The sequence below is a fragment of the Luteibacter sp. UNCMF331Sha3.1 genome (assembly GCF_900109915.1).
Lineage (GTDB): Bacteria > Pseudomonadota > Gammaproteobacteria > Xanthomonadales > Rhodanobacteraceae > Luteibacter.
Window position 1 is genome coordinate 351,305 of record NZ_FOBU01000001.1, and the last position, 57,671, is coordinate 408,975.

At 66.2% G+C, this 57,671-nt stretch carries 41 protein-coding genes and 1 tRNA gene (2 of these 42 running past the window's edge); 22 read left to right on the forward strand and 20 right to left on the reverse strand.

The features are described from left to right. The 4 genes from BMX32_RS01490 to BMX32_RS01505 all read left to right on the forward strand — a co-directional run. Window positions 1-919, forward strand: the 3' end of a protein-coding gene (locus tag BMX32_RS01490; RefSeq protein ID WP_089974051.1) for an RHS repeat-associated core domain-containing protein. The gene continues 1,397 nt to the left of window position 1, outside the view; 919 of the gene's 2,316 nt are visible here — the last part of the coding sequence; its start codon lies off the left edge, out of view; it ends in the stop codon at window positions 917-919. A 38-nt stretch (window positions 920-957) separates the two neighbouring features. Further along, window positions 958-2,292, forward strand: a complete 1,335-nt coding sequence (locus tag BMX32_RS01495) for an aminotransferase class I/II-fold pyridoxal phosphate-dependent enzyme (RefSeq protein ID WP_089974052.1) — start codon at window positions 958-960, stop codon at window positions 2,290-2,292. Window positions 2,293-2,825: 533 nt separating this feature from the next. After that, window positions 2,826-4,613 carry an RHS repeat domain-containing protein gene (locus BMX32_RS01500; protein ID WP_244511365.1) on the forward strand — a complete coding sequence of 596 codons (1,788 nt, stop codon included), beginning with the start codon at window positions 2,826-2,828 and terminating at the stop codon, window positions 4,611-4,613. Window positions 4,614-5,068: 455 nt separating this feature from the next. Then, a complete protein-coding gene (locus BMX32_RS01505; RefSeq protein WP_170843535.1) occupies window positions 5,069-7,045 on the forward strand; it encodes an RHS repeat-associated core domain-containing protein in 1,977 nt (658 codons plus the stop codon). 55 nt (window positions 7,046-7,100) lie between these two features. Here the strand turns inward: BMX32_RS01505 and BMX32_RS01510 are convergent, their stop codons facing one another. Continuing rightward, window positions 7,101-7,361 carry a DUF2188 domain-containing protein gene (locus BMX32_RS01510; RefSeq protein WP_089974055.1) on the reverse strand — a complete coding sequence of 87 codons (261 nt, stop codon included), beginning with the start codon at window positions 7,359-7,361 and terminating at the stop codon, window positions 7,101-7,103. A 202-nt stretch (window positions 7,362-7,563) separates the two neighbouring features. Between BMX32_RS01510 and BMX32_RS01515 the strand changes: the two genes are divergently transcribed. The 7 genes from BMX32_RS01515 to BMX32_RS01545 all read left to right on the forward strand — a co-directional run bounded on the left by BMX32_RS01515 (window position 7,564) and on the right by BMX32_RS01545 (window position 18,631). Continuing rightward, complete coding sequence (locus tag BMX32_RS01515) at window positions 7,564-9,099, forward strand: L-piperidine-6-carboxylate dehydrogenase (RefSeq protein ID WP_089974056.1); 1,536 nt, start codon at window positions 7,564-7,566, stop codon at window positions 9,097-9,099. 15 nt (window positions 9,100-9,114) lie between these two features. Beyond that, a complete protein-coding gene (locus BMX32_RS01520) occupies window positions 9,115-9,882 on the forward strand; it encodes a class I SAM-dependent methyltransferase (RefSeq protein ID WP_089974057.1) in 768 nt (255 codons plus the stop codon). After that, on the forward strand, window positions 9,882-10,910 hold the full coding sequence (locus tag BMX32_RS01525) for a quinone-dependent dihydroorotate dehydrogenase (protein ID WP_089974058.1): 1,029 nt from the start codon (window positions 9,882-9,884) through the stop codon (window positions 10,908-10,910). Before BMX32_RS01520 ends, BMX32_RS01525 begins: the two co-directional genes overlap by 1 nt. Before the next feature lie 17 nt (window positions 10,911-10,927). Then, window positions 10,928-11,947 (forward strand): UDP-N-acetylmuramate dehydrogenase, encoded by a 1,020-nt coding sequence (gene murB, locus BMX32_RS01530; RefSeq protein WP_089976804.1) that lies wholly within the window; start codon window positions 10,928-10,930, stop codon window positions 11,945-11,947. 166 nt (window positions 11,948-12,113) lie between these two features. Then, on the forward strand, window positions 12,114-14,426 hold the full coding sequence (locus BMX32_RS01535) for an RHS repeat-associated core domain-containing protein (RefSeq protein ID WP_170843536.1): 2,313 nt from the start codon (window positions 12,114-12,116) through the stop codon (window positions 14,424-14,426). A 181-nt stretch (window positions 14,427-14,607) separates the two neighbouring features. After that, a complete protein-coding gene (gene ppk1 / locus BMX32_RS01540; protein WP_089974060.1) occupies window positions 14,608-16,761 on the forward strand; it encodes a polyphosphate kinase 1 in 2,154 nt (717 codons plus the stop codon). A 160-nt stretch (window positions 16,762-16,921) separates the two neighbouring features. Continuing rightward, complete coding sequence (locus BMX32_RS01545) at window positions 16,922-18,631, forward strand: sensor domain-containing diguanylate cyclase (protein ID WP_089974061.1); 1,710 nt, start codon at window positions 16,922-16,924, stop codon at window positions 18,629-18,631. Between the two features lie 31 nt (window positions 18,632-18,662). Here the strand turns inward: BMX32_RS01545 and BMX32_RS01550 are convergent, their stop codons facing one another. The 5 genes from BMX32_RS01550 to BMX32_RS01570 form a co-directional block, all read right to left on the reverse strand. After that, window positions 18,663-20,927, reverse strand: a complete 2,265-nt coding sequence (locus BMX32_RS01550; protein ID WP_089974062.1) for a thiamine pyrophosphate-dependent enzyme — start codon at window positions 20,925-20,927, stop codon at window positions 18,663-18,665. Between the two features lie 18 nt (window positions 20,928-20,945). Beyond that, window positions 20,946-21,548 (reverse strand): glutathione S-transferase family protein, encoded by a 603-nt coding sequence (locus BMX32_RS01555; protein ID WP_089974063.1) that lies wholly within the window; start codon window positions 21,546-21,548, stop codon window positions 20,946-20,948. Between the two features lie 12 nt (window positions 21,549-21,560). After that, window positions 21,561-22,730 carry an acyl-CoA dehydrogenase family protein gene (locus BMX32_RS01560; RefSeq protein ID WP_089974064.1) on the reverse strand — a complete coding sequence of 390 codons (1,170 nt, stop codon included), beginning with the start codon at window positions 22,728-22,730 and terminating at the stop codon, window positions 21,561-21,563. 81 nt (window positions 22,731-22,811) lie between these two features. Next, complete coding sequence (modA, locus tag BMX32_RS01565; RefSeq protein ID WP_089974065.1) at window positions 22,812-23,678, reverse strand: molybdate ABC transporter substrate-binding protein; 867 nt, start codon at window positions 23,676-23,678, stop codon at window positions 22,812-22,814. After that, a complete protein-coding gene (locus BMX32_RS01570) occupies window positions 23,675-25,783 on the reverse strand; it encodes a TonB-dependent receptor (protein WP_089974066.1) in 2,109 nt (702 codons plus the stop codon). Before BMX32_RS01570 ends, modA begins: the two co-directional genes overlap by 4 nt. A 232-nt stretch (window positions 25,784-26,015) precedes the next feature. Between BMX32_RS01570 and BMX32_RS01575 the strand changes: the two genes are divergently transcribed. Then, window positions 26,016-26,891, forward strand: a complete 876-nt coding sequence (locus tag BMX32_RS01575; protein WP_089974067.1) for a DMT family transporter — start codon at window positions 26,016-26,018, stop codon at window positions 26,889-26,891. Window positions 26,892-26,903: 12 nt separating this feature from the next. On the opposite strand, the gene BMX32_RS01580 is transcribed toward BMX32_RS01575, so the two are convergent. After that, the gene (locus BMX32_RS01580; protein WP_089974068.1) at window positions 26,904-28,121 is read right to left on the reverse strand and encodes an MFS transporter; all 1,218 of its coding nucleotides are present in this window, start codon (window positions 28,119-28,121) and stop codon (window positions 26,904-26,906) included. 107 nt (window positions 28,122-28,228) lie between these two features. Here BMX32_RS01580 and BMX32_RS01585 point away from each other — a divergent pair, with 107 nt between their 5' ends. Beyond that, window positions 28,229-29,122: a LysR family transcriptional regulator gene (locus BMX32_RS01585; protein WP_089974069.1), complete on the forward strand. Its 894-nt coding sequence runs from the start codon at window positions 28,229-28,231 to the stop codon at window positions 29,120-29,122. Here the strand turns inward: BMX32_RS01585 and BMX32_RS01590 are convergent. The 3 genes from BMX32_RS01590 to BMX32_RS01600 form a co-directional block, all read right to left on the reverse strand. Continuing rightward, complete coding sequence (locus BMX32_RS01590; protein ID WP_089974070.1) at window positions 29,119-30,054, reverse strand: 5'-nucleotidase; 936 nt, start codon at window positions 30,052-30,054, stop codon at window positions 29,119-29,121. The genes BMX32_RS01585 and BMX32_RS01590 overlap by 4 nt on opposite strands. A gap of 174 nt (window positions 30,055-30,228) precedes the next feature. Continuing rightward, on the reverse strand, window positions 30,229-30,987 hold the full coding sequence (locus tag BMX32_RS01595; RefSeq protein WP_089974071.1) for an NAD kinase: 759 nt from the start codon (window positions 30,985-30,987) through the stop codon (window positions 30,229-30,231). A gap of 117 nt (window positions 30,988-31,104) precedes the next feature. Next, complete coding sequence (locus BMX32_RS01600; RefSeq protein ID WP_089976807.1) at window positions 31,105-36,024, reverse strand: NAD-glutamate dehydrogenase; 4,920 nt, start codon at window positions 36,022-36,024, stop codon at window positions 31,105-31,107. A 272-nt stretch (window positions 36,025-36,296) separates the two neighbouring features. Between BMX32_RS01600 and BMX32_RS01605 the strand changes: the two genes are divergently transcribed. The 3 genes from BMX32_RS01605 to BMX32_RS01615 are packed head-to-tail and all read left to right on the forward strand — an operon-like array spanning window position 36,297 to window position 41,518. Beyond that, complete coding sequence (locus BMX32_RS01605) at window positions 36,297-36,953, forward strand: TetR/AcrR family transcriptional regulator (protein ID WP_089974072.1); 657 nt, start codon at window positions 36,297-36,299, stop codon at window positions 36,951-36,953. Then, window positions 36,950-38,176, forward strand: a complete 1,227-nt coding sequence (locus BMX32_RS01610; protein ID WP_089974073.1) for an efflux RND transporter periplasmic adaptor subunit — start codon at window positions 36,950-36,952, stop codon at window positions 38,174-38,176. Before BMX32_RS01605 ends, BMX32_RS01610 begins: the two co-directional genes overlap by 4 nt. Before the next feature lie 12 nt (window positions 38,177-38,188). Beyond that, entirely contained in the window at window positions 38,189-41,518 is a 3,330-nt protein-coding gene (locus tag BMX32_RS01615; protein WP_089974074.1) for an efflux RND transporter permease subunit, read from the forward strand. A 113-nt stretch (window positions 41,519-41,631) separates the two neighbouring features. Here BMX32_RS01615 and BMX32_RS01620 read toward each other — a convergent pair whose 3' ends face one another. Further along, entirely contained in the window at window positions 41,632-42,792 is a 1,161-nt protein-coding gene (locus BMX32_RS01620; RefSeq protein ID WP_089974075.1) for an acyl-CoA dehydrogenase family protein, read from the reverse strand. Window positions 42,793-42,959: 167 nt separating this feature from the next. On the opposite strand from BMX32_RS01620, the gene BMX32_RS01625 reads away from it, so the two are divergent. Genes BMX32_RS01625 through metH form a run of 3 tightly spaced genes read left to right on the forward strand, consistent with a single transcriptional unit; the run spans window position 42,960 to window position 47,676 of the window. Beyond that, on the forward strand, window positions 42,960-43,886 hold the full coding sequence (locus BMX32_RS01625) for an ArsR/SmtB family transcription factor (protein ID WP_089974076.1): 927 nt from the start codon (window positions 42,960-42,962) through the stop codon (window positions 43,884-43,886). Between the two features lie 11 nt (window positions 43,887-43,897). Then, window positions 43,898-44,980, forward strand: coding sequence for a homocysteine S-methyltransferase family protein (locus BMX32_RS01630; protein ID WP_089974077.1), 1,083 nt, complete (start codon window positions 43,898-43,900; stop codon window positions 44,978-44,980). Next, window positions 44,977-47,676: a methionine synthase gene (metH, locus tag BMX32_RS01635; RefSeq protein WP_089974078.1), complete on the forward strand. Its 2,700-nt coding sequence runs from the start codon at window positions 44,977-44,979 to the stop codon at window positions 47,674-47,676. Before BMX32_RS01630 ends, metH begins: the two co-directional genes overlap by 4 nt. 131 nt (window positions 47,677-47,807) lie before the next feature. Here metH and BMX32_RS01640 read toward each other — a convergent pair whose 3' ends face one another. From BMX32_RS01640 to BMX32_RS01675, 8 genes are all read right to left on the reverse strand, one after another. After that, complete coding sequence (locus tag BMX32_RS01640; protein WP_089974079.1) at window positions 47,808-48,137, reverse strand: lipid-A-disaccharide synthase N-terminal domain-containing protein; 330 nt, start codon at window positions 48,135-48,137, stop codon at window positions 47,808-47,810. 520 nt (window positions 48,138-48,657) lie between these two features. Then, a tRNA-Val gene (locus tag BMX32_RS01645) sits at window positions 48,658-48,732 on the reverse strand. 53 nt (window positions 48,733-48,785) lie between these two features. Then, the gene (locus BMX32_RS01650) at window positions 48,786-52,781 is read right to left on the reverse strand and encodes a pilus assembly protein (protein WP_089974080.1); all 3,996 of its coding nucleotides are present in this window, start codon (window positions 52,779-52,781) and stop codon (window positions 48,786-48,788) included. A gap of 23 nt (window positions 52,782-52,804) precedes the next feature. Continuing rightward, window positions 52,805-53,365: a pilus assembly PilX family protein gene (locus tag BMX32_RS01655; protein WP_139206651.1), complete on the reverse strand. Its 561-nt coding sequence runs from the start codon at window positions 53,363-53,365 to the stop codon at window positions 52,805-52,807. Between the two features lie 67 nt (window positions 53,366-53,432). After that, window positions 53,433-54,608, reverse strand: coding sequence for a PilW family protein (locus BMX32_RS01660; protein WP_089974082.1), 1,176 nt, complete (start codon window positions 54,606-54,608; stop codon window positions 53,433-53,435). A gap of 11 nt (window positions 54,609-54,619) precedes the next feature. After that, a complete protein-coding gene (locus tag BMX32_RS01665; RefSeq protein ID WP_089974083.1) occupies window positions 54,620-55,054 on the reverse strand; it encodes a PilV family protein in 435 nt (144 codons plus the stop codon). An 8-nt stretch (window positions 55,055-55,062) separates the two neighbouring features. Further along, window positions 55,063-55,659 (reverse strand): GspH/FimT family pseudopilin, encoded by a 597-nt coding sequence (locus tag BMX32_RS01670; protein ID WP_089974084.1) that lies wholly within the window; start codon window positions 55,657-55,659, stop codon window positions 55,063-55,065. Next, window positions 55,659-56,108, reverse strand: a complete 450-nt coding sequence (locus tag BMX32_RS01675; RefSeq protein WP_089976810.1) for a type IV pilin protein — start codon at window positions 56,106-56,108, stop codon at window positions 55,659-55,661. Before BMX32_RS01675 ends, BMX32_RS01670 begins: the two co-directional genes overlap by 1 nt. A gap of 210 nt (window positions 56,109-56,318) precedes the next feature. Here BMX32_RS01675 and BMX32_RS01680 point away from each other — a divergent pair, with 210 nt between their 5' ends. Together BMX32_RS01680 and BMX32_RS01685 are read left to right on the forward strand one after the other, a co-directional pair. Then, entirely contained in the window at window positions 56,319-56,501 is a 183-nt protein-coding gene (locus tag BMX32_RS01680; RefSeq protein WP_089974085.1) for a hypothetical protein, read from the forward strand. A 119-nt stretch (window positions 56,502-56,620) separates the two neighbouring features. Then, window positions 56,621-56,881, forward strand: a complete 261-nt coding sequence (locus tag BMX32_RS01685; RefSeq protein WP_089974086.1) for a hypothetical protein — start codon at window positions 56,621-56,623, stop codon at window positions 56,879-56,881. A gap of 6 nt (window positions 56,882-56,887) precedes the next feature. Here the strand turns inward: BMX32_RS01685 and BMX32_RS01690 are convergent, their stop codons facing one another. Then, on the reverse strand, window positions 56,888-57,448 hold the full coding sequence (locus BMX32_RS01690) for a GNAT family N-acetyltransferase (protein ID WP_244511367.1): 561 nt from the start codon (window positions 57,446-57,448) through the stop codon (window positions 56,888-56,890). Window positions 57,449-57,600: 152 nt separating this feature from the next. On the opposite strand from BMX32_RS01690, the gene BMX32_RS01695 reads away from it, so the two are divergent. Continuing rightward, a protein-coding gene (locus BMX32_RS01695; RefSeq protein ID WP_089974088.1) for a hypothetical protein crosses the window boundary here: on the forward strand, window positions 57,601-57,671 show its 5' end (the start). The gene runs 370 nt beyond the window's last position; 71 of the gene's 441 nt are visible here — the first part of the coding sequence; its start codon is at window positions 57,601-57,603; its stop codon lies beyond the right edge, outside the window.

Genomic DNA, 57,671 nt, shown 5'->3' on the forward strand with positions numbered 1-57,671 from the left:
CGCCTGGTGGGAGATTGGCCTCGCCGTGGCGGGACTCGTCGCATCCGTCGCCGCCGTCGTCGTTTCGGGCGGCGCCGCGCTGGGCGCCGCCGGCGCTGCTGGCGGTGGACTGCTGTCCTTGCTGACCACACCGTCCGTCGTGGCGGCGACCGCCGTCGCCGCGATCGACGTCGTGTCGCTGGCCGCGGAGGCCGGCGCCGGCATCGCGCAGGTCACCGGCGACAAACGGCTCGAGTCGATCTTCGGCGCCATCGGGACGGCCACGGCCGTGGCAGGCGCCGCCGCGGGTCTTGCGCAGCTCGGGAAGGCCGTAGCCCGGCGCGTAACCCGATTCGTCGGGTCGGCCGGGCGCTCGGCGACCGTGGCGGACGATGCCAGGCGCCCCCTGTCGGGCGTGCTTCCGCTGATGGTCTATGGGCCGGATGCGGCGCCGGCCCATAAGCTCCGCGGCTTGCCAGGAGCGCGTTACGTCAAGCCAAAGTGGTACTCCAGTACCCGGAACGGGGCCACGCACTGGGCGGCGAACGCGGAGGTGACCCATGAAGACGTAATGCGACGCCTGAGCAAGATCGCCGAGCAGCTGCCATGGGGAGGATCGGGCGACCTCTACGTCTACGGCGGCGTGCATGGATTCCCGAAGGAAACCGGCTGGTGGCGTGCCGACGGCACCCGCCTGGGCGGTGAGCCCTGGATTGGGCAGCGGTATATCAAGGAGCTCCCGGGCAATGGCGGCATGTTGGGATTCAAGGGCTACCGTCTCACTTACGTAGAGATGAGCAACATCGACGTCAACACCTATGAGACGCAGCTCAGGAAGCCGGGGATCCACTTACACGGCTTCTGCTATGGCGTCGCGGAGCCGAAGATCCTCGTCGCCTCCGACATGTGGCCCTGGCCAGTCTATCTGAACGATCCGTAAGGTCCACGAGACGAAGTCCGTTCAAGGAGGAATGCATCATGGACGATCCGGAAGATCGCGCAGATGCGCACCGCATCCTCATCGGCAGCACGAAGGAGTTCGCGCACCTCCCGGGTAGCGATCTGCTCGCGCGCGTCGATCCGTTCTACGCCTGGCAGCAGTCGCGGCGTGAAATGTCGCTGTGGAGTTACGGGAAGGTGTCGTACAGCGCTCCCCGGGCCGAATGCAGCGTGCGGTACGACGACGGCACCGCGTTCGCGGGCGTCAATCTCGCGACACAGGACTATCTCGGGCTGTCCTCGCATCCGGCGATCCTCGACGCGGCGAGACGTGCGATGTATGCGCATGGCGTCCACAGCGGTGGCTCGGGTGTCCTGCTCGGCCGGACGCGTTTCGGCACCGATCTCGAGGCGGCGCTCTGCGATTACCTGCACATGGAACACGCGGTGCTTTTCCCGACGGGATGGGGCGCAGGTTTCGGTGCGATACAGGGACTCGTTCGCGAGGACGATCACATCGTCATCGACGAGCGCGCCCACGCGTGCCTGCAGCAAGGCGCCCACGCCGCGACCCGCCGTGTTCACCGTGTACGACATCTCGACACGGCGGCGTTCGAACGGACGCTTACCGCGATCCGCGCAGGCGACACGCGCAACGCGATCCTCGTCGTGACCGAGTCGCTTTTCTCGATGGACTCCGACACGCCGGACATCGCGGCGCTGCAGGCCCTGTGCGACGACTACAAGGCGACGCTTCTCGTCGACGTCGCCCACGACATCGGGGCTGTGGGCGTCGACGGTCGCGGGTTCGTCGGCAAACAGGGCATGCTCGGTCGCGTCGACCTGCTGATAGGGAGCTTCTCGAAGACGTTCGCGTCCAACGGCGGCTTCGTCCTGACGCACTCGCGAGCGGTGAAGGAATACCTGATGGTGTTCGCGAGCACGCACATCTTTTCGAACGCCCTCTCTCCCGTGCAAGCGGCTGTCGTCGGTGCGGCGCTCGACATCGTGCGGTCTCCGGCCGGCGCGGCGATGCGGCACGCGCTTGCCGCGCGCGCGACGCAACTTCGCGCGGCGCTCTCGGCCGCCGGACTGACCTGCCTGGGCGACCGATCGCCGATCGTTCCTGTCGCCTTCGCCGACGAAGCCCTCGCCCGGCTAACGACACGCGCACTTCCGGCGAGAGGCGTAGTGGCCAACCTCGTCGAATACCCGGGCGTGCCACGGGGCACGGCACGGCTCCGGCTGCAGCTGATGGCCGCGCATTCGCCGCGACAGATCCGCCAGGCCGCCGAGGGCATCGGCGCCGCGTATCGCGGCGCCATCGTGGAACGCGTCGCGTATCCATCCATCGGGGGAGACACCTCATGCTGATCCGTCGCGTGGAGTACGACCGCCGCTCCAGTCTGCCGCGCGCGATCGAGACGATGGCAGGCCGCATGGACACCGATGCGGACTATCTGAGCCGGCTGATCGGGCAAAGCGTGCACCTCGAGGGCGACGTGCCTCGTGCGGCGGCATCCGTCGTCTCGCCCGGCGGACGCGTCACCGGGGCGACGCATGTCGACGGCAGTCAGCGATCGATCGACCGCGACAACCTGGGCCGTCCCGTATCGGTACGTGACGGCGACGTGCTGATCGCTTTCGACTACGACGCGCTGTCCAGGCTGGTATGTCGCGTGACCCGGGTCGACGACAGACGGCTGACCGAAGCCTTCACGTATGACGCACTCGGACGACCGCAAGATCTGTCGATCACCGCGGATGGCGCCGCGTCCTTCCGGCGTCGCCTCGCGTTCACCTGGCGTGCCGATGGGAAGATGAACACGCGAATCTGGCACGACGACGCTCGGGTGCTTCGCGCCGAGCGCATGGCGTACGATGCCCGAGGCCGTCTCGTCGCCCACGTGATCACCGAGGCCGACGAGGACGAGCTCCCGCGCGACGAGGCGGGCAATGCGTATGTCGCGCAGTCGTTCACTTACGATGCCGTCGACAACCTCGTGGCGGTACGCACCGAACTGCATGGCGGTGAGGTCGACGTCGCCACCTATGAATACGATGACACGGAGCGCGATCGGCTGCTGGGCATCGTCCATGCGCGACCGGAATATGGACCGCCCGTGCGTCTCGCCTATGACGACGACGGCAACATCGCCGACGATGGCCGCGGCCGCGCCTATCGCTGGGACGGCGCCGGCCGGCTGGAGTCCGTCACGCGCGCGAACGGTACCTGGCAGTACCGCCATGGTCCGGGCGGGCGTATCTGCGCGATCGTGCATGACGGGCACATCCTGTTCCGCTATCACGAAGACGGCGGATTGGTGGCCGAACTGAGTTCGACCGAGGAGCGGCGCTACATCCGCTGCGGGGCCAACGTGGTCGCCGAAACACGCCTCGCCGCCGCGATCCGTCAGACATGGCTCCTTGTTGGCGACGCCCAGGGCACGGTGCTGGTCGAAGCCGGCGATGGTGCCCCACGGACGAGAACCTACGACGCCTTCGGCGCCCGGGACACATCCACCGACGCCGCGCAGAGCGGATTCACAGGCGAGAGCCTCGAGCGGGCCAGTCACTGCCACCTGCTCGGCAACCGACTTTACAGCCCGGTATTACGCCGGTTTCTGAACCCTGATCCGCTCAGCCCGCTCGGTCCCGCAGGCTTCAATCGCTATGCCTATTGCGGCGGCGATCCGGTCAACCGGGTCGATCCCAGTGGCAACAGCTGGTTGCCGATTTTCTTCTCCGCGCTCGGACTGGCCGCAGCCGTCATTGGCGCCGTCGTCTCGGTCGGCGCACTTTCCGGCGCGGTCGCTGCCGCCGGAGGCGGCCTCACGATGTTGCTGTCGACACCGTCCATGGTGGCGGCGACCGCCGCGGCAACCCTGGACGCCGTGTCGGTCATCGCCGAAGCTGCGTCGCTCACCGCGCTCGCGACGGGCGAAGACGGCCTCGCGACGATGTTCGGCGCGCTGGCCTTCGGCTCGGGGATCGCGTCCGCCGGATTGAGCGTGCTGACGCATGCGGTGTCGCGAAGCGCACGATTCGTCGGCTTCGCCGGCACGTCGCGCGGCAGCGGAAGGCCGGGCATATCGATGCACCCCATGGGCGGCGCGTCATCGTCGATGAGGCATGCCGAATCGCCGCGCGAGTTTACCTTCATGCAGGAGCATGAGATCGCCAGAGAACGGTTGAGTATCCACCCCTCGAAACCCGAGTGGGTCGTCGAGCCGATCTTCCACACGTTCCGCCACCCTGCCAACCGACTATCGATGCATCACTTCGTCGACTCGGTGGTCTACAACGACATGATCTCGCGCGCGGCCGAGCTGATTCGTGGCAATCCGCTGCGCAGGAAGAAGACGGCGGTCTACGTGTATGCGGGTGTGCACGGCGAATACAAGAAACCGAACTTCGGCCCGCAGATGCGTAATTCCAGCCCGGTTGACGACGAACTGCTGGACGAACAGCGGTACTGGTTCAGAGAGCTCCAGAACATGCTCGGCGAGAACTACGAGGTCTTCCCGGAGAACGTGGGCAAGATGAGCCGTGACGCCTATCGCAACGCCATGGAAAGGACGGGCCACCATCTTCACTGGTTCTGCTACAGCCTCGCCGACAACGTCGCCATCGCTGAGATCGGCATCCCCGCGAACATACCGCTTACCGTCTACCCCGTACCAACGGGACCGTGATGCGTGCCTATGGCGATGCCGCCGTGCCCCACTGGCGACGAAGCGGTCGCCGACGCGTGGATGCCATCCCCCGAATGCCCTGGGGCCCCATGAAGGCCAGCAAGGACACACCGATGCCAACGCCACTCACCACACTCGCGTACGACGGCCTCACCGGGCTCATGCGCTCGCTGACGGCCGGTTTCGACGCCATCGACTTCGCACCGGACTATCTCGGTCGCCAGACCGAACAGATACTGCGCATGTCGGGCATCACCGAACGATCCGTCCACACGACCGTGTCTCCGGCGGGCAGGCACCTTGCACAACGCGGGGCCGACGGTACAGCGCGTATCTTTTCCTACGACGGCCGGGGCCGTTGCGAGCGCATCGACGACGAGCACGCGACCGTGGTCTTCGAATACGACGCGCTTTCCCGCCTGTCGTCGCGAACCGTGACGACGCCGGACGGGAACATGATCGCGAGCTTCACGTACGACGCGCTGGGACAGCTGGCGAACCAGGACTGGGAATTCGCCTCGGCGACCGTCACGAATCGTCGGGGCCTGGCGCTCCGCTGGCGCGCGGACGGAAAACTCGACGGACGTGTCTGCACCGACGCCGACGGGTCATGCATTCGTAGCGAAACGTTCGGCTACGATGCACGCGGTCGCCTCGTCGCCCATGACATCGTGCAGGCACGGGACGACGCGTACCCATCAGACGAGATGGGTCGCCGCTATCGGTGCCAGAGCTTCGATTTCGACGCGATCGATAACCTGACGCGTGTGGCGACGACGTTTCTCGACGGCACGATCAACGAGGCGACGTACCGTTACGCCGATGACGAGGCCGATCGGCTGACGTCGATCGCGGAGACGGCGGGCCCGGGGACGGTCCTTTCGTACGCGGTGGATGGCGGCGTCGCGGAGCTGACGGACGCGCGCGGCACCCAACGGTTCACCTACGATGGCGCGGGCCGCCTGGCGACCATGACGGACGCGAACGGATCGACGTCCGAATACCGATACGGCCCTGCCCACCGCGTGACCGGCGTGCTCAGGGACGGCACGCTGACCCACCGGATATTCGAGGAAGGTCGGCTCGGCTGCACCATATCGACGGCGGCCGGAACGCGTCGGTACGTCCGAGCACAAGGTGCGCTCGTCGCGGAAGCCGTGTTGTCGGATCCCGTCGTCATGACACTCGTCGGGTCCGACCCGCAAGGCTCCGTACTCATCGAGGATGACGAGCCTCCGCGCGGCTACGGGGCGTACGGCATGCGTGCGCCGAACGGCCAGAAGGCGACGACGGCTTTCGCCGGAGAGGTGCCTGACGACGGCAGCCAGGGCTACCTCCTTGGCCATCGGCTCTACCTGCCGGCGCTTCGCCGATTCGCCAGCCCCGACCTTTTCAGCCCGTTCGACGACGGTGGCCTCAATCGCTATGCCTATTGTGCAGGCGATCCGGTCGGACGGATCGATCCGTCCGGCCAAAGCTGGCTGAACATCGGCCTGGCCATTTTCGGTATCGCCACGGCGGCGCTCGCCACGATCGTATCCGCTGGCGCGGCATTGCCCGCAGTGATGGCCGCCGGCAGCGTGTGGGCTGCCGTATCGACGCCCTCGGTAGTCGCGCTCGTGTCCGTCGCCGCGATCGACGTCGTCTCGCTCGCCGCGGAGGCCGGCAGCGCTATCGCCACCGTCGAGGGAAACGACTCGCTGATATCGGTATTCGGCACGATCGCTACGGTGACGGGCGCGTTGGGAGCGGCGACAGGACTGGCGTCGCTGGGCAAATCCATCGCACGCGCCGCCACGCGTTCCCGGCCGTCCGTACGCTTCGTCGGATCGACGCTCACGCGAGGAGGCAAGCCGGCGGCTGGTGCTTCGATAGCCGACGTCGCACTGGGAGGTCGCGGCGCCGGGTCCCGAGGCGCCAACCCCATTCGTACGCTTGCCGAGCTGCCGTCATCGCGCTCGACGCACACCAGGGGCGGGGCCATTCGGCCGGATCCCGGCTGGCATGCCCAAACGAAGGGACCGGCAACCTACTGGGCGGCGGACACGGAACTCACCGTGAATCTGACGATGAGGCGCCTGCGCTCGATCGCCGCCGACCTGCCGGAGGGGTCGGGAACGATCTATGTTTACGGGGGCGCCCATGGCTGGCCGACCCAGGAACCTCGCTGGGACTCGTACGGCCTGCGAAAGAGCCCGGATGACGAAGTCGACGGCGCGTACCGCGAACGACTTCCCGCTGTCATGCGGCTCTTCCAGGCAAAGGGGTACGACCTGCGCTATGTGCCGCTAAGTAAGATAAACGCCGAGATGTACGACGGTATGACCGCCCTGCCAGGGGTACATGTGGACGGAACCTGTTTCGGTGTGGCGGATCCGCGCTTCAGGCTTGTGTCCGGTATGGCTCCCCACCCTGTCTACCTGTCCCGCTAAGCACACCTCGTCGTGCAACGGTCTTCCGGATGAGCGAGCGGACTGCCCTGCGCGGTCAGGATCGGTGAACCAACCGCACCGGTGGCATGGGAGGCAGATGCGAGGGTCGCTTCACATCGCTGCCGAACGGTCGCCACATCCCGTCGGCGCCTTCGACGCCGATACTGGTATCCCCCCCTTCGGCGGAGGCGAAATTGACGGCCGCCCGCAGGGCCTCGAAGCGCGACGCGAATGTTCCGACCGGCCTGCCAGCCAGGCGGAGTGTCCAGCGCGAGCCTTCATCGGGGAGGTAAGGCACCTCGTAGACACGTGTCATGACGGCTCCAGAGCTGAATAAGTCCAGTGCCAGCCTGCACTTGCGCCCGTCTTTGCAAGGTCGTCGCAACATCCCCCGGTGCTGACATCCCGGACACATCCGTTCCGCGCCGCACAACGGGACGTGAAGGAGGTGTTTGCTAGAATCGCGGTTTTACCGTGCGTGCCTGCATTCCGCCGGGGCGCCGTCAAAGGGAAGCATCATGTCAGCCAAGATTCTCGAAGCGCTCGGTCTCAACGGCACCGAGTCGGGCACCTACCTCGGCCGCGGCTCCTGGGCCGACACGATGGACGCCGGCACGCTGAGCCCCACCAATCCGGCCACCGGCGAGGTCATCGCCACCGTGCAGGCGTCGAGCGCGGCCGATTACGAAACCATCGTGCAACGCGCGCAGGAAGCCTTCGCCGTCTGGCGCACCACGCCCGCCCCGCGCCGTGGCGAAGCCGTCCGCCTGTGCGGCGAAGCCCTGCGCAGGCACAAGGACGCCCTGGGCTCGCTGGTCGCGCTCGAGATGGGCAAGATCAAGCCGGAAGGCGACGGCGAAGTGCAGGAGATGATCGACATCGCCGATTTCGCCGTGGGCCAGAGCCGCATGCTCTACGGCAACACCATGCATTCCGAGCGCCCCGGCCACCGCATGTACGAACAGTGGCACCCGATCGGTATCGTCGGCATCGTCAGCGCCTTCAATTTCCCGGTCGCCGTCTGGGCCTGGAACGCGTTTCTCGCGGCGGTCTGCGGCGACATCTGCATCTGGAAGCCGTCGCCCAAGACGCCCCTCTCCGCCATCGCCACGATGAAGATCTGCAACGAGGCCCTGAAGGACGCCGGCTTCCCGGATATCTTCTTCCTGTTCAACGACGCGGGCACTGAGCTGGCCGAGCGCTTCGTCGACGACAAGCGCATCCCGCTGATCAGCTTCACCGGCTCGACGAAGGTCGGCCGCATGGTCGGCGAGCGCGTGGCGAAGCGCATGGGCCGCAGCCTGCTGGAACTCGGCGGCAACAACGCGATCATCCTCGACAGGTCGGCCGACCTGAAGCTCGCGATTCCCGCGATCGTCTTCGGTGCCGTCGGCACGGCGGGCCAGCGCTGCACGAGCACGCGCCGCGTGCTCGTGCACTCGTCGATCCACGATGCCGTCGTCGATACACTGGTCAAGGCCTACGGCCAGGTCGAGCAGAAGATCGGCGACCCCACGCTGGCCACCACGCTGATGGGCCCGCTCAACAGTCCGGAAGCCGTGCAGGGTTACCTCGCCGCGATCGAGCAGGCGAAGGCCGCCGGCGGCACCGTGCGTACGGGCGGCAAGGCACTCACCGATCGCAAGGGCAACTTCGTGCTGCCGACCATCGTCACGGGCCTTAAGAACTCCGATACGGTCGTGCAGACGGAAACATTCGCCCCGATCCTCTACGTGATGCCGTTCGACTCGCTCGACGAGGCCATCGCGGAGCAGAACGCCGTGCCGCAGGGTCTGTCGTCGGCCATCTTCACGCAGGATCTGAAGAGCGCGGAACAGTATCTCTCCGCGGCCGGCTCGGATTGCGGCATCGCGAACGTCAACATCGGCACGTCGGGTGCCGAGATCGGCGGCGCGTTCGGTGGCGAGAAGGAAACCGGTGGCGGTCGCGAGTCGGGTTCCGACGCGTGGAAGGTCTACATGCGCCGCCAGACGAACACCATCAACTACTCCGACGCGCTGCCGCTGGCCCAGGGCATCAAGTTCGAGTTCTGACCATCCGGTGACGACATGACCGACCTGCGCTCCACGGAACGTTTCTCCGATCGCGTCGAGGACTATGTCCGCTATCGCCCGGATTACCCCGTGGCGCTGGTCGGTTGGTTGCACGGCCTCGGCGTGAGGCCGGACTGGACCGTCGCCGACATCGGCGCCGGGACGGGCATTTCGAGCAAGCTGTTTCTCGACGCCGGGCATCGCGTCACCGCGGTCGAACCCAACGCGGCGATGCGTGACGCATCGCAGCGCTGGCTGGCCAGCGAGTCGCGGTTCGCGGCGACCGATGGCTCCGCCGAAGCGACCGGCCTCGCCGACGCGTCGACGGACCTGGTGATCGCCGCGCAGGCGTTTCACTGGTTCGACACGGAAAAGGTGCGCGCCGAGTTTCGTCGTGTTCTGACGACGCGTGGGCTCGTCGCGGTGTTCTGGAACTCGCGCCGGCTGACGGGCACGCCGTTTCTCGAAGGCTACGAGCGTCTGCTGCACGAGTACGGCGTGGATTATGTGAGCGTCGCGGAGCGCTATGCCGACGACGAGGGGATGGCGCGCTGGTTCGGGCACGGCTACCGCGGCATGGCGTCGTTCCCGCACGCGCAGAAGCTCGATCACGATGGCCTGCTCGGTCGGCTGATGTCGTCGTCCTATGCGCCGAAGCCGGGCCACACCAATCACGAGCCGATGCTCGCCGCGCTGCGTTCGCTGTTCGACGCGACGCAGGATGGCGGGACGGTCGATTTCGAATACGACACTCGCATCTTCGCGGGTCATCCGGGTAACTGATGTACGACCTGATCCGTCCCCTGCTCTTCATGCTCGACGCCGAAACCGCACACGGCCTCACGCTCTACGCCGCCGATGTCGCGCAGCGGAGCCGGCTCTCGGGGCTCGTCGCGACGCCGCCGGCGGATCTGCCGGTGCGCGCGTTCGGTATCGATTTTCCGAACCCCGTCGGCCTGGCCGCGGGGCTGGACAAGAATGGCGACCATCTCGACGGTCTCGCCGCGATGGGCTTCGGTTTCATCGAAATCGGCACGGTGACGCCGCGTCCGCAGCCGGGCAACGACAAGCCACGCATGTTCCGCCTGCCCGAGCACGAGGCCGTGATCAACCGCCTCGGTTTCAACAACGGCGGCATCGACGCGCTGGTGCGCAACGTGGAGAAGGCCGCTTACCGCGGTGTGCTCGGCATCAATATCGGCAAGAACAAGGACACGCCCAACGAGCGTGCCGTCGACGATTACCTGCTGTGCCTCGAGAAGGCGTATCCGCTGGCGAGCTACGTCACCGTCAACATCTCTTCGCCCAACACGCAGGGCCTGCGCGACCTGCAGGAGGAAGAGACGCTACGCCGCTTCATCGGCACGCTGCGCGACGCGCAGGAGCGTCTCGCCGGTCAGCACGGCCGACGCAAGCCGATGTTGCTGAAGATCGCGCCCGATCTCACGGAAGCCGAGCTCGACGCCATCGCCGACGTACTGCTCGCCTCCGGTATCGACGGCGTCATCTGCACGAACACGACCATCGACCGTGGCCACGTCGCCGGTCACCCGCTCGCGGGCGAGACAGGTGGCCTCTCCGGGCGTCCGCTGTTCGCGAAATCCACCGCCGTGTTGCGCGCGATGCGCGAGCGCGTGGGCGACAGGCTGCCCATCGTCGGCGTCGGCGGCATCGTCGACGGCGACACCGCCGCGCAGAAGATGGAGGCCGGGGCGGCGCTCGTACAGGTCTATTCCGGGCTGGTCTATCGCGGACCGAAGCTCGTCGCCGAGGCCGTCGCCGAGATCCGCCGCCGCGGGATCGTGGCATGAACAACGCTCCCGTGGACATGGGCGGTTTTTCGCTCGCCAGCAATGCCCCGCTGGGTCAGCGCAACACGCTGCGCGTCGACGCGCGCGCGAAGCTGCTGGCCGAGGTGCGCGATCCCACGAAACTTCCCGAGCTGCTCGCCTACCCCGCCGTGAAGAACGGCAGGGTGCTCGTGCTCGGCGAGGGCAGCAACCTGCTGATCAAGGGCGATTTCGACGGCACGGTGCTCGCGATGGCCACGCGCGGCGTCGAGACGTTTCAGCGCGACGATCGCGTGCTGATCCGTGTCGCCGCCGGGGAGCGCTGGGACGATTTCGTGCGCTGGTCGCTCGGTCAGGGCTATGCGGGCCTCGAAAACCTGATCCTCATTCCAGGCACGGTGGGCGCGTCGCCGATCCAGAACATCGGCGCCTATGGTGTCGAGGTCTCCGAATTCATCGACACGGTCGAGGCGTGGGACACGCACAAGGGCGAGTTCGTGGTGCTCGACAGGGCGGCGTGTGCCTTCTCGTATCGCGACTCCAGCTTCAAGCAACAGGCGGGTCGCTGGATCGTCGTGGCCGTGACGTTCGCGCTGCCGCGCGAACGGCCGCTGTCGCTCGACTACGCGGGCATCCGCGAGGAAGTCGAGACCATGGGCGTTTCCCGAGCCACGCCGTATCACGTGGCGGAAGCCGTCGTGCGGCTGCGCTCGCGCAAACTCCCCGATCCCGCGGTCATCGGCAACGCCGGCAGCTTCTTCAAGAACCCGATCGTTCCCGCGGCGAAGGCCGAGGCGCTGGCACTCGCCCACCCCGGCGTGCCCGTGTGGCCCCACGCGGGAGGCACGGCGAAGATCTCCGCCGGCTGGCTCATCGAGGCCGCGGGGTACAAAGGCGAGCGCGACGGCGACGCTGGCATGTCGAACCGGCACGCGCTCGTGCTGGTGAATCATGGCAAGGCCACCGGTCCGCAGCTGTGGGCGTTCGCGCAGAAGGTCATCGCGGGCGTACAGGCGAAGTTCGGCGTGACGCTGGAACCGGAGCCGCTGATCGTCTGACACGCATCGGCGGGCGTCGGCCTGCGGGCGATGCGTGTCGCTTCCTGAAGCGGCGCCTCGGTCTGGCACGTCCATCGCCGAATCCGCGCCGACTCGGCCGTCGACCCGAGGGGCGGGAGGAGGCATGCTTCGACGCACGAACAGGATGTTCAACGGAGGACGGGCCGTGGAAACCCTCAGCACGCACGCCTACGACCGGCATACCGGCTTCGCGCAGGCCATGACGGCGGGACTCGACGGGATGGACTTCACCGTCGATTATCTCGGTCGCCACACGGCACAACGCTTGCGCATGCCCGGGATGGGCGAGCGCACCACTCGCACCACGCTCTCGCCGAACGACCGGCCGCTCGAGCAACGCGATGTGCACGGCGTGACGCGCAGGTTCACCTACGACCTCCTGGGAAGGCTGTCGAAGGTGACCGACGAGCACGTCGACGTCACGCTTACTTACGATGTACTTTCCCGACTTTCGTCGCGCGTCGCGGCGACCGAGGTCGCGTCGATGGTCGAGCGACGCTCCTACGGAGCCGACGGTCGGTTGTGTCTTCAGTCATGGGAACACTCGACGTCGGGGGGCACCCAACGACATGCGATAGCACTGACCTGGGAGGCCGATGGAAAGCTGATCCGACGTCGCTACCTCGACGACGCGGATCGATGCATCCGCGACGAAGTCATGGGTTACGACGCGCGCGGCCGCCTCGTCGACCATGACGTCCGCGAGGCGCGCAGCGGTGCATGGCCCCGGGACGAAGCCGGCCGGGAATACAGGCGACAGATCTTCGTCTTCGATGCCATCGACAACCTTACACGTGTCGAGACGACCTTCGTCGCGGGGGGATCGAACGTGGCCACTCTGCACTATGACGCGATCGATCGGGATCGTCTCGCGTACATCACGGAAACGTCCGGCGCTGGCATGTCGATGTCGTACGATCCGAACGGCGCCATGATCGAACTGCACGATCGCGATGGCGCACATACCATCGGCTTCGATGCCGCGGCGCGTCTGACGTCCGTCGGGCACGCGAACGGCTCGTCGACCCGCTACCGCCATGGCCCCGGTAACCGCATCACCGGCGTGATCCGCGATGGGCAGCTGGCGAATCGGATATTCGAGGATGGGCGCCTCGCCTGCATCGTCTCGTCGTCCGGAGAAACCCGTCGCTATGTCCGGATAGGCGCAACCCTCGTTGCGGAAACCGCGCTGTCGGCAGGCGTCCGGACGTGGCTCGTCGGCGGCGACATGCAGGGATCGATCGTCGTGGAGGGCGGCACGACCCGAACTTATGGTGCCTATGGGGTCGGAACGGTCCCGTCCGGCGGCGCGACCACGGCCTTTGCCGGTGAAGTGCCAGAGCCCGTGTCGAACTGGTATCTGCTCGGGCAGCGCGCCTATGTACCGGCGATGCGACGCTTCATCAGCCCCGACCCTTTCAGCCCCTTCGACCGGGGCGGCCTCAACCGGTATGCCTATTGCGGCGGCGACCCCATCGGACGGATCGATCCCAGCGGAAACTCGTGGCTAAACATCGGACTGGCGATCTTCGGCATCGCGACCGCCGCCGTGGCCGCGGTGATCTCGGGTGGCGCGGCACTCGCCGCAGTGGCTGCCGCGGCAGGCCCCCTCGCGGGCGCCGTGTCGACGCCGTCGGTGATCGCACTCTCGGCAGCCGCCGCGATCGACGTCGTGTCTCTCGTGGCCGAAGGAGGCAGCGCGCTCGCGACGATCACGGGGGATGACTCGTTGGCATCCGTCTTCGGGACCATCGCGCTGGCCACCGGCGTGCTCGGCACGGCGGCGGGCCTGGCATCCGTGGCCAAAGCCACCGTGCGGGCCGGCAGACGACTGGCTAACGGCCGTTTCGGATCGCGCGCGCCGGCGATCGCAGCCAGGTCGGGAATAGACCCGGCATGGTTGCATCGGCCCCTCGGCGGCGACGATAGCGTGCACGTGGTTCGCTCTCCGCATATCCCCTCCGCTAAATTCGATCGCAGGACGAGAGTCGGGCTGAAGGCGGAGTGGCGTTCCGGGACCAGGAACGGGGCGACCCACTATGCAGTCGACGTCCAGGTAACCGTCAGCGAGATCATGGACAAGGTCAAGGAGATCGCCCTGACTCTTCCGCCCCAACGAGAAGTCACCCCCTTCTATGTCTACGGGGGCGCTCACGGCGCCGCCGATCGTTCAACATGGGATGCGAACGGTGTGCGCCTTGGAGCCGATCCGCAGATCCGCCAGGCCTACGACGGATTGTTGGACTGGCCCGCCCACCTGCTTGCTCTGAAGAACTACCGGCTCGAGTACGTCCATGTGCCGGACTTGCATGTCACGACGTTCGAAAAGCACCTGACGTTCCCCGGCATCCACTTTCACGGCAGTTGCTGGAGCCTCGCCGACCCCAGGGTTCTCAACGCCTCGGGCATGGGGCCGGCGACGGTGTACAGCACCCATCCCGTGACGTCGTATCCATAGGACGCGGGCCAGGACACCGAAACGGTCGCGACGACGCCCCCCCGATGTGCCGGCGTTCCGACCCCGTGGCCCAGCCCCGCGCCCGGGTCACGACGCTGTAACACCGCCGTCATACGCTGCCTGCCCGGCGGCGTACCATGGGGGCGTCGCGATACGCGACGAGGATGCAGCCCTGGACACGATGACGCCACCTACCGAATCGACCGCACCGGCCAGGACGGCGACGACACGCGCCGTCGCCCCGCCGGAGGTGCCCGACGTCGATCTCAACGATCCCAGCCTCTACGTCCATCGCGAGCTTGCCCAGCTGCAGTTCAACATCCGCGTGCTCGATCAGGCGCTGGACGAATCCAAGCCGCTGATCGAGCGGCTCAAGTTCCTGCTGATCTTCTCGTCGAACATGGACGAGTTCTTCGAGATCCGCGTCGCTGGCCTGAAGCAGCAGATCGCGTTCGACCACGAGGTGATCGGCGCCGACGGCATTCCGCCGCGCCGCGTGCTCGCCGAGATCGCCGAGGTGGCGCACCGGCAGATCGAACGGCAGTACGCCATCCTCAACGACAGGATCCTTCCGGCCCTCGCCGAGGAAGGCATCCGCATCGTGCGTCGCAACCAGTGGACGCACAAGCAGAAGGTCTGGGTCCGTCGCTACTTCCGCCATGAAGTCGCGCCGCTGGTCACCCCCATCGGGCTGGACCCCACGCACCCGTTCCCGCGACTGGTGAACAAGAGCCTGAACTTCATCGTGCAGCTGGAAGGCACCGATGCCTTCGGCCGCGACTCGGGCTTGGCGATCGTGCCGGCGCCGCGCATTCTCCCGCGCCTGATCCGCCTGCCCGACGACGTCAGCGACGGCGGCGACAACTACGTGCTGCTGTCGTCGATCATTCACGCCCACGCGGACGACCTGTTCCCGGGCATGCGCGTGCTGGGCTCGTACCAGTTCCGACTCACCCGCAACGCCGACCTCACGATCGATCCCGAAGACGTCGAGGATCTCGCGCGCACGCTGCGTGGCGAACTCTTCTCGCGCCGTTACGGCGACGCGGTGCGTCTGGAGGTGGCGGACAACTGCCCGAAACCGCTCGTCGACTATCTGCTGAAGCAGTACTCGCTCGAAGCCGACTCGCTCTATGAAGTGAATGGGCCGGTGAACCTCGCGCGCCTGTTCGAAATGACACTGCAGCCGGCCTACGCACGGCTCCAGTTCCCTGCGTTCGTTCCCGCGCTGCCCAAGGCGCTCGCCGATGCCGAGGACATGTTCGCGGTGATCGGCAAGCAGGACATCCTGCTCTATCACCCGTTCGAATCGTTCTCGCCCGTCGTGGACTTCCTGCGCCAGGCCGCGAAGGATCCGCAGGTGCTCACGATCAAGCAGACGCTGTATCGCAGCGGCGCGAACTCCGAGATCGTGGACGCGCTGGTGGAAGCCGCGCGCGCGGGCAAGGAAGTCACCGCCGTGGTGGAACTGCGGGCACGCTTCGACGAGGAATCCAACCTCAGCCTCGCCTCGCGCCTGCAGCAGGCCGGCGCGGTCGTCACCTACGGCGTGGTCGGCGTGAAGACGCACGCGAAGCTGATGCTCGTGCAACGCCGCGAGAACGGCAAGCTGGTGAGCTACGCGCATCTCGGCACGGGCAATTACCACTCCGGCAATGCGCGCCTGTACACCGATTACAGCCTGCTCACGTCCGACGAGGCCCTGTGCGACGACGTGCATCGCCTGTTCCGTCTGCTGACGGGCATGGGCAAGGCGCTGAAAATGAAGCGCATGCTCTATGCGCCGTTCACGCTGAAGAAGGGCCTGCTCGACCTCATCGCGCGGGAAGCCGCCAACGCCGCCGCGGGCAAGAAGGCCGAGATCGTGTTCAAGCTCAACGCGGTCACCGATCCGAAGCTGATCCGGGCGCTGTACCGCGCGAGCCAGGCCGGCGTGAAGATCGACCTGATCGTGCGTGGCATGTGCTGCCTGCGCGCCGGCGTGCCGGGCGTCTCCCAGAACATCCGCGTGCGTTCCGTGGTGGGCCGGTTCCTCGAGCACAGCCGCGTGTACTGGTTCCACAACGACGGCGAGGCCGACCTCTTCCTGGCCAGCGCGGACCTCATGGAGCGCAACCTGGAACGCCGCGTCGAAACCTGCTTCCCCATCGAGGGCAAGAAGCTGCGCCAGCGCGTCCGCCGCGAACTGGACCTGTACCTCGCCGACAACCACTCGGCGTGGGTCCAACAGGCCGATGGCACGTACGGCCTGCTCCAGCCCGCCGCCGGCCAGCCGGTGCGGGACGCGCAGACCCAGCTGCTGGAGCGTTTCGGGGGCCTGGCCGCGAGCTCCTAGGCCTCGCGCCTAGCCCTAACGGCCAAGGCGACAAGGCGCCCCGGAGCGGGCAGAATAAGGGGGCAGTAGTTGGGGGAGACGGGCTTTCTTCCTGGAAACGCTTCCGAATCCACGTCGCGTGTCCTGACAGGGCGCGCCTTCGCGATCTGCGGGAATCGGCATGCGGGCAGGCAACCGGCACGGCGGGTGGACGCTTCGTCTTTTCCAGGCGATGACGCTCTGCTGCCTGCTGTTCGCCGGCCTGGCCGGTGCCGAGACGATCACGGCGAACTGGCGTGAAGTCCGGCCGGGCGACACACCCGCCGCGATCCTGCGCGAAGCCAACGAGCGGCCCCTGCCCTCCTTCGATCCGACCCAGATGCAGACCCTGCCGAACGCGCCGGGCGGTACCTGGGTCGTCGTGCGCAGCATGCCGCCCTGGACCACGGGCGAGCGCGTGCTCAGCGTGCGCCACCCGGGGTTCGGCAACGTCTCGCTCTACGACGGCGATCGGCTGATCGCCTCCACCTCGCTCGACGATTTCGGCCCGCCGCTGCACGGTCATGGCCGGCTGATCTTCAGCGTGCCCGGATCCATCCCCGCGTCGCGGGCGCTCCTGCTGAAGTTCGACGCCGGCACGACGCCGCCCGGCGCCGTGACCATCGCCATCGACTCCTGGCCCGATTACCTGCGCGACGACGGCGGCTGGATGGTGTTCGCCACCGGTGGCTTCGCGGTGATGCTGACCATGGCGCTGATGGCGTTGTGCTTCACGTTGATCCTTCGCGACATGACGTTCGGGTGGTACGCGGCGTATCTGGTCTGCTACGCGCTGATCCAGGGGCTGCGGTCGGGCTTCGTGTTCCATCCGCTCGAATTGCAGTCGCTGGCCGGCATGGCGGACGTGCTCGGCGTCGCCGCCACGGCGCTGTCCGTCTCGTTCGCCGCGCTCTTCGTGTTGCGCTTCGCGCGCATCGACGAGTTCGTGCCCATGCTGCGGACGCCGGTCCTGGCCTTCGCGCTGGTGATGCCGCTGCTCGTGGTCATGCGCGCCACCGGCATCGCCTTCGTCGTCGACATGGCGCAGCTGTTGCTCCAGCCCCTGGTGCTGCTCGGCGCCGTGCTCATGCTCGTCGCGGGCGCCATCGCCGCGGCGCGTGGCTCGCGCCATGCATGGTTCTTCCTCGTCGGCTGGACGCCGCTGCTGATCCTGACGGCGCTCTGCGGCGTGCAGCAGCAGGGCATGCTGGCGAGTGCGCCATGGTTGCCCGATGCGGCGATCGCGGTCGGCGCGTTCGAGGCGATCGTGCTGTCCATCGGTCTGTCGGACCGCGCGCTGACCATCCGCCACGATCGCGACCGCGCCCGCGAACTCGCCGATGTCGATCCGCTGACCGGCTTGCTGAACCGTCGCGCGTGGACGGAAGCCGCCACCGCGGTCTTCGACGCGGGCATGTCGCGACCGGTGGCGCTGCTCTTTTTCGATCTCGACCACTTCAAGGCGCTGAACGACAAACATGGCCACGCGGCGGGCGACCGCGCGCTGGTGGCCGTGGCGGCGGCGCTGCGCCACGAACTGCGCCCGTCCGATCTGCTCGCCCGCTTCGGTGGCGAAGAATTCGTTGCGCTGCTGCAGGGCGTGGACAAGGACAACGCGATGCAGATCGCGACGCGCCTGTGCCGCCGCGTGCACCGCCTCGACGTCAACGCCGCCGGCGCGCCGCTCACGGTGTCCATCGGCCTTGCGATGCGCACCCCCGCGGACACGGTGGCGTCGGTCGTCGAACGCGCCGACAGCGCGATGTACGCCGCGAAGATGGCCGGTCGCAACCGGGCCGTCTGCGCGGGCAACGCGGGCCCGGTGCTGGTCCGGCGAGCCGAGGCGAAATAGCGTCGGCTCGCGCGGGAGACGGGTTCTCCCGTCAGGCGAGCCCGAGTCCCGCCGCCACGATATCGTCGTCGCCCGGCAGCACCAGGAACGCCGCGCCCGCCAACGGAGTGAACGTATCCGCGCCGACGACGCGACGAAGCGGCACGCCACCCAGGCCGGCCTCGACGATCGCGGTGATGACGCCCTCGCCCACGCCGGCGCTCTTGCGGCCTTCATCGACCACGAGAATGCGCTTCGCCGTCGCGGCCTCGCGCGCGATGAACGCATCGTTGAGCGGTACGAGCCAGCGCAGGTCGACGACGCGAACCTTCCAGCCCATGTCCTTCCCGAGCCGGCGCGCGGCGCGCAGGCTCATCGGCACGCCGTTGCCGAAGGTGAAGATCACCAGATCGTCGGCACCGGCCTCGTAGACGCGCCCTTCGCCCAGCGGCATCGCCTCGCCCTGCGCGGGGTATGCGAACTGCCACTGCCCGTCGCCCGCCTCGTACAGATCTTTCGTCATGTACAGCGCGATGGGCTCGAGAAACGCGGTGACGCGCCCGTCGATCTTCGCCAGCGCCATCAGGGTACGCAGCATCGTCGCGGCGTCGTCGCCGCGGCTCGGGCAGCCGACCACCAGCCCCGGGATGTCGCGCAACGCGGAGATGGAGTTGTCGTTGTGGAAATGCCCGCCGAAACCACGCTGGTATCCCAGCGAGGCGACGCGCATGACCATGGGATTACGGTACTGGCCGTTGGAGAAGAACTGCAGCGAGGCCGCTTCGCCCCGGATCTGGTCGCACGCGTTGTGGAAGTACGCGAGGTACTGGATCTCGGGCAGCGGCAGCATGCCCATGTTGGCGTAGCCCTGCGCGAGGCCGAGGATCATCGTCTCATCGAGCAGCGTGTTGAACACGCGCGCGTTGCGGAACGCTTTGTGCAGCCCCTTGGTCACCGTGTACACGCCACCCTTCTGCGCGACGTCCTCGCCGAAGAGCAGGCTTTCCGGATACTTCGCCATCACGTCGTGCAGCGCCTGGCCGATCTGGATCGCCAGATGGCGCGGCGGCTGGTTCTCCGGCAGTTTTTCCTCGCCACCGAACGCGCGTGCGCGCTCCCCGGGATCCGCCGCGCGGGTGGCTTCCGCACGCACCGCCTCGGGCGAATACGGCGCCAACGGCGCCATGACGTCGTCGAGCGCGGTCAACCGGGGACGGCGATCGGCATCCTCGGCGGCGGCGAAACACCGCTTGCGGATGCTTTCGTTGAGGTCGAGCAGCTCGTCGCGCGCATACAGTCCGGAAGCGAGCGCGATGCTCGCGCTGCGCAGGAGCGGATCGGTCGCTTCGAGCGCCACGAGTTCTTCGACGGACCGCCATTCGATCTCGAAGTCGGTACCCGCGTGGCCCATGATGCGCGTGGTGCCGAGATGCAGGAACGTCGGCCGGCGCGTGTCGCGGCAGTGCGCCACCGCGCGCGCCACGTCCGCGTATCCGGCGGCGAGATCGAGGCCGTCGGCGTAGAAGTAGTCGAGATCGGCGCGGTGGCGGAAGTTGTTCGCCACCCATCCGTGCGGCGTCTTCACCGAGATGCCGATGCCGTTGTCCTCGCACACGAACAGCACGGGCGCGGGAAGCTTCTGGTACGCCGTCCACGCCGCCGCGTTGAAGGCGGTCTGGGCCGTCGCATGATTGGACGACGCGTCGCCGAACGAGCACACGGCGATCGAGTCCACGGGGATCGGCAACGCGTGGCCGATGCGCTTCGCCTGCTCGATGGCGATCGCGGTGCCCAGCGCCTTCGGCAGGTGCGACGCGATCGTCGAGGTCTGCGGCAGCACCCACAACGGCTTGCTTCCCCAAACCTTATGACGCCCGCCCGAGGCCGGATCGTCCTTGCTCGCGGCGAACGACAGCGCGGAATCCATCACGGGGTCCATGCCAGGCAGCTTGCGAAAGCGCTCCGCCATGAAACCGCCGCTCCGGTAATGCAGGAACGCGGGATCGGTGTGCCGCGTCAGGCGCGCGACCATCGCGTTGCCTTCGTGTCCGGACGAGCCGATCGTGTAGAAGACCTTGTTCTGCACGCGCAGCACGCGCGCCATCAGGTCGAGGTGCCGGCTGATCAGCTGCGATTCGAGCAGCTCACGGAAGCCGCGCGCATCGAGCGCGCTGCCCGGCAGCACGGGCGCGTCGTCACGCGGTGCGCGACCGACGTCGCCGCGCCATTCGCGTACGAATTCCACGAAGTTCTGGTCGACGATCTCGGCGCGGTTGAAGCCCTTGTGTCGGGCGGGTATCGCTAACGGGGCGGACATGGCGTGCTCTAGAGAGATTCAGGCGATCATCGGCGAGAAACCCGGCTGCGCGCGCACGCGCTCCAGCCAGGCGCCGATGCGGGGCCAACGGGACAGATCGAAGCCGCCGTCGGCGGCGCAATGCGTATAGGCGAAGAGCGCGATGTCGGCCACACCGAACACGCCGCCACTGAAGAACGCCTCGCTGGCGAGGTGGTCTTCCATGACATCGAGCGCGTTCGCGCCGCGCTCGTGCAGCCGCGGCAACTCCGCCTGGCGCTCGTGCGTTTCCGGCAGCCACCGGCGCACGAAGCGGGCAACGGCGATGTACGGTTCATGGCTGTACTGTTCGAAGAACAGCCACTGCAAGGTGCGCGCGCGATCCCACGACGTCGCGGGAAGGTACGGCGATCCTTCCGCGAGATAGCAGAGGATCGCGTTCGATTCGGCGAGGCGCCGGCCATCGTCCAGCACGAGCAACGGCACCTTGCCGTTCGGATTGAGCGAGAGATACGTCTCCGTGCGCGTCGCGCCGCGCGTGCTGTCGGTGTCGATCCAGCGATACGACTTGCCCAGCATCTCGAGGAGGAGCTGCACCTTGTAGCAATTGCCCGACGAACGCAGGCCGTACACGGTCGGCATGGCGGTCATCCGTCAGAACGCGTTGATGCCGGTCAGCTCGCGACCGACCACGAGCTGATGCACGGTCTCGGTACCTTCGTACGTGATGACGGATTCCAGATTCAGCGCATGACGGATCGCCGAATGCTCGGTGGTGATGCCCGCGCCGCCGAGGAGGTCGCGGCATTCGCGCGCGATGTCGAGCGCCATGCGGACGTTGTTCCACTTGGCGAGCGACACCTGCGTCGGCTGCAGGCGGCCGGCGTCCTTCAGGCGACCCAGCTGAAGCGAAAGCAGCTGCGCGGTGGTGATGCGGCGGGCCATGTCGGCCACCTTCACCTGCACCGCCTGGTTGGCGGCCAGCGGGCGACCGAACAGCACGCGCTGCGCGGTGTAATCGAGCACTTCCTTCAGGCACGCCTGCGCGGCGCCGATCGGGCCCCACGTGATGCCGTAACGCGCCTGGTTGAGGCAGCCGAGCGGGCCCTTGAGACCCTTCACGTTCGGCAGGCGCGCGCTGTCGGGCACGCGCACGTCGTCGAAGAAAAGGCCCGACGTGACGGAAGCACGCAGGCTCATCTTCTTGTGCACTTCCTGCGCCGCGAATCCCCGGGTGTCGGTCGGCACGACGAAGCCCTGGATGCCGTCGTCCGTCTGTGCCCAGACGATCGCGATGTGTGCGAGGTTGCCATTGGTGATCCACATCTTGGCGCCGTTGATCACCCAGTCGCCACCGTCCTTGCGCGCGACGGTCTTCATGTTCGCCGGATCGGAGCCGCCGTGCGGTTCGGTCAGGCCGAAGCAGCCGATGACCTCGCCCGCCGCCATCCGGGGCAGGTAGGCGCGTTTCTGCTCTTCGGTGCCGTAGGCGAAGATCGGATACATGCACAGTGAGCTCTGCACCGACGCGAAACTGCGCAGGCCCGAATCGCCGCGCTCCAGTTCCTGGCAGATGAGGCCGTAGCTGACGGCGTTCATGCCCGCGCAGCCGTACTCCTCCGGCAGCGTGGCGCCGAGGAGGCCCAGCGAGGCGATCTCGGACACGAGTTCGGCCGGAAAACGCCCCTGGTCAAACGCGTCGCCGATGATCGGCAGCACCTTTTCGTCGACGAAGCGGCCGACGGCGTCCTGGACGGCACGCTCCTCGTCGGTGAGCAGCGAACGGACATCGTAGAGATCGAGCGGATCGAGACGGAGGGCCATGCTGGGGACTCGTACTTGGGCAGCCTGAAAGCCCTCGATTCTAGCCCTGCCACGGGCCCCGGTCATGCCGGGGCGCAGCATTCAGCGCTCGGGCGTGGCCACGGGGCGGAAGCCGTAGGCCGGGAGCCGCTCCTGCGCCGCCGGCGACATGGCGTAGAGCGCGAAACGGTACGCCGCCACCCGGCGGGCGGGATCGCCGTCGCGCAGCACCACGCTCATGCCGTAGTCCACGGGAAGCGCGAGATTTTCCGGCACGGGCACCTTGCGCAGGTCGGGGTCGGGCGTGGCGTCGTGCGAGCTGCAATAGCCGAAGAACACGTCGACGTCGTCATGCTGGAGGAAATACTTCGCCGCGCCGACGTTGCCCGGTATGACGGGCGCCACGGGGCCACCGACGAGTTTCTTCGCCTTGGCCTCCAGATTGGCGCGCGCCCCGGTGCGCACCGTCTCGGCGTTCGCGAAGAACTGCCAGGCGTAGTCGCCGCCGGGGTCCGCGCCCGGTGTCGACGTGCCGATCCTCACCCCGGGTGCGAGGAGCCGGTCGAGCAGGTTCGCGCTGGTGATGCCCGCATCGGGCAGCGTGGTGACGCAGAGCGCGTTGCGCGCGAACACGACCGGCAGGGTCGCCTTGCCTTCGCCTGCGAGCGTACGCGGATGCGCCATGTTGGCGGAGATGAAGACATCCGCGGGCTCGCCCTTCTCGATGCGCTCGCGCAGGAGGCCCGCCGGGCCATTGACCACGCGGACCTGCTCGCCCGTGTCGGCCGTGTACTGCTTCGCGATAGCGGAGAGCGCACCGGTCAGGCTTCCCGCAGCATAGACGACCAGCGCAGCCTCATCGTTGCGGGAAGCGCGCTCGCGCGCGATGGATGCTTGCGGCAACGCCGGTTCGTGCGCGAGCGCACTTCCGACAAGAAGCGTCGCCACGATGGCGCATGCGATGTTCATAGCAGATCCACCTGCACCGACGCCCGCACCGTACGCGGCGCGCCGAGCGTCGCGGTCGCGCTGCCCGCGGCGTTGTACCCGTTCTGTCCGGCCGGCGTCACGTTCGCCCAGTACCGCCGGTCGGCCACGTTGTCCACCGCGAGACGGAACGTGACGGGGCGACCGCCCATCCTCGTCTGGTAGCGTCCACCGACGTCGGCCACGGTGTATCCCTTGACGACATACGTGTTGGGATAATCGCCGGCGCGCTTGCCGGCGTGGTTCACGTCGAGCGTCAACGTCAGCCCCGCGACCCACGGCAGTCGATATTCGAGCAACGCGTTGTAGACCACGCGCGACAGCCCGAGGATCTGCTTGCCGCTCGTGGTGGTCGAGCCCGTGCGGTACAGGCGCGGGTCGAGCAGCGACACCCCGGAGAACACGGTGACGTCGCGCCCGATGTCGCCGTTCGCGGTGAGCTCGATGCCGCGGTTCACCTGCCGTCCGCGCTGGGAAAACACGTTGTCCGCGCCGATGAAGGCATAAGGCCGCTCGATGCGGTACAGCGCGGCACCCAGATCGATCGACGCGACGCGCGCCTTGTAGCCGGCTTCCCACTGTTTGCTGCGATACGGCTTCAGGCTTTCGTTCGCGTTGACCGTGCCGGCCGGCGCGACGTCCCCCTGCTGCAGGCTGTCGCCATACGTCGCGTAGACCATCTGATCGCGCGCGAGCCTGAACATCAGGCTGCCGGTGGGGCTGATGCCGTGCGCATCGTACGAACTCGTCGTCGCACCCGTACGGTTGTAGTTGCGCACGTGCAGCCAGCTGTCGCTCGCGGCCACCAGCGCCGACCACCGTTCACCGAAACCGATCGTGTCGCCGATCGACACCGATTGCTGCTTCGTGTTCATCGAACGGAAACGTCGCGCGAAGCTGGGCAGGCGAGGCTTCGCGAAGGCCACCGGCGCTCCCAGGCTCGCGCGCCCCACCGTGACGGGGCCCGTGGTGTACGGCGTGTAGCGGGTCCAGTAGAAGCCGTTGTTGGCGATGAGGATGTCGTGCGTGAGCGGGCCGGTGTCGACGCGACCGTTCAGCGCCACCATGTTGCTGACGATCATGTCGTAGCTGTATGTCGTGGTGGCGGCGGTCGTCGTGTACGCGCCCGCGTCGTTCGTGAGCGTGTTCGTCGGTACGGTCGATCGACGGTCGTTGCTTTCCCTCAGCACGCCGGCGCGCAGCGACCAGCGATCGTTGAACGCGGTACGCAGGCGCGAACTGACGATCCGCGTGATGTTGTCGTCGCCGCCCCAGGTCTGCCCGTAGCCCACGCGTTCCGGATCCGGTGCCGACGGCAGCACCACGCCTCGTCCCAGCGCGAACGTACCGGGAAACCCCCGGGACGTGTAGTGGTAATAACTCGCGTCGTTTTCGAGCACCGTGTGCTCGCCGAGGCGGGCGTCGAAACCCACGGTGCCCAGCCGCCGCGCCAGACGGCTGCCGTCCACGTAGCCCGGGCCGTTCTGGTCCAGCACGTTCACGCGATAGCCGAAACGGTCGTCCGTGCCGAAGCGCCCACCCACGTCGGCATGAGCGAGGCCCGAGCCACGGGAGTTGTAGCGCAGGTCGAACTCCCGCAGCGGTGCGTCCGTCGGACGCTTGAAGATGTAGTTGAACGTGCCCGCGGGGCTCGCGGGGCCGTACAGGGCTCCGGCAAGTCCGTTCAGCACCTCGATCTGCTCGAACTGTTCGATCGGGTAATCGGTGGTCGCCGCGATATTGAGCCCGTCGATACGGGTGTTCTGAACGACGCCCGCCTGCAGGCCGCGCGTCTGCGGCCGGATGTTCTCGCCCTGCACGCTCGGAAGCAGCCGGAGCGCTTCGCGCACGCTCTGTAGCTGCTGATTGCGCGCCAGGTCGTTGTTCACGGCCTGCACGGAATACGGCACGTCGATCGGCGACCGGTCGCCCAGCGGGCCCATGCCCACCGTCTCGATACGGTACGACGGTTGCGTCGCCTCCACGGTGTAGCCCTCGAGATCGGTTTTTCCGGGCGTTTGCTGGGCCAGCGCCGGTCCGGCGCCCAGACAGGCGAGCATGACCTGGTATCGCCATGAATGACGCATGGAACCCCCTCGATTCGAAATATAGTTAACTATATAGCGATCCGAAACCGAGGACTTTTACGATCGTGCGATGACGTGTGAAGGCGAACAACGTGTCGTGTCCGGTGGGAGCCAGCCTGCTGGCGAAGGGTGCTCGCGACAAGCACCGATCGCCAGCAAGCTGGCTCCCACCTCAGAACTCGCGAACGGGTTCGCGACATAATGGCGAACCCCCGACTGCCCGGCCCGGCCCATGTTCAAAGGCGTTCTGCTCGGCTTCGCCTGCTACGCGGCCTACGCGTGGAGCGATGCGTTCGTGAAATCGCTCGAAGGGTCCCTTCCCGCTTACGAGGCGGTGTTCTTCGGCGCGGTGCTCGCGATGCTGGCGTTTCCGTTCCTGAAGAAACCGGGCGACCGCTGGAGCGAGATCGTCGTCTCGAAGATGCCGGGCCTGTGGCTGCTGCGCGCCATGGCCGGCGCGATCGGCAACGTCACGGCCGTGATGGCGTTCACCGCCCTGCCGATGGCGGAAGCCTTCTCGCTGATCTTCCTGTTGCCGATCTTCGTCACGATCCTCTCCGTCGTCTTCCTCCGCGAGCACGTCGGCTGGCGGCGATGGTCCGCCGTGATCGTCGGATTTCTGGGCGTGCTCGTCGTGTTGCGGCCCGGTTTCCGCCACCTCGGCGTCGGTCACGTGGCGGCGATCGTCTGCGGCATCACCGGTGCGCTGTCGATCATCGCGCTGCGCATGGCCGGGGCGACCGAGAAGCGCATCACGCTCTACGGCGCGGGTGTGATCGGCCCGATGATCGCCGGGTTCATCATGATGCTGCCGCACTTCGTCTGGCCCGACGCGCACCAGTGGTTTCTGGTGCTGGGCTACGGCCTGCTGGCCGCCGCGGGCGCCGTGCTGCTGATGCTCGCCACGCAGCATGCCCCGGCGAATCGCGTGGCGCCGACGCAGTACAGCCAGATGCTCTGGGCCATCCTTTTCGGCTACCTGCTGTTCCACGACCACCTGGACTGGCCGATGCTCATCGGCATCGTGATGATCCTCGGAGCCGGCCTCTTCACCTTCGTGCGCGAAGAGAAGAAGACCGACTGGTGGCGCTGGACCAATATCGTCTGACCGGTCGGCGGCTCACGATGCCTTGAGCGAGGCCGCCGCGGCGCGCGGCGCGCCGATGCGGTGGATGACGGCGGCGAGCACGCCGAGCGAGATGCCGAAACCCACGATGCCGCTCCAGCCGTAGTGCGTCATCAGCCAGCCGCTGATGGTGACGCCGACCGCGCCGCCCAGGAACGTGGCAGTCATGTACAGGCTGTTGATGCGACCCTGCGCCGTGGGATCGACGGCGAACGCGCGGGTCTGGTTCGACACCAGCCCCGATTGCACGCCGATGTCGAGCACGATCACGCCGGTCACCAGCAGCGCCAGCGACGATCCGCCACCGGACAGCACGAGGAACGCGAGGGTGACGATACCGATGCTCGCGCCGATCACGCGCCGCGTGCCAAGGCGATCGGAAGCGCGTCCACCGAGCGTGGCCGCGAGCGCGCCTGCCGCCCCGATGATGCCGAAGCCCCCGGCCCACGCGCTGCCGAGATGCCACGGGCCGTTCGCCAGCAGCGCGGCGAGGTTCACCCAGAATGCGTTGAAGCACGCCCACAGCAGCGCCTGCACGATCATGGACTGACGGATTGCCCGGTGGTCGCGCATCAGCGGCCACAGCGAGGCGAGCAACCGGCCGTACGAGAGGTTCGTGCTGGGCACGCCCTTCGGCAGCAGCCATGCTCCGGCGATCCCGACCGGCACCATGAAGGCGGCCTCCACGCCGTAGACCGCGCGCCAGCCCCAGGCATCACCGACCACGCCGCTGATCGTGCGACCCAGCAGGATCCCGACCATGATGCCGCTCACGACCGTGCCCACAGAGCGCCCGCGCTCGCTGGGTCGCGACATCACGGCTGCGAACGGCACGAGCTGCTGCGGCACGCAGCTGACGACGCCCAGACCGAACGACGCGGCGATGAGCGCCCCGATGCCGGGGGCGAACGCCGCCGCCAGCGCGAACACGAACGCGGCGACGATCTGCCCCAGCACGAGCTTGCGCCGGTCGAAGCGGTCGCCGAGCGGGAGCAGGAAGGCCAACCCGCCCGAGAAACCCAGCAGCGCGACGCCCGCGACCATGTCGACCGTGGTCAGGCCCACGCCGAACCCCGCCGCGATCAGCGGCAGGATCGGCTGCGTGCAATAGAGGCAGGTGATCACCGCACCCGCGATGATCGCCATCATCAGGATCTTCGCGCGCGATGCGACCTCGGGCACGGGCGGGTGGGACGGTTGGGCGCCTGTCATGGCGGGATCCTCGGAGGCTTCGGACAGGTCGCCAACCTAGGGGCTTGAAGTGAGGAAGAGAATTACCCACGATTGGGAATCATCCTTCCATTTTTTGGGAGAATCCCGTGAACCGACTCGAAGCCATGGCGATCCTCGTCGCGGTCGTCGATGCCGGCAGCCTGTCCGGCGCCGCGCGGCGACTCGGCATGCCGCTGGCGACGGTGAGCCGCAAGGTCGGCGAACTGGAGTCGCACCTGCACACCCGCCTGCTTCATCGCACGACCCGACAACTGTCCCTGACCGAGGCGGGCAGCTCGTACGTGGCGTTCTGCCGGCGGGTGCTGGAAGAAATCGACGAGGCCGAACGCGCGGCCACCGGCGAATACGCCTCGCCCAAGGGCGAACTGGTGGTGACCGCGCCGGTCGTGTTCGGACGACTCCACGTGGTGCCCGCGGTGGCGGAGTTCCTGGCCCACTATCCCGAGATCGACGTCAGCCTGATGCTCACCGATCGCGTCGTGCACCTCATGGACGAGAACACGGACGTGGCCGTGCGCGTGGGCGCGTTGCCCGACAGCGCGCTGGTGGCGGCAGGCGTCGGCACGGTGCGTCGCGTGGTGTGCGCAAGCCCGGGTTACCTGTCCGCCCACGGGGTGCCGTCGACGCCACGCGACCTGGCGTCGCACGAATGCATCACGTTCGAGGTGCTCGCCTCCACGCGGGCATGGGTGTTCGCCACGGACGGTGCGGAGATTTCGGTGCCGGTGCGTTCGCGGCTGGCCGTCAACACGGCGGAGGCGGCCATCGCCGCCGCGCTGCTGGGCGTCGGCGTCATCCGGGTGCTTTCCTACCAGGTGGCCGACGCACTGCGCGACGGCACGCTGCGCGTTGTGCTCGAAGACTACGAAGCCGCGCCGCTACCGATCAGCCTCGTGCACAAGGGACAGGCGCCGCTGCCATTGAAGGTGCGCGCCTTCCTCGATTTCGTGGCGCCGCGCCTGCGCGAGCGATTCGCCTAGCGGTTGCTGAAACCGTGCGGCACGTGGCCCGTCGCGACGTGGCGACGCGCGGATTCCACGTTCTTCGGGGAATCGTCGAAGAAGATGTCCGCACCGAACGCGTCGAGAAAGGGCCCCTTGTCGCGGCCGCCGAGGAACAACGCCTCGTCGATACGGACGCCCCAGCGGCGCAGCGTGAGGATGACGCGTTTGTGCGCCGGTGCGGAGCGCGCGGTGACGAGCGCGGTGCGGATCGGCGACGTCTCGGCCGGAAACGCGGCCTGCAGGCGGTGCAGCGCCGCGAGGAATCCGCGGAACGGCCCGCCGGACAGCGGCTCCGCCCAGCGCTGGCTCTCGTTCGCGTGGAACGCGTCGAGTCCCTGCTCCTGCGAGACGCGTTCGCCCTCGTCGCCGAAGATCACGGCGTCGCCGTCGAACGCGATGCGCAGCTGCTCGCTGGATCGTTGTGGCGCGGTGGACGGCAGGATCGTCGCCGCCGCGACACCGGCACGCAGCGCGCGACCCACGTCTTCCGCGTTGGCCGAGAGGAAAAGGTCGGCCTTGAACGGCGCGATGTAATCGGACGTCGGCGCGCCGCTGGTGAAGGCGGCGCGGGAGATGTTGAGACCGTAGTGCTGGATCGCGTTGAAGATACGCAGGCCCGTGTCGCCCGAATTGCGCGAGAGCAGGATCACCTCGACCGGCGGCAGGTCGCCGGAGAGCGCGTTCAGGCCGAGCAGTTTCTGCACGAGCGGAAACGCCACGCCCGGCTGTAGCAGCTCGTCCTCGTGATCGATCTGGAACGCGCGATAGGCGTCGAGCCCGTCGCGCTCGAAGAGCTCGTGGCTGTCGCCCATGTCGAACAGCGCACGCGACGAAATGGCCACCACGAGGCGATTGTCGCGGACGGAGGCATCGTCGTGGGCGTTGCTGGCGTCGTAGGGAGCGGTCATGCGGTCATCGTAATCCACCGGCACGGATCGCGCACCGAGGCGAATGCCATCGCCAGCAGGCTGGCTCCCACCAGAGCAGCCCTGTCAGGAGCCAGGCTGCTGGCGACCTGGTGGGAGTCAGCCTGCTTGCGACCTGGTGGGAGCCAGCCTGCTGGCGAACCGGCGGCAGCCGGCCTACGGAGCGAACTGCTCGTCGAGAATGCGCTGCTGCAGGTTGTGTTCCGGATCGAACAGCAACCGCACGGCATGCCGGCGCGACTGCTTCACCTCGACCGACCGCACGTCGCGCACCTCGTGAAAATCCGCCGTGGCGCTGATGGGCCGCTTGTTCGGGTCCTTGGTCTCGAACCCGACGCGCGTGGCGTGCGGGAGGATCGCCCCGCGCCAGCGACGCGGGCGGAACGGGCTGATCGGCGTGAGCGCCAGCACGTTCGCGTCGAGCGGGAGGATGGGCCCATGAGCCGACAGGTTGTACGCGGTGGAACCTGCCGGCGTCGACACGAGGATGCCGTCGCAGACGAGCTCGTCGAGTTTCATCTCGCCGTTGAGGCTAACCCTGAGGTGCGCGGCCTGATTGCTCTGCCGGAGCATCGCGACTTCGTTGAAGGCCAGCGCGCGGTGTTCCACGCCGTCGCAGCAGACGGAATGCATCTCGAGCGGGTGCAGCACGGCCGGATGCGCCTTCTCGACTCGTTCGGGGAGGTGATCCATCTCGTGCTGGTTCATGAGGAAACCGAGCCTGCCGAGCTTCATGCCGTAGAACGGCACGCCAAGCGTGCGATGCGCGTGCAGCGTGCGCAGCATGAAGCCGTCGCCACCCAGCGAGACGATGATATCGGCATCGCCCGGCTCCACGCCGTGGTAACGCTTGTTGAGCGCCGTGCGGGCGCGTTGGGCGACTTCGGTTTCGCTGGCGACGAAGGCTAGGCGCATGGGCGGGGGCATCCTGATCCAGCGGGCAGCTTAGTGCCTGAAAGGCGATCACGGATAGTAGCGAGCACGTCGCGAGGGTGAGAGCCAGCCTGCTGGCTCCCACCCTCGCGATCCGGATTACACCGGGATCTGCGCCAGCTGCGCCAGCCGGCGGACCGCGACCGAGGCGATCGGGTAGTCCGCGTTCTGGGTCAGGATCTCCGCCAGCATCGCACGGGTGTACTTCAGCGTCGGATCGTCGCGCTCCAGCCATGCCTGCACCGGGCTGACGTCCGTGCGGTCACCCGCGACGGCGAGCACCTGCAGGGCCAGGGCGCGGTGCTGGGCATTGAGCTCGTCCAGCAGCGACCCGCGCGCCTGCGCGTGCCATGCGCCCTCGACCTGCAGGGCCTCGATCTGGCCACGGAGCCAGTCGAGATCCAGCGCCTCGGCCAGTTCGTAGAACACCGTGGCGACCGTGGCGATGTCGCGGCCGCTCTGGCGCGAGACCTCCACCATGTCGAGCGCGGAGCGCAGCACCGGCACGCGGGCGAGGCGAACCGCCAGCGCGTTCGGCACGCCGAGCCCTTCCCACTTCTCCTGGCTCGCGGCGAAGTCGCCACGACCGGTGTTGGTGAGCGCATCCGGCAACGCCTTGCGCAGCGCGGCGACGTCGCTCGCATAGCGATCGACGTTGGCGGCGATGTCCAGCGAACCGCCCGGCCGATTGAGCAGCCAGCGCGTGAGGTGGCGCAGCAGCGACCAGATCTGCAGCACCGCGTCGATCTGCGTGTCTTCGGCGATCTTGCCGTCGAGTGCCTCGATCTCCGCCCACAGGTCGCGCGCATCGAGGATCTCGCGTGCCGCGGTATACGCCTTGGCGATCGACGCCGGGCCGTGGCCCGTGTCTTCCTGCATGCGCATCATGAACGTGGCGCCCATGCGGTTGATCGTCGAATTGGTGACCGCGGTGGCGATGATCTCGCGCTTCAGGCGATGGCGCTGCATGTGCTCGGCGTACTTCTCGTGCAGCGGCACGGGGAAGTAACGCACCAGCTCGCGCGACAGGTACGGATCTTCCGGCACGTCGGAGTCCAGCAGCTGCTGGAAGAGCCGGATCTTGTCGTACGACAGCAGCACCGACAGCTCGGGACGCGTCATGCCCTGGCCGCGCAGCTTGCGCTCCGTCAGCTCCGCGGACGTCGGCAGCGATTCTACCTGGCGGTCGAGCAGGCCTTCCGCCTCGAGCGTGCTGATGAAGTGCGCCATCGAACCCAGGCGGCGCACCGACTGGTGTTCCATGACCGTAATGGCCTGGTTCTGCCGGTAGTTGTCCCACAGCACCAGGCGACCGACTTCGTCGGTCATCTCGGCCAGCTGCTTGTTGCGGCCCTCGAACGACAGCTCGCCTCGCTGCACGGCGTCGTTCAGCAGGATCTTGATGTTCACCTCGTGATCGGAGGTGTCCACGCCGGCGGAGTTGTCGATGAAGTCGGTGTTGAGCAGCACGCCCGCCTGCGCGGCTTCGATGCGGCCCTTCTGGGTCATGCCCAGGTTGCCGCCCTCGCCCACCACCTTGCAGCGCAGTTCGTTGCCGTTGACGCGCAGCGCGTTGTTGGCGCGATCGCCGACGTCGGCATGCGTTTCGCTCGTGGCCTTCACGTAGGTGCCGATGCCGCCGTTCCAGAGCAGGTCCACCGGCGCCTTGAGGATCGCCGAGAGCAGATCGGACGGCGCCATGTGCGTGACTTCGGCGCGGATGCCGAGCACGGCACGCACCTGCGCCGAGACCGGCACCGACTTGGCGCTACGCGGGTAGACGCCGCCACCGGCGGAGATCAGCGACTTGTCGTAGTCGTCCCACGACGAACGCGGCAGCGCGAACATGCGCTCGCGCTCCCTGAACGACGCGGCCGCGTCCGGGTTGGGGTCGAGGAAGATGTGGCGATGGTCGAACGCGGCCAGCAGGCGGATGTGCTCGGAAAGAAGCATGCCGTTGCCGAACACGTCGCCGGACATGTCGCCGACGCCGACGACGGTGAAGTCTTCGGTCTGGCTGTCGCGACCCAGTGCACGGAAGTGGCGCTTGACCGACTCCCAGGCACCCTTGGCCGTGATGCCCATGCCCTTGTGGTCGTAACCGTTCGAGCCGCCCGACGCGAACGCGTCGTCGAGCCAGAAGCCATGCTCCGTCGAGATCGCGTTGGCGATATCGGAGAACGTGGCCGTGCCCTTGTCGGCGGCCACCACCAGGTACGGGTCGTCGTTGTCGTGGCGAACGACGTCATGCGGCGGCACCACGGCACCCTCGACGAGGTTGTCGGTGATGTCGAGCAGGCCGTTGATGAACATTCGGTAGCACGCGATGCCCTCGGCCAGCTGCGCGTCGCGATCGGCACCCGCGGGCGGGCGCTTCACGAAGAAGCCGCCCTTTGAACCGACCGGCACGATGACGGTGTTCTTCACCATCTGCGCCTTCACGAGGCCCAGCACTTCCGTGCGGAAGTCCTCGCGGCGGTCGGACCAGCGCAGGCCGCCACGCGCCACCGGGCCGAAGCGCAGGTGGATGCCTTCCACGCGCGGCGCATACACGAAGATCTCGCGGTACGGCACCGGCTTGGCGAGGTCGGGCACCTTGTGCGAGTCGAACTTGAAGCTGATGTAGGAGCGGTACGCGCCGTCCCAGGCCTGGAAGAAGCTCGTGCGCAGCGTGGCATGCACCAGCGCGATGAAGCTGCGCAGGATGCGGTCCTCATCGAGGCTCGACACGTTGTCGAGCAGCGCCTCGATGGCCTCTTCGACGGCCTTGGCCTGCTCTGCGCGCGTGTTGCCGAGCGACGCGACGAGATTGCCGATCAGGCCCGGATGCGCGGCCAGCGTATCGGCGTCCATGAGTGTATGCATCTCGTGCGAAAGCATGCTTTCGGCACGCTCGCGCTCGGCACCGTCGAGGCTCTCGCGGCGCGGGTCGAAGCGCGCGTTGAACAGCTCGATAATGAGGCCGGCGATCGCGGGGTAGCGATTGAGGGCATCTTCCATGTACGCCTGCGAGAACGCCACACCGGTCTGCAGCAGGTACTTGCAATAGCTGCGCAGCACGGCCACCTGGCGCCAGCCGAGCTTGGCACCGAGCACGAGGCGGTTGAAGCCGTCGTTCTCGGCGTTGCCGCGCCAGATCTGCTCGAAGGCGTCTTCGAAGATCGTGCCGACCTGCTCCACCTCGAACGCGAGGCGGCCCACCGGTTGCACTTCGAAGTCCTGGATGAACAGCGGACCGTCCGCCAGTTTCACTTCGTACATGTGCTCGGTGAGCACGCGCAGGCCGAGGTTCTCCAGCTGCGGCAGCACTTCGGAGAGCGCGATGTCCGAACCGGAACGATAGACCTTGAAACGCAGTTCTTCCGGCCGGTGCGGCGGGTGGTAGAACGACATGCTGATGGCGTCCGGGCCGTCGAGGCCCGCGAGCGCGCGCACGTCGGCCGCGGCGACCTGCGGCGCGACCTCGTCGACGTAGCCGGCCGGCAGCGACTTGCCGTAGCGGTTGGCGAGGATGATGCCCTGCTGCTCGCCCGCGCTCTCGATGAGGCGGTCGCGGAGCTCGTCGTACCAGTTGCGTGCGATCGAGGCGATCTGGGCTTCCATCGACGTGGCGTCGTACACCGGGTGGTCGCCGATGCGCGGGCGCACCACCACGTGCAGGCGAACCAGTGCGGCCTCGCCCATCAGCACGGCCGAATCGACGTGCTCGCCGTGGAAGGCTTCGCGGAGCACACCTTCGACGCGCTCGCGGACGGCGGTATTGAAGCGGTCGCGCGGAATGTAGACCAGGCACGAGAAGAAACGGCCGTAGCTGTCGCGACGGATGAAAAGGCGCGTGCGCGTACGCTGCGCGAGTTCGAGCAGACCCATCGACAGCGCGAACAGTTCATCCGTGCTGCACTGGAACAGCTCGTCGCGCGGGAGCGTATCGAGGATGTGGCGCAACGCCTTGCCCGAGTGCGAGTCGCGCTTCAGGCCCGAGCGGGCCATCACGGCCTCGCACTTGTCGCGCACGAGCGGCACGTGCTGCGGATGCGCCATGTACGCGTTGGACGAGAACAGGCCGAGGAAGCGCTGTTCGGCGACCGGACGTCCCTTGTCGTCGAAACGCAGCACGCCGACGTAGTCCATGTAGCCCGGGCGGTGGATCGGCGAGCGGGCGTTGGTCTTGGTCAGGATGATGGCGTCGGTGGACCCCGAACGCGGCAGCTCGCTGGCGACCAGCGTGCGCAGCGAACGCGGGGCCAGCGAACGCTCGGCGGCGCGCAGGATGCCGAGGCCGGAGCCTTCGACCGTCTTCAGCACTTCGTCGCCCGCATCGGCGGCGACTTCGTATTCGCGATACCCCATGAACGTGAAGTGGTCGTCGGCCACCCAGCGGAGGAATTCGGTGGCTTCACGCACTTCTTCCGCCGTATAGGGCAGCGAACGCTTGCCGAGGTCGTCGGCCACTTCGATCATCTTGCCACGCATGGCGCGCCAGTCGACCACGGCCTCGCGCACATCGGCCAGCGCGGTCTCCACGTGGGCCTTCAGCGCGTCGAGCTCGGTGTCGTCGATGCGATCGATCTCGAATCGCATGATGGATTCGGTCGTCGCACCCGATCCGATCGATTCCAGCACCCCAGCCGCCGAACGCACCACAGGCACCACGGGATGGATGATCGCGTGGATCTCCGCGTGGGCCGCCGCGACCATGGACACGCTGTCCACGAGGAACGGCATGTCGTCGGTGACGACCTCGACGACCGCGCGGGTGCCCGAGACCCCCGGGTTGTAAACACGCACCTTCGCTTTGCCGGGGCTGCGCTCGCGGGCGAAGGCCAGCAGGTCGGCGATCAGGGCCGCCCAGCGCGCGGGCGCGTGCAGCGCGTAGTCCGCCGGGGCGATGCGCTCGAAGAAGGCCTCGATAAAAAAGCGCGCCTCGTTCAGGCGCTCCGCGGGGTAGTCGATCTTTTTCAGTTCATCGAAGACAACGGCGTGGAACGGGCCGTTTTCGGCAGCGCGAATCGCATTCATGGGCGGATTATCGATGTTGGGGAAGGTCGGGAAATCCGTGAAAGCATAGCTCCCACGCATGGCATGTAGCCACACCGCGCGCGCGTCGTCGTTGCCGTATTTTCACTGCGTTGCGGCATCCGGCGATGCAAAGAGTCGGCGACGAGACACGACGTGGGCATCCGCATGGTCGTGTGCAACGCAACAATTCGCGTGCGAATGCATGCGATGCCCGTTGACGTCGCTCCGGGGGAGATTCTAAACTGGACGGTATAGTCCAGCAGGTATATCCCGTGGCGAACCTGGATGCCCGACCCGCGTCAGACCACCAGCAGCGGGTGCTCCAGGCGGCTTGCGCGCTGTTCCTGCGCGACGGGTACCGCGTCAGCATGGGCGCCGTGGCGCGCGAGGCGGGCGTGTCCAAGCAAACGGTCTACGCGCACTTCGATAATAAGGACAACCTGTTCCACGCCGCTGTCGAACAACTGGTCTTACCGCTCCACGCCAGCCTCGCCCCCGCAAGCCCCGGCCTGGCCTCGATGCTCCATGCGCTTGCCCAGGCGCACCACACCTACGTGATGGACCACGCGCACGTGGCCCTGGGTCGCATGTTGATCGCCGAGGCGCCGCGCTTTCCGGCCGCGGCGAGGACGTTTTTCCGGACCGCGATCGATACGGTCGCGACCCGGTTGTCCCGCTGCATGGCGGAGGCCATGGAACAGGGCCGGATGCGCCCGGAGGATCCGGACGTCGCCGCGGAACTGTTCCTGTCCATGCTGCATGGGCTCGAGGGGGATCGAAGGCTCTTCGGAATGCGCGGTCGGGGTCAGAAGGCACAGGACGAATGGGCCCGACACGCGGTAACAGTATTTATGCACGCCTACGACATCCTTCCCGATGCCGCGGCGCGAACGAACAAGAAACCCGGAAAAGGATCGGAGTCCCCATGAATCCCCTGCCCTTGCGCTCGACCCTGCTGGCCGTCGGCCTCGCCGCGGCGCTCGCCGCCTGCCACAAGCAGGAGGCACCGCAGCAGCCGCCTCCGCCGGAAGTCGGCACGATCACCGTCCAGCCGCAGAACGCGCCGCTGGTGCAGGACCAGGTCGGGCGCGTCTCCGCGTTCCGCACCGCGGACGTCCGGGCCCGTGTGCCCGGCATCCTGCTGCATCGCCTCTACGACGAAGGCACCGACGTCAAGGCGGGCCAGAAGCTGTTCCAGATCGACCCGCAGCCCCTCAAGGCCGAACTCGACGCCCAACTCGCGCAGCTGGCCTCGTCGCGTGCCTCCGCGGTCAATGCCAAGGCGCAGGCCGACCGCGCGCGCGGTCTGATCGGCAAGAACTACGTGTCCCGGCAGGACCTCGACACGGCCGAGGCCAACGAGCGCACGGCGAACGCCGCCGTGAAGCAGGCCGAGGCCAACGTGCAGTCCGCGCGCATCAACCTGGGCTTCACCGACGTGGTCTCGCCGATCGACGGCCGCGCCGGCCAACAGCAGGTCACCGAGGGTGCCCTGGTCGGCCAGAACGAAACCACGCTGCTGACCCAGGTCGACCAGCTCGACAAGGTCTACGTGAACTTCAGCGTCTCGGTCGCCGACCTCGACGCGATGCGCCGCGCCGCCGCGGCCGGTGCGGCGACGCTGTCGCCGACCGACAAGACGACGGTACGCATCATGCTGCCGGACGGTTCGGACTTCGGCGAGGCCGGCACGCTCGACTTCTCGTCGGCCACGGTGAACCCGCAGACGGGCACCGTGAGTCTGCGCGCCCTCCTGAACAACCCCGACCAGCGTCTGCTGCCGGGCCAGTTCGTGACGGTGAAGGCCACGCTCGGCGACCTGCACAACGTGTACCTGGTGCCCCAGGCCGCGGTGCTGCGCGACGCCAACGACGCCTACGTGATGGTCGTCGGCGAGGGCCACGCCAAGGATCCGCAGACGGGTCAGGACAAGACGGTTCCCTCGGCCGCCATCCATCGCTCGGTGAAGACGGACCGCATCGTCGGTCCGAACTGGATCGTCACCGGCGGCCTCAAGCCGGGCGACCAGATCATCGTCCAGGGCCTGCCCAAGGCGAAGGAAAACGCCCCGGTCAAGGCATCGCCCGCGCAGACCGCTCCGGCCGGCGCGTCGACCGCCGCCGGCGCACCCCACGCCGCGGCCGGGCAGTAAGGGAGTTTCGTCATGCCGAGTTTCTTCATCGACCGCCCCATCTTCGCGTGGGTCGTGGCGATCCTGATCAGCCTGTGCGGCACGATCTCCCTGCTCAACATGGGTATCGAGTCGTATCCGAACATCGCCCCGCCGCAGGTCGTCGTCACGGCGACCTACCCGGGCGCGAGCGCGGACACGACCGAAAAGACCGTGACGCAGGTCATCGAGCAGCAGCTGACCGGTATCGACCACCTGCTGTACTTCAGCTCCGCCTCGAGCTCCAGCGGCACGGCCACCGTCACGCTGACCTTCGAGACCGGTACCGACCCCGACATCGCGCAGGTCCAGGTGCAGAACAAGGTGTCGCTCGCGACGCCCCGCCTACCCTCGGAAGTGACGCAGCAGGGCGTCGTGGTGGCCAAGTCCAACCCCGACTTCCTGATGTTCGTGGCACTGACCTCGTCGAACCCGACCATCGACGGCAACCGCCTGACCGATATCGTGTCGTCGCAGGTGCTCGACCAGATCGCCCGTATCCCGGGCGTCGGCAGCACGCGCCAGCTCGGTTCGGAATACGGCATGCGCGTCTGGCTGAACCCGGACAAGCTGCGCGGTTACGGCCTTTCGGCCACCGATCTGCGTAACGCGCTCAGCACGCAGAACGTCCAGTTCGCCGCCGGCTCGATCGGTACGGATCCGGCCGTCGACGGCCAGGGCTTCAGCGCGACCGTGTCGGCCGAAGGCCGCTTCACCACCGCCGAGGAATTCTCGGACATCATCCTGCGCGCGAACAACGACGGTACCGTCGTTCGCCTGAAGGATGTCGCGCGCGTGGAGCTCGGTCCGCAGACCTACGGCTTCAACGCCCAGTGGAACGGCACCCCCACGGGCTCGTTCGGTGTGCAGCTGCTGCCCGGCGCGAACGCGCTGGACGTGGCGAACGCCGTGCGCGCCAAGATGGCCGAGCTCGCGAGGAGCTTCCCGGACGGCGTGACCTGGTTCGCCCCGTACGACACGACGAAGTTCGTGACGATCTCGATCGAGGAAGTGGTGCATACCCTGGTCGAGGCCATCATCCTCGTCTTCCTCGTGATGCTGCTGTTCCTGCAGAACTTCCGCGCCACGATCATCCCTACTCTCGTCATCCCGGTCGCGCTGCTCGGCACGTTCCTCGGCCTGTCGCCGCTGGGCTTCACCGTCAACCAGCTGACCCTGTTCGGCATGGTGCTCGCCATCGGTATCGTGGTCGACGACGCGATCGTGGTGATCGAGAACGTCGAACGCATCATGTCCGAGGAAGGACTGTCGCCGAAGGAAGCCACACGCAAGGCGATGGGCCAGATCACCGGCGCCGTCATCGCGATCACCGTGGTGCTGGCGGCGGTGTTCGTGCCGTCCGCGCTGCAGCCGGGTGCGTCGGGCATCATCTACAAGCAGTTCGCGCTGACGATCGCGGTGTCGATGGGCTTCTCGGCCTTCCTCGCGCTTTCGTTCACGCCGGCGCTGTGCGCGACGATCCTCAAGCCGACGCACGACCACAAGAAGAACATCGTCTACCGCAAGTTCAACCAGGTGTTCGACTGGGTGCAGGGCACCTATTCGGGTCACATCGGTAGCGCCGTGCGTCACGCTCCGCGCTGGATGGTCGTGTTCGTCCTGATCGCGATCGTGATGGGCTTCCTGTTCGTCCGCCTGCCCACCAGCTTCGTTCCCGAGGAGGACCAGGGTTACGCGCTGGCGATCGTGCAGCTGCCGCCGGGTTCGAGCATCGCCCGTACCGAGAAGGTGATGACCGACATGCGGTCGATCATCCTCAAGGATCCGTCGGTCGAGGGGGTGTTCCAGATCTCCGGCTTCAGCTTCGTCGGCTCCGGCGAAAACGTCGGCATGAACTTCATCCGCCTGAAGGACTGGGACCAGCGCGACCTCACGGCCACGCAGATCATCCAGCAGATGAACGGCAAGATGCAGGCCGTGCGCGATGCCACGATCTTCGTGGTGAACCTGCCGACGATCCGCGGCCTGTCGCAGTTCGGCGGTATCGACATGTACCTGCAGGCCCGCGCCGGACAGTCGCGCGCGGAGTTGCAGCAGGCGCGCAACGTCCTGCTGGGCGCCGCGGCGCAGAACAAGGCGCTGGTCGGCATCCGTCCGAACACGCTGGAAGACGCGCCGCTGCTGCAGCTGCAGGTCGACCGCACGCAGGCGCAGTCGATGGGCCTGTCGGTCAGCGACATCTACACCGCGATCCAGCTGACGCTCGCGCCGGTGTACATCAACGACTTCCAGTACGGCGGCCGCGTCAAGCGCGTCTTGCTGCAGGCCGACGCGCCCTACCGCATGGGCACCGACGCCTTCGAGCATATCTTCACCCCGAGCAGCCTCGCCTCCTCGTCGTCGTCCTCGGCGACCTCGACGGGCGGCACGGTGGCCAGCGCCTCGACGGGGCTGGACGCGGCGATGATCCCGTTGTCGACGGTGGTCAGCTCGAAGTGGACGATGGCCGCACCGACGCTCAACCGTTACAACGGCTACTCCGCGGTGGAAATCGTGGGTAACGAAGCGCCGGGTTACTCCACCGGCCAGGCCATGGGCATCGTCGAAGGTATCGTGAACGACAAGCTGCCGAAGGGCTTCGGCTACGACTGGACCGGCCAGTCGTACCAGGAAATCCTCTCGGGCAACTCGTCCACGCTGCTGCTGGCCCTGTCGGTGGTGATCGTGTTCCTCTGCCTCTCCGCGCTCTACGAGAGCTGGTCGATCCCGGTCTCCGTGCTGCTCGTGGTGCCGCTCGGCATCCTCGGTACCGTCGTGTTCTCGATGCTCCGTGGCCTGCCGAACGACATCTACTTCAAGATCGGCATGATCACCGTCATCGGTCTGGCCGCGAAGAACGCGATCCTGATCGTCGAGTTCGCGGTGGAGCAGCAGCAGGAAGGCAAGACGTTGCGCGAAGGCATCATCGAGGCCTCGCGACTCCGACTGCGCCCCATCCTGATGACCTCGCTGGCCTTCATCCTCGGCGTGTTCCCGCTCGCGATCTCGACCGGCGCGGGTGCGAACTCCCGCCATGCGATCGGCACGGGCGTCATCGGCGGCATGCTCTTCGCCACGTTCCTCGGCCTGCTGCTGATCCCGGTGTTCTACGTCAGCGTCCGCCGCCTGCTGGGCGACAAGCTGGACGAGGTGTCGACGAAGATGCCGCACATCGGCCACGACCCGCACGATCCGGATGGCCACGGCCCGTCGGACGGTCCGTCGGGTGGCAATCCGCAGACCAATCTCGGTCCGCACGCCCCGAACGTCGGCGATCTCAGCGCCTTCGATTCGGACCCGCGACGCGGGACGGATCGACCGTGACGAAAAAAGCCCGGCATCCGCCGGGCTTTTTTTTATGAGACGGCTCGGGTCCGCAGGTAGTGACTGAAAAAAACCCCGCCGGAGCGGGGTCGTGTTTCAGGAGGTGAAACGACTCAGCGCAGCCCCGTCTCCGCACGCGCGATGACGAGACGCTGGATCTCGCTCGTGCCTTCGTAGATCTCGGTGATCTTGGCGTCGCGGAAGTAACGCTCCAGCGGCATTTCCTTCGAGTAGCCCATGCCGCCATGGATCTGCACGGCCTGGTGCGTGATCCACATCGCGGCTTCGGACGCCACGAGCTTCGCCATCGACGCCTCGGTACCGAAGCGGCCGCCGGTCTTCTCGACCTGACCCTTCGTCCATGCCGCGCGCAGCGTCAGCAGCAGCGCCGCGTCGAGCTTGCACTTCATGTCGGCGATCTTGGACTGCGTCATCTGGAACGTGCCGATCGGGTGGCCGAAGGCCTTGCGGTCGCGCGACCACTGCAGCGTCGCCTCGTAGGCGGCGCGCGCGATGCCCACGGCCTGCGACGCGATGCCGATGCGGCCGGCGTCGAGCACGCCCATGGCGATGCTGAAGCCCTTGCCTTCTTCGCCCAGCATGTCTTCCTTCGGGCAGACGTAATCGTGGAATTCGATCTCGCACGTCGCCGAGGCGCGGATGCCGAGCTTCGGCTCCGTCTTGCCGGCAAGGAAGCCGTCGCGCTTCGTATCGATGATGAAGGCCGACACGCCGCGGGCACCGATGCCCGGCGTCGTCACGGCGAACAGCACGATGTAGCGCGCCACGGGGCCGGAGGTGATCCAGCTCTTCTTGCCGTTGATGACCCAGTCACCGTTCGCGTTCTTCACGGCGCGGGTGTGCATGTTCGACGCGTCGGATCCCGACTGCGGCTCGGTGAGCGCATAGGCGCCGATGGCCTCGCCCGACGCGATGGCACGGACGTATTTCTGCTTCTGCTCCTCGGACCCGTTCTTCAGGATGCCGTTGCAGAACAGTGAATTGTTCACCGACATGATCGTGGACGTGGCCGCGTCGGCGGCGGCGATCTCGACCATGGCCAGCACGTAGGCGACGGGATCCATGCCCGCACCGCCGTACTCTTCCGGCACTTCGATGCCCATCAGGCCCAGCTGGCCCATTTCCTGGATATTCTCCAGGGGGAACTCGCCGCGCGCGTCGAATTCGGCGGCCACGGGCGCGATGCGCTTCTGTGCGAAATCGCGGGCGATGGACTGGATCGACAGCTGGTCGTCGGTAAAGCGGAAATCCATGGGGTGTACCTCGAGCCGCCATGTGGCCGGCTGGTCTGTGGGAAACGAGCCCGCCATTCTAACGGTCGTTCGACGACATGCCTCCGTGCACTGCAACATGACGTCTTGACGCCCGGCAGCGCTGCCCGCATCCTATGTATCTCTATATCGCGATATAAGGATGTTGGATGGATCTCTCCACGGCCTCCACGGTGCTCCGGCTCCTGGCCGATCCAACCCGTGTCCGCCTGCTCGCGCTCCTCGATCGCGAGGAACTGACCGTGGCCGAACTGGCGGCCGTGCTGCACCTGGCGCAGCCTCGCGTGTCGACCCATCTCGCGAAACTGAAAGAAGCCGAGCTCGTGCGCGACCGGCGCGCCGGCGTGTCCGCCTATTATCGCGCCAACGCCGAGGCCGATCCGACGCTGGCGGCGCTCGTCGCCTCGCTGCGCGACACGCTGAGCGACGCGCTGCTGCGCGAAGACGCGGAACGCCTGCCCGCGGTGCTGGCCCAGCGCGCCCGTGCCGAAGGCTGGGCCGACACGGTCGCCGGCGACATGGAGCGCCATTACTCGCCCGGCCGCACCTGGGAGACGCTGGCCCGCTCGTTGTTGCAGCTGCTCGCCACCGGCGACGTGCTGGACATCGCGTCGGGCGACGGCGTGACGGCGGAACTGCTGGCGCCGCACGCGCACTCGATGGTCTGCGTCGACAGTTCGGAGCGCGTCGTCGAGGCCGCGCGCCAGCGGCTTTCCGGTCTGGCCAACGTCGACGTGCGCACGGGCGACATGCACGCGCTGGACCTGCGCGACGGGCAGTTCGACCTTGTACTCCTGCTGCACGCCCTCACCTATTCCGACCGTCCGCAACAGGTGTTCAACGAGGTCGCCCGCGTGCTCAAGCCCGGCGGCCGGGTGCTCGCGTCGACGCTCGGCGAGCACGACCACCGCGCTGTCGTCGAACCCTTCGATCACCGCAACCTCGGCTTCACCTGCGACGGTCTGACCGCGCTGGCCCGCAACGCCGGGCTCGAAGTGGTCAGCTGCGAGCGCCTGAGCCGCGAGCGTCGCGCTCCCCATTTCGAGGTCGTCAGCCTCCTTGCACGCAAGCCTTGAGGAAAGCAGACATGAGCACCCTTCCCTGGCTCCACCCCGACCGCGTCGCCCTGATCGAAAAGGGCCTCGCCGAACGCATCATGATCCTCGACGGCGGCATGGGCACCATGCTGCAAGGGCATCGGCTGGACGAATCCGGCTATCGCGGCGAGCGCTTCGCCGGCGGCCGCGACAGCACGCACGATCATGGCCACGACCATCCCGGCGAGTGCGATCTCAAGGGCAACAACGACCTGCTGCTGCTGACGCAACCCGACATCATCCGCGGCGTGCACGAGGCCTACCTCGAAGCCGGCGCGGATTTCGTGGAAACGAACACGTTCAACGCCACGCGCGTCAGCCAGGCCGACTACCACCTCGAGCACCTCGTGCCCGAGCTGAATCGCGAGGGGGCGCGCATCGCCCGCGCGGCGTGCGACGCCATGACGGCACGCACGCCCGACCGCCCGCGCTTCGTCATCGGGGTGCTGGGACCCACCAGCCGCACGGCGTCCATCTCGCCGGACGTGAACGACCCGGGTTTCCGCAACGTGTCATTCGAAGAGCTCAAGACCAACTACGTGGAGGCGGCACGCGCGCTGATCGAAGGCGGCGCGGATACGATCATGGTCGAGACCATCTTCGACACGCTGAACGCCAAGGCCGCGCTGTTCGCGCTGAGCGAGCTGTTCGACGAGCTCGGCGCGCGCGTGCCCGTGATGATCTCGGGCACGATCACCGACCGTTCCGGGCGCACCCTGTCGGGGCAGACCGCCGAGGCCTTCTTCTACTCCGTCGAGCACATTCGCCCGCTTTCCGTGGGACTGAACTGCGCGCTCGGGGCCGAAGACCTCCGCCCGCACGTGCAGATGCTCTCGCGCATCGCCGGCGCGGCGGTCAGCACGCACCCGAACGCCGGCCTGCCGAACGCCTTCGGCGAATACGACGAAACGCCGGACGCGATGGCGGCGACCATCGCGAGCTTCGCCGCCGATGGCCTCATCAACATCGTCGGTGGCTGTTGCGGCACCACGCCCGCCCACATCGCGGCCATCGCCGCCGCCGTGGCGCCCTACGCGCCGCGCGTGCCCAAGGACAACGCGCAAGCCGCATGAGCATCCGATATACACGCCTGTCAGGCCTCGAACCGCTGGTCATCACGCCCGACCTGAACTTCATCAACGTCGGCGAGCGCACGAACGTCACCGGTTCGGCGCAGTTCCGCAAGCTGATCAAGGAGGGTCGCTACGAGGAAGCGGTGGACGTCGCGCGCCAGCAGGTGGAGAACGGCGCGCAGATCATCGACATCAACATGGACGAGGGCCTGATCGATTCCGAGGCGGCCATGACCCGCTTCGTCAATCTGATCTCGTCCGAGCCCGACATCGCACGCGTGCCGATCATGGTCGACTCCTCCAAATGGAGCGTGATCGAAGCCGGCCTGCGCTGCATGCAGGGCAAGGGCATCGTCAACTCGATCTCGATGAAGGAAGGCGAAGCCGCGTTCCTCGAGCATGCCCGCAAGGTGCGCCAGTACGGCGCGGCCGTGGTGGTGATGGCGTTCGACGAGGTCGGCCAGGCCGACACGAAGGAACGCAAGGTCGAGATCTGTTCGCGCGCGTTCGAGCTGCTCGTGGGCGAACTCGACTTCCCGCCCGAAGACATCATCTTCGACCCCAACGTGTTCGCCATCGCGACGGGCATCGAGGAACACAACAACTACGCGGTGGACTTCATCGAAGCCACGCGCGAACTAAAGAAGCGCTTCCCCTCGTCGCACATCTCGGGCGGCGTCTCCAACGTGTCGTTCTCGTTCCGCGGCAACAACCCGGTGCGCGAGGCGATCCATTCCGTGTTCCTGTACCACGCGATCGCCGCGGGCATGGACATGGGTATCGTCAACGCCGGCGCCCTGTCGATCTACGACGACCTGCCGGAAGAGCTGCGCGAGCGCGTGGAAGACGTGGTGCTCAATCGCCGCGAGGACGCCACCGAACGCCTGCTGGAGATCGCCGATCGCTACAAGGGCGGCAAGGGCGAAGTCGCGGTCGAGTCGGCCGCATGGCGCGAGAAGCCGGTCATCGAGCGCCTGAGCCACGCCCTCGTGCATGGCATCGACCAGTTCGTGGTCGAGGACACCGAAGAGCTGCGCGTCGCCTCGCGGCGTCCGCTCGACGTGATCGAGGGGCCGCTGATGGCCGGCATGAACGTGGTCGGCGATCTGTTCGGCGCAGGCAAGATGTTCCTGCCGCAAGTGGTGAAATCCGCCCGCGTGATGAAGAAGGCCGTGGCGCACCTCATTCCCTTCATCGAGGAAGAGAAGCTGCGCTCTGGCGACGCGGGCAAGAACAACGGCAAGATCGTGCTGGCGACCGTCAAGGGCGACGTGCACGACATCGGCAAGAACATCGTCGGCGTGGTGCTCCAGTGCAACAACTTCGAGGTGATCGACCTCGGCGTCATGGTGCCGACGCAGAAGATCCTCGACGTGGCCCGTGCCGAGAATGCCGACATCATCGGCCTGTCCGGCCTGATCACCCCCTCGCTCGAGGAGATGAGCCAGGTCGCGCGCGAGATGCAGCGACAGAACTTCCAGGTGCCGCTGATGATCGGCGGCGCCACGACGTCGCGCGCGCATACGGCGCTGCGCATCGAGCCGCACTACAAGTCGCCCACGGTGTGGGTCAAGGACGCCTCGCGCGCGGTCGGGGTGGCGCAGTCGCTGGTCAGCAAGGACCTCGTCGACGAGTTCATGGACAAGGTGCGCTCGGAATACGCCGAAGTGCGCGAGCGCCACAAGAGCCGCGGCACGGGCAAGCAGCTGGTGTCGCTCGGCAAGGCGCGCGCGCAGCGCTTCCAGGGCGACTGGGCGGCATACACGCCGCCCGTACCGCGCACGCCCGGCATCACCGTCTTCGACGACTACGACCTTTCCGAGCTGCGCCGCTACATCGACTGGTCGCCCTTCTTCAACGCATGGGAGCTCGCTGGACGCTTCCCGGCGATCCTCACCGACGAGGTCGTGGGCACCCAGGCATCCGAGCTGTATCGCGACGCGCAGGCCATGCTCGACACCCTGATCGCCGAGAAGTGGCTCACCGCACGAGGGGTCATCGGCTTCTGGCCGGCGGCGCAGGTCGGTGACGACATCGAGGTCTACGACGAGCCCGGCACCGGCAAGCGCAAGCCGCTGGCGACGCTGCGCCACCTGCGCCAGCAGGTCGACAAGCCCATCGAGCGTCCGGACTTCTGCCTCGCCGACTTCGTCGCCCCGCGCGACAGCGGCGTCGCGGACTGGATCGGTGGCTTCGCCGTCACCGCGGGGGTGGGGATCGATGCGCACGTGGCGCGGTTCGAAGCCGTGCACGACGACTACTCGTCGATCCTGCTCAAGGCCTTGGCCGACCGCCTCGCGGAAGCCTTCGCCGAGCGCATGCACGAGCGCGTCCGCAAGGAATTCTGGGGCTACGAGCCCGACGAATCGCTGGATAACGACGCCCTGATCGCCGAGACCTATCGCGGCATCCGCCCGGCACCCGGATATCCGGCCTGCCCGGAACATTCCGAGAAGCGGACCCTGTTCGACCTGCTGAACGCGACCGAGCACACGTCCATCGAGCTCACCGACAGCTTCGCGATGTATCCCACCGCGGCCGTGTCGGGCTGGTATTTCTCGCACCCCGACAGCCAGTACTTCGTCGTCGGCCGCCTCACCCGCGAGCAGATCGACGATTACGCGAAGCGCAAGGGCTGGGACCGCACCGAAGCCGAACGCTGGCTGGCGCCGTATCTGGACTACGACCCGGATTGAGTCGGGAGCCAGCCTGCTGGCGATGGATACTTGCTACCGGTCCCATGCCCCGCCGACCGGCACTCACCCGATGCGTTCGCGGGGAGCGCGCTGGCTAGCGGATGGGTGCTTCCGGGGCGAGTGGCCGAAGCTCAGTCCTCCGCCCCACCCGGCTTGACCGTCTCCTGCCTGTCCCTGTGCTTCAGGTGCGCGAACACGTTGTAGAAAGACACCAGCATCGGAAAGGCCGTCTGGATGATGCCGACCGAGTCGTTCTTGCCCCAGATGAAATAGGCCAGCGTCAGCACGCTGCCGCTGACGGACAGGTACCAGAACGACATCGGCACGGTGACCTTCTTGTTCTTCTTCGTGGCGTAGAACTGGACGAACCAGCGCGCCGTGAAGAGCAAGGTGCCGAGGAGACCGATGATCTTCCACGGGGTCAGGGTCAGGAGATGGAGGTCGGCGAGGGCTTCGTGCATGGCGGTATCCGGGAAAGCGTCCGGTGCATTCTAGGCGACCCGCCTTGCCGATGCCTTACCGGGCTCGTCATACCGACGCACGCCGGCATCCAAGACGACCACCTGCACCGATGCGATGTCGCCTGCCACGCACTGGGGACGGCCCAGGCAACCGTCATACCGGCGCACGCCGGTATCCACGGCGACCACGTGCACCGATGCGATGTCGCCTGCCACACACTGGGACGGCCCAGGCCACCGTCATACCGGCGCACGCCGGTATCCACGGCGACCACCTGCACCGATGCGACGTCGCCTGCCACGCACTGGGGACGTGGGTACCGGCGTACGCCGGTACGACGGTGGGGTAGGCAAAAAAAACCCGGCACGTGGCCGGGTTTTTAAGGATTCGATGGTGGGCGATACAAGGATCGAACTTGTGACACCTGCCGTGTGACGGTTCGCTGCTACGCCGGGCCGGCCAGCTCTGGTCCGACAGAAAAGAAAAACCCGGCACTTGGCCGGGTTTTTAAGGATTCGATGGTGGGCGGTACAAGGATCGAACTTGTGACACCTGCCGTGTGAAGGCAGTGCTCTACCGCTGAGCTAACCGCCCATCGAGCGGGGCATGATAACGGCCGGGGCGCCGTGGGTCAACGCCCCTGGCCATCAATCGAGTATCTCGCGCCAGTTCGTGCGCTGGAGCAACGATGGGTTGCCCGGCTGCACCATGTTCGCCGTCTGTGGGCTTTGACCGGTCTGACCATAGAGCAGCACGAACTTTCCGTTATCGGGCAACTGGACCATCTGCAAGTTGGTGATGGCGCTGTTCGTGGTCAGGAAGGGAACGGACGCACCTCCCGAAGTCAGCAGGTTGCTCTGCCCCGAACCATAGGCCGCCGAATAGATCGCCCCGTTGAGCGCACACGGGTCGGCGGTCGGGATCAACGTGCCCCAGTTGATCGAGAAAATACCCGCAACCGCGTCGGGGTCGACCACGATACGTTCGGTCGCGCCGCCCGTACCAGGCGCCGTGCCCGTGAGGTCGTAGTACCAACCGTAATCGGAATCCTGGATGTTCAGATTGTCGATCAGATTATTGACGCGAAGGTTCGCGCGCACGATCGGTGTCGATATCGCGTTAGGCGCCAAGCCGGTGCCATCGCGAAGCGCGTACATCGTCTGCTTCTGCGTGTCCGTGAGATCGCTGCTGTCGAGGAATTTTCCTGTACCGACGAAGACCCAGCGCCGCGTGCCCGTACCAGTGGAATCGTAGTCCAATTCAATACGCGGCGCGGTGGTAATCGGCTGCCCCTTGCCCTTTGCATCCTTGAGTGTCGCCAGGAGCACAGGCGCTTGATAATCACCCGTGCCGGAAAGATCGAAACGCCAGACGTTACCCTGAAGATCGCCGACGTACACCTGCTCCACCGTGTTGTCCGACACGTCCTTGATGTAGCCGGACGGACGTGACAGACCGATCGGATTGGCAGTGCTGCCAGACGGCGTTGCGATTTTCTCCAGCAGCTTGCCCGTCTTGACGTTGATCACGTAAAGGTAGCCCTTGCCGTCGGCGTTGTTGTAGCCCGATGTCGCGATCACCACCCATCCGTACTTGCGCGTCTTCGTGATCAGCGGCCGCGCAAAACTGTACCCCATCGTCGAATCGGTGAATTCCCAGAGCGATTTCGAAGCAACCGCAGCTTCGGCCAGACCTTCCGTGACGGCGTTCGTAGTGGGCGCGGCTGGTACCGAAGTGATATCCAGTCCGTAGAAGCCCTTCCCGCCCTTGCCCAGGCCACCGACCAGCACCGTATGCCAGTCTTTCGTAGACGGCTTCGTACCCGCTGTTCCTTCCGTATTGACCGTCCAGTCGAAATCGACATCGGCTGCCTGCGGGGTCTGATCCACGTAAAAGTGGTGCTCGTATCCGTTAGTCGTCGCCCCGTTGAGATTTGCGAGCGCGGCGATACCGTCGACCTTAGGTGTGTTGTTGGGACCGGCGAAGACGAGGTTCGGCACATAGGCCCACAACTCGGCGCCCCCACCGCCAAGCGGGTTCGACGGCGTGGAGAAGTCCGCCTGAAACGCATGCACCATGCCGTCGTTCGCGCCGACGTAGACCACCGGCGTGCGATTCTTCTGTGCTGTGATGAACGCACTGTAGCCAGGGTTGTTCGAGTCGTTATACGAGGTCGACAACGCTCCCTGCACAAGCGTTGCCTGCGAGTTGACGATATCCCCCAGGAGATGAGCCCGGATATGGAAGCTAGAACCTTCCCTGGAGCGATCGCCACGCAGGAAATTCAGCACGGTCACGTCATTCGACAGGTAGCCCTGCTGCGCTGAGCTGAGCAAGAGCCACTGGAACCGAGTGCCACCGCTGTTCCCACGAGTGAACACCCTGCGATTGTCACGCCAGCCCATTACGAGACCCGACGTATCTGTATAAGCGCCGAGCTGATCCAGCCTTGTCTGCGCACTCCAGGTATTGGCGCCAGGTGCCGTCGCGACATCCTCGCCGACGGCGGCCGCTGCTACCGTGCCAGTAACTTCACCGCTCCAGCTACCCGGGAAATAGGTCACCGTATAAATGGGAAAACCGCTCGCCGGCGAATTGTAGGGAGAGCTGTTCGCCACAACGTTGGACAGTACGCGGGTGGGTGAAACGCTGGGGCCAGACGCACTGAGCTGCGTCGACGTGGAGACGTTCGAGAAGATGCTCCCCAGGCCCGCGACGATGAGATCGGGGCGGTTGCCGACGAAATAATTGTCCGGACGAAGGTTGACACCAGTGGAGGTATTCGTATGCCACGTCAGGAAAGAAGACGGCTTGCCGTCGTTCTTCGTGTCCGCGAAGCCGCCGTACTTGGCGGCAAGCCAATACTGATTCGGGCCTTTGCTACCGTTGTTATCGACGCTATAGATATCCTGCCCGCTGGCGCCAGAGAATGCCCCAGGCTCCATCACGTCCACGACATACGTGTCGACCGTCTGCTTCCCCGTCAGGTCGCTGCGAATGTCGTTGGTGTGGGCGAAATAGGCGAGGCCCGCAATGAAATACGTCGAAAGCTGGCCGCTGTTGACATAGCTCAAGCCAACTTCGCTACTACCGATCTTGGCTTCGAAGGTCTTGGACGCACCGCCCGGCGCGTCCGACTCGACCATGGGAAGCTTGCCGAGCGCCGTCGTGTACTTCGCGGCATCGACCCCATTGACGACGGCACTGGGCGACTGCAACTGACAGTAATTATTGGATCCAGTCGGGCCCTTCGAGCTCGGCACACGTTGGTCGCAATGCGTATGCGAGTCACCGATGACAAGAATCGCGTTCGCTGCGCACTTGTATTGCATCGGGTCGTTTGAATCCGTGGCGTTCGCCGCCGTTCCCTTGAACACAGGAAACGCCTTATCCAGGCTATTGCCGCCATTCAGACCGTTGGTGTAATCCGCGCTCAGGGGCGCACGCATGAAATAGGCGAGCGCAGACCAGTACAATTCGCTGATGGTGTCGTATGTCTCGTAACCGTTGGTACCAAACTTGTTCAGATAGTTGATGACGCCGCTCTGCGTGTAAGCGGTGCCGTCCGGCCCTTTGGCTAGCGCGGAGTCGCCACTCGCAGGGTTCGCGATGAACGTACCGTCTACGGCACTCCACTCCTTGTTCGTATTGTCCTGACGAGCGCCATTACCGTTGTATGTCGTCGGACCGTTATCGCGCAGCAACGCACGAACGACACCATTCGGCCTTGCCGAACCATCAGTATTGGCATACGCAGCGGCACCGACTCGGATCCGCGTGTAATTTTGCTGAATAAGCCCTTCCGGCTTGTAGTTCTGGCCGTACGCCGTGCAGTTGTCTTCGACAGCGCTCTTCTCGCAGACTGAAACCTGTGCATTAAGCTCCAGACGGACGTTGGTGACTTTATTTACCGCACCTGTCGATGCAAACGACGGGTTGTTGGACACCCAGAACTTGGTGCCGAGCGCATAAGAGCGCAAATACACGACGCTCCATTTTGACGCATCGTCGCCAACCGTGTCCGAGGGTTTTGCGTTGTACGCGCTGCCGATAACCTTGTTCGGAAAATTTCCTTCGTTGCTCTGGCTGTTCAGATTTGACCTAACAAGCACGGTCGTAGTGGCGGTATCTACGCTGCGGTTGCCGCCGGTCAGCGTCTTGCGGAATTCGTCGAGCGCCGTCATCGTCGCCCAATTGAGCATGTTGCCGCTCCAGTCGCCGTTGCAACTAAGATCGGAACTTGCGAGCGTCTTGCTTGGCGTGAAGTAGCCGGAACTGGAATATTTGTAGCACTTCAGCGGGTCGAAGTAGCCCAGATAGTTCATCTTCGGGAAGTAGCAATCGCCGAACGACTGGTTTTTTCCGTCGTTGTCCTTGATCGTTTCCTTGCCGTTGCACGAATACGACGTAGTCCCCGTCACCAGTGCCACACCCGCGTTATCCGTGTACGCCGCCACGGTGCCGGTGGGAAACTCCACTGACAGCGCAAGCATGAGGTTGGCGGGCACGTTGGATGCGCTGTAGAGCGGCAGATTCGAAAGCGTGGTGTCCGCGGCGTGTCCCGTTGGCGATGTGAACCCCGCGGCGAGTACGAAGCCCGCGAGAGCGAGGATGCGATGGGCGACCTGACGATAGGCGTTCATGCGTGTGTCCCGGAGAGTCGCGGTCAGCGAATGATGGTCTGGACGAAAGCGATGGCGTTGCGCGGGCCTTCCACGCGTACCGTCAGGCGGAACGCGGCGGCAGAGCCCGTGGTATTGAACGGGATACCGGGATCCGTCGTCAGATTGGAACTGGTGCCGCCACTGATCGCTGTACCGGGAACGATACAAGCGGTAACGGTCGCATCGACGCCGCTCGCCGGGCAAAGCCTCTCGACGATGTAATAGACCTTGTTGCCCGTGCCCACGTCATCCATGGGGCCGACGACGGCTCCAGCGGTCTTGTTGTACAGCACGGCCGGGATATCGGGACGCTCAGTGGACTGTGTCTGCAAGGATGCGTAATAGCCCTTTGAAGGCGCATCCGAATTACTGGTCGGCGGTGTGAACGTCGAGTCCAGCTTGGTGCGAATATCCTGATACGCCCGCTCTGCCTCCTGCATGGCTCCCTGGCGAAATGCCACGCTACCTGCGATCGCATTGGCGGTATCAACCGAACGCATCAGCGCCATCGCCGCTAACAAAGTGGCGACGAGCACCACCAGCGCGATCAACGTTGCGACCATGCCCTTCTGCCGGGAGGCGGCACCCAACTTGCTATATGAACGCATCGAGCCCATGGCGTAAGTGCCTTCAGAAGAACTTGTTGATCAGGTTGTTGCGAACCGGAATCACCAGGTCGTAGACCTTGTACCGATACGCAGGATCCGTGGTCACGGTGTACTGAAGCGCCGTATCGAGGTCACCGAACAGCGTCAGCGACGTGCTGCCCGTATAGCCGATGTACGACACGCCCGCGGCCGAGGCAGCGGTTGCTGGCGCGGCTCGCTCCTTCTGCCGGCTACGCACGACCACCGCGATGCGGACGGCGCGAATCTGCGAGCGAGCATTCAATGCGTCGAGCGTATCCGGGGTAGGGGTCAGCGCGGCGATACCCCACTTGGCTCCGGTGGGTTTTACCCATTGCGACACGGGAATGTCGCTTGGCGTGGCGCTAAGCCCGTACAGTGTCTTCAACTGCACTACGTTGTCCGCCAGCGGCTGCGGCGTGTCGACCGTATTACTGGCGGCGGCGCGCTGCAGAAGATCGAAGCTAACGAGGCTGTTGTTGACCTGGTTGACGCTCAGTAGCAACACACCTGGATTGATGCCCATGTCGAATACGTAGGCGGAAAGGGATGCCGTGTAATGCGCCGGTGCGGAGAAACCATCCGCCGCGCTACCTACTGTGTTCAGACCGATACTTGTGCCGGTGACCGTGCTGATGAGGCCGAACGTGCACTTGCCCGACTTGTCGGAGAGCAACAGGTACTCGTTGGGGAAGATGCCCATCGCGTTGTCCACGGTGACCGTGGTACCCGACGCCGAGACCAGGTTCGTCCGGAACGTGCGCGCGATGGGATTGCCGCGGACGATGCCGATGACGTCAGCCTTGTCGCCCGCTCCAGCGGCGATGAGCACAGGAACGGCACGCGTCGTCAGTGGCCAATTGTCGAATGGAGCGGCAAGCGCCGTTGTCCTCGGCAAACGCTTCGTCCCGTTGGACCATGCGTCGATAGCACAGCCCCAGATACCGTAGTTGCGCCCCTGGACAAGGCCGGACCCGGCCGTACGCAGTTCGCGCTCAAGCATGAATGTGGAAAAGCTGCCGTTCTGTTGTGCGTCGCTGCCGTTTGTCGTCGTGCGCTTTTGCCCCTCGTAGGCGGAGAACGCAGCCATCATTCCGAGCGTACAGATGATGGAAATGACGATGCCGACCATCAGCTCGATCAGGGAAAAGCCGCGTGCATGCGAGTGAAGACGTGTCATGGGCCCCTGGCCTACTGCTGGATCTGGGAGATGGTGATGTACTGGTGCGGATCGACATCCGCGGGACCCTTCCACTTCACGGTTATCGTCACGAGGTTGTTGGCGCCGACGACCACGGTTGGAGGGTTATCCGTAACGCCGGGCAGGCAGTTGGTCGTCACTTTTGCCTTGGCGCAATCGACAAGATTGTCCTTCCAGGCGTTATAGGCCGTGCCACCCGTGGCGAAGTCGGTTGCGATCGCTGTCGGAACCGCACCCCACATGTCGGCGATGAGCCTATCGGCCAGCAGCGCGGCGTCCGTACGGTACTTGGCGTCGCCGCCCAGCTTCGTGGCGCTGGCCTGGAGCGCGACGATGCCAAGGATGCCGAACGAGAAGATGAGTGCCGCGATCAAGGCATCGAGAAGCACGAAACCCCGGATCGACCGTCGATTCAGGCACGTCATGCGGCCTCCTAGTTCGTCTGGCACGACTGCGCGTCCGCAGCCGAAAGGTTGGCGATTTCGGGGTCGCACGAGCGAACCTGGCCACCGGAATAAATGAGGATCACCAGCCGACGTCCCACCATGTTCTTGCCTGCCACGTCGATGCGGGCCAACGCAGTTCCGGTGGGACGCCCGAGCGCGTTGAAATTGACGGCGCCGGGTACCCCGCCGGTCAGGACGGTCGCCGTCTTCGTTTTGTCCTGCATGGCGGCCGACGTAGAACCCGTGATCGACACGAGCGTCTCGGTGGCACCGCGCTTCTCGATGACATTGCCAGCCCCCGCCGCCTCTGCCTCCGTGCAGGTCGTTTTACCGGATGGCAACTGGCAAACCGTCCAGGACGCGGCCGTTGCCGATGTCAGTTCGAAGCGGGTCGTCGCCCCACGTTGCGCGGCCTCGTTGCGGGCGACCCGAAGGCCGTTCTGAATGGACTCGGCGGCAGAGCGGATGCGTGAGTTGTTCATCCACTCACGGAAATCAGGTGTGGCGATCGCCAGCAGAATGGCAACCACCGCGATGGTCACCATCAGCTCAATGAGTGAAAACCCACGGTCGTGCCGACGCATCACGAGCAGGTCCCGTCCTTGCGGACGACCCAACAATTGTCCGTTGGCTTCTTCCAGCCGGGCTTGACCGCGTTCGTCGTCCGTACGTTGGCCTGGTCGATCGTGTACTGGAAGTCCTTGACGGCGGAGGTCGCGTTTCCGCCCGCTGTTGCGCTCCAGGTCTGGCCGTCGGCACTCGGACTGCAGGTGTAAGTCCAGACGCTCGATGTCGGCATCTTGGCACCGCAGCCGCCGGTGGACGGCTTATAGCTACGGTTGTCCTGGTAGAACTGCTCCTGAGCGGTGCGCACCGCTGCGAGGCCTGCCTGGGCCTCGGTGAGATAGCCCCGGATCAGGTAATCGCGATAGATCGGCACGGCGATGGCAGCGAGGATCGCGACGATCGCAATGACGATCATAAGTTCGATCAGGGTAAAACCCGACGATGCGCGGGGTACCCGCGCCGGCATGCGATTGATCACGTTGTCCCCCAACTGGTGCCGGATCCGGCGAGTGAACTCTATGCGATCCATCCCGGCGAACCAAGCGGCGCGGGACAGACGGCGGGAATTCGCCGACAAGTGGTAGGCGCAATCCGTCATCCAGTCCCAACGCTTATCGCACATGCGCTTCACCCCGCCTGCCGCCTCATGGAGGTACGCCCCAAAGGAGAACCCGCCATGACCCACGACCGCCAGGACGTCAATCACCCCGACCACGGCAAGCCGGCCCATCAGGAGACCGAGGCCGAGAAGAAGGAGCGCAAGGACCACGCCAGCGACAATCAGGATCAGGCGCTGGAAGAGACCTTCCCCGCCAGCGACCCCGTTTCGCCGTTCGTGCCGGCCAAAGCCCCGGACTGAACCGTAGTTCACTTACGCGACGCCGCGCGTGCTTCCGACACACCGGCGTCGCCTCCGCAACACGAAGTGGTCACGAAAAGACGGGGAAAATAAGCGGGCTAAGAACGGAGTTTTCGTCCATGCTCGCCCAGTACGTCTTTACCTCGTCGAACGCCCCCTTCCGCATTGTCCGCCATGGCCACCGCTGGCGCGCCCTGTTCGGCGACGTCGAGACCGGCCGTTTCGAGAATCCAGAGGACGCCATCCGCGATCTGCGGCAGCTCTTCCCGGAGGCCCGCCTGCCGCGCCGTCTCACCGACTGGCGCTATCTGCCCGATGCCGCCCTCCTGCACGTGCCGCCGCCGAGCCCGGCCGTGGTCGCCCGTCTCGCGGCCGCCTGACCGACGTTAGCCCGACCGCGGCCACTCACGGGCGAGCATGGCGAAGATCACGTCGTCCACCCATTCGCCCCTGAATAGGTAGGCCTCGACGTGATGGGCTTCCTGTCGGAAACCCAGCGATCGTAACAATGCGATGCTGGCGACGTTCCTGGGGTCCACGGATCCCACCGCCCGGCGATAACCCCACGGTCCAAAGGCCTGGTCCAGCATGGCGCCCATCGCTTCGCGGGCGTACCCCCTGCCCTGTCGATCGGGCCGCAGCGAGACGCCGAATTCGATTGCGTCGTCCCTGGTGGGCGGAAAGTGCACCCCGAGGTCGCCCAGCAATTCGCCGCCGGCCTTCTCGCGAATCGCCAGCTGGAACCAGCTGCCCGACACGGCGAAAGGCTGCGCCGTCTGTCGTGCAATGAACGCTTCGACTTCGTCGATCGTCGCCGGCTTCCATCCCTGAAATCGTGCAACCGCTTCATCGCCGCGATAGGCGAACAGGGAGGGCGCGTCCGATCCAGCCAGGCGATCGAGGTGCAGGCGGGCAGTGGCGAAAACGGGTTCATCGATGGCGTTCAAGAGGCATCCTCTGCGTCTACGCACCCTGGGGCCGTGCCACTTTCGACGAGGACGAATCTTTACGCAACCGTTACCGCGAATACGCCCACGCGACGCAGCGTTTTTACGCATTCCGGGGCGACACTGACATCCCTTCCCCATGGAATGCTCCGATGTCGATCGTCGTCATCACCGGCCCGCACCCTGACTCGGAATCGTCGGACCCCAGCGACCTCTGCCGGCT

Excerpts from the sequence above, each read along its gene's own strand:
- BMX32_RS01625 (WP_089974076.1), top strand. The coding sequence starts at position 42,960 with ATGGATCTCTCCACGGCCTCCACGGTGCTCCGGCTCCTGGCCGATCCA.
- BMX32_RS01520 (WP_089974057.1), top strand. The coding sequence starts at position 9,115 with ATGACCGACCTGCGCTCCACGGAACGTTTCTCCGATCGCGTCGAGGAC.
- BMX32_RS01665 (WP_089974083.1), bottom strand. The coding sequence starts at position 55,054 with ATGACGTGCCTGAATCGACGGTCGATCCGGGGTTTCGTGCTTCTCGAT.
- BMX32_RS01640 (WP_089974079.1), bottom strand. The coding sequence starts at position 48,137 with ATGCACGAAGCCCTCGCCGACCTCCATCTCCTGACCCTGACCCCGTGG.
- BMX32_RS01630 (WP_089974077.1), top strand. The coding sequence starts at position 43,898 with ATGAGCACCCTTCCCTGGCTCCACCCCGACCGCGTCGCCCTGATCGAA.
- BMX32_RS01655 (WP_139206651.1), bottom strand. The coding sequence starts at position 53,365 with ATGGTCGCAACGTTGATCGCGCTGGTGGTGCTCGTCGCCACTTTGTTA.
- murB (WP_089976804.1), top strand. The coding sequence starts at position 10,928 with ATGGGCGGTTTTTCGCTCGCCAGCAATGCCCCGCTGGGTCAGCGCAAC.
- BMX32_RS01620 (WP_089974075.1), bottom strand. The coding sequence starts at position 42,792 with ATGGATTTCCGCTTTACCGACGACCAGCTGTCGATCCAGTCCATCGCC.
- BMX32_RS01670 (WP_089974084.1), bottom strand. The coding sequence starts at position 55,659 with ATGCGTCGGCACGACCGTGGGTTTTCACTCATTGAGCTGATGGTGACC.
- BMX32_RS01545 (WP_089974061.1), top strand. The coding sequence starts at position 16,922 with ATGCGGGCAGGCAACCGGCACGGCGGGTGGACGCTTCGTCTTTTCCAG.
- BMX32_RS01610 (WP_089974073.1), top strand. The coding sequence starts at position 36,950 with ATGAATCCCCTGCCCTTGCGCTCGACCCTGCTGGCCGTCGGCCTCGCC.
- BMX32_RS01555 (WP_089974063.1), bottom strand. The coding sequence starts at position 21,548 with ATGCCGACCGTGTACGGCCTGCGTTCGTCGGGCAATTGCTACAAGGTG.
- BMX32_RS01495 (WP_089974052.1), top strand. The coding sequence starts at position 958 with ATGGACGATCCGGAAGATCGCGCAGATGCGCACCGCATCCTCATCGGC.
- BMX32_RS01615 (WP_089974074.1), top strand. The coding sequence starts at position 38,189 with ATGCCGAGTTTCTTCATCGACCGCCCCATCTTCGCGTGGGTCGTGGCG.
- metH (WP_089974078.1), top strand. The coding sequence starts at position 44,977 with ATGAGCATCCGATATACACGCCTGTCAGGCCTCGAACCGCTGGTCATC.
- modA (WP_089974065.1), bottom strand. The coding sequence starts at position 23,678 with ATGAACATCGCATGCGCCATCGTGGCGACGCTTCTTGTCGGAAGTGCG.
- BMX32_RS01675 (WP_089976810.1), bottom strand. The coding sequence starts at position 56,108 with ATGCCGGCGCGGGTACCCCGCGCATCGTCGGGTTTTACCCTGATCGAA.
- BMX32_RS01510 (WP_089974055.1), bottom strand. The coding sequence starts at position 7,361 with ATGACACGTGTCTACGAGGTGCCTTACCTCCCCGATGAAGGCTCGCGC.
- BMX32_RS01505 (WP_170843535.1), top strand. The coding sequence starts at position 5,069 with ATGATCGCGAGCTTCACGTACGACGCGCTGGGACAGCTGGCGAACCAG.
- BMX32_RS01575 (WP_089974067.1), top strand. The coding sequence starts at position 26,016 with ATGTTCAAAGGCGTTCTGCTCGGCTTCGCCTGCTACGCGGCCTACGCG.
- BMX32_RS01660 (WP_089974082.1), bottom strand. The coding sequence starts at position 54,608 with ATGACACGTCTTCACTCGCATGCACGCGGCTTTTCCCTGATCGAGCTG.
- BMX32_RS01525 (WP_089974058.1), top strand. The coding sequence starts at position 9,882 with ATGTACGACCTGATCCGTCCCCTGCTCTTCATGCTCGACGCCGAAACC.
- BMX32_RS01680 (WP_089974085.1), top strand. The coding sequence starts at position 56,319 with ATGACCCACGACCGCCAGGACGTCAATCACCCCGACCACGGCAAGCCG.
- BMX32_RS01580 (WP_089974068.1), bottom strand. The coding sequence starts at position 28,121 with ATGACAGGCGCCCAACCGTCCCACCCGCCCGTGCCCGAGGTCGCATCG.
- BMX32_RS01570 (WP_089974066.1), bottom strand. The coding sequence starts at position 25,783 with ATGCGTCATTCATGGCGATACCAGGTCATGCTCGCCTGTCTGGGCGCC.
- BMX32_RS01685 (WP_089974086.1), top strand. The coding sequence starts at position 56,621 with ATGCTCGCCCAGTACGTCTTTACCTCGTCGAACGCCCCCTTCCGCATT.
- BMX32_RS01595 (WP_089974071.1), bottom strand. The coding sequence starts at position 30,987 with ATGCGCCTAGCCTTCGTCGCCAGCGAAACCGAAGTCGCCCAACGCGCC.
- BMX32_RS01600 (WP_089976807.1), bottom strand. The coding sequence starts at position 36,024 with ATGAATGCGATTCGCGCTGCCGAAAACGGCCCGTTCCACGCCGTTGTC.
- BMX32_RS01550 (WP_089974062.1), bottom strand. The coding sequence starts at position 20,927 with ATGTCCGCCCCGTTAGCGATACCCGCCCGACACAAGGGCTTCAACCGC.
- BMX32_RS01590 (WP_089974070.1), bottom strand. The coding sequence starts at position 30,054 with ATGACCGCTCCCTACGACGCCAGCAACGCCCACGACGATGCCTCCGTC.
- BMX32_RS01650 (WP_089974080.1), bottom strand. The coding sequence starts at position 52,781 with ATGAACGCCTATCGTCAGGTCGCCCATCGCATCCTCGCTCTCGCGGGC.
- BMX32_RS01560 (WP_089974064.1), bottom strand. The coding sequence starts at position 22,730 with ATGGCCCTCCGTCTCGATCCGCTCGATCTCTACGATGTCCGTTCGCTG.
- BMX32_RS01515 (WP_089974056.1), top strand. The coding sequence starts at position 7,564 with ATGTCAGCCAAGATTCTCGAAGCGCTCGGTCTCAACGGCACCGAGTCG.
- ppk1 (WP_089974060.1), top strand. The coding sequence starts at position 14,608 with ATGACGCCACCTACCGAATCGACCGCACCGGCCAGGACGGCGACGACA.